We start from the raw sequence: 56,748 nt of genomic DNA, 5'->3' as shown, positions 1-56,748 counted from the left end.
TGAGCGTCGTCTTGCCGTAACCGGGCGGCGACACGAGCAGGAGCAGGCCGCCGGTGTCGGTGCGCTTGGACGCGCCCGTGGTGCCGAGCTGCTTGGCGAGGCTGTCGCCGATGAGGGGGAGGTACACCTCGTCGATGAGCCTGCTGCGGACGAACGCCGACATCACTCGCGGCCGGTACTCGTCCAGGCGGATGCGCGTGCGCTCGGCAGCCACCAGCGCCGTACGGCGACGCAGATAGGCACGGTGGCCGGTCACGCCATGGGTGCGGAACGCGTGCGTGCGGGAGAGGAATTCGTCGATACGGACAGCGAGCGTGCGGCCGGTGATGCGCGGATGGGCACCGAGCAGCCCCTCGACGGTCTCGGCCAGCGGCGCGTCGGACTCGTGGCGGGGCAGGTCCGGGCAGAGCTCGGCGGCCACCGCCTCGGCCAGGTCTCCGGGGGCGGTGTCCGTGCCGGTGGCGGACGTGTACGAGGAGAGCCACGCCTCGACGAGCTGCTTGCGCTCGGCCAGGTCGCCAAGTGCGGCGAGGTCGTCTTCGTACGCCGAAGTTCCCACCGTACGCCGGAACTTGTCGAGCAGCGTGCGGGCGCCGACGCTGATGACGAAACCGTCGGGGCCGCTGGTCAGCTCCTCGAAGAGGTACGCGGCGGCGGCATCCGCGACCTCTCCGGTGATCGCTTGTGCCAACTCCTTCTGCAGGTCGGCGATCGCAGGCGCCAGACCGAACGTGTCCCGGGCTCGTGCCAGCGACACCGCGCGCCGGGTCCAGCTTTCGCGGCCACCCTCCGTCGTGCCGTGCGCCCAGAACAACTGGGCGGTGGCGCGGGCGGCGGGCTCATGGCGCAGCAGGCCCGCACCTTCGCGCAGGCGCAGGAGCGCGGCGAGGATCAAGGTGGCGTCGTGGTCGTGAACGCCGCGCTCGTAGCCCTCGTCGTACGACCCCTCCGCAGCCTGCCTTACCAGCGCGGCCAGGTCGGCCTCGGCCAGAGCCGCCGGGCCGTGTTCGTCCAGCAGGCGGGCGGCGAGGTGCTCGGCACGGTAGACCTCGGGCGACTCCGAGGACAGCGGGCGGTCCCAGTAGGGGCGGGTGGCGACGAAGTCGGGATCCGCGATCGGCGCGCGGTAGTCGGTGCCGGTGAGTGCGAAGGCGAGGGTGTCGCCGTGCGGGACCAGGGTCAGGTCCAGGGGCTGGGTGTTGACGGCGAACAGGTGGGTGCCGAGGCGGATGGTGCGGCCGTCGTCGGCGTACAGGTCGGTGCGGTCGCGCAGGGCGCGCAGGGCCTCCTGGCGGGCGGACTTGAGGCGGCCATCGAGTTCCTCCGCCCGGACCTGGTCGCCGAGTTCGCGCAGCTCGTCGGCAATGCGGCGGACCTTGGCGGGCATCGGGTCGGAGGTGAAGTACGTGGCGACGGCGTCCGCGTCGGAAAGGGTGGTGGCCCGGCGCGTGACCGTCTGCAGGACCCGGGTTGCCGAGTCTGCCAGGCGTTCCGCACGGCGGGAGCGGGCGTCGGCGAGGGTCTGCTTGCGGGCCGTGAACGCCTCGTGGACCTCGTCGCGCTTGTCCGCCAGCTCGCCGAGAAAGTCGTCGAACTCGGCGAACCGGGACTCCAGGTTCTCCAACAGGAGCAGCACACGGGCGAGTTGCTCGTCGCAGGCATCCGGGCTGTCGGCGGCCGCGAGGGCGCCGGTGACCGACTGGCCGAGCAGCGCGAACTCGGCGGCGAACTCGGCGCGTCCCTCGTCGTCGAGGAGAGCGCGGCGGCGGCCGTCGAGGGTGGCGCGGGCACGGTTGACGCCGCCGAGGACCTCGGCGATCCGCTCCAGGATGGACGTACGGACGGTGGCGTCGCCGATGTCCAGGCCGGCGACGACCTCGGTCACCGTGGCCAGCCCGTCGGCGAGTTCGTCGAGGCGGGCGGCGACGGGTGCGGCCTCGGCGACGGTGGCGATCGTCTCGGCGTCGGCGACGAGTTGCTCGATGTCGGCCTGGTGGTCGGCGAAGGCGTCCTCGCGGGCGAGGTGGGAGACGGCCCGCTGACCGAAGGTGGCGAGGTCGGCCTCGACGTCGGCTGCCAGTTCGTCGATGCGGGCGGTGTCGGCGTACCGCAGGTCCTTGAGGGTGAGCAGGTGTCCCTGGGCGTGCCGGAGTTCCGTCAGGCCCCGCACCCAGGCGGCAGCACTGCGCGGGGCCTCGCCGCGCAGGCGCCGTACGACACCCGCGACCTGAGCGGCGGCCTCCCCGAGCGCTTCGGCGGCCCGCCGGGTCAGCGCCTGAACGGTGTGGAACTCGGCCAGCACCTGCTCGGCTGTCGTCCGCACTTGCTCCAATGGGCCCAGCAGATCGCCGAGTTCGGGCTCTCCCAGCCAGTGGTGGGAGTCGGCGACCCGGACGCACGCGGCGGCCAGTGCCTCGTACACCTCAGTCGTCGGGGTGGTCTCGGAGACGCCGTTCGTGATGGACAGGCAGTCGGAAATGCCGCGTACGAGGTCGGCGTTGCCGACGCGGGCGAGCGGGCCGGTGCCGACGGGCCGGCCGGCGGCGTGGGTGTCGGAGACGTACGGGGACTTCCACAGCTGGAGCGGGTGCACGCGTTGCGGCTCGTCGCTGTCGGCACGCAGCACCATCAGCGTGCCGTCGCCGAAGAGGGCCCAGCCGTGGCAGGACAGCGGGGTGGCGACCTCCTTGCGGATCACGTTGTACGGCAGCAGCAGGCTGCGGCCTTCCACCCGGGCGTGGAAGGCGAACAGGACGTCCTCGCCGTTCGGGGAGCGGACTGCGCGCTCGAACTCCAGGTCCGCCGTGTCGATGCCGTCGAACGTCTTGTACGCCCCGGTGGCCAGGCAGTAGCCGCCGGGGAAGACGATGCCCTGGTCCTCGGGCAGCTGTCGGCAGGCCTGTCCGAGGCCGTCAAGGCGGACGACCGTCCTGGTGAGGGTGTTGAACGCCAGGTAGCGGTGTACATCCTCCTTGTAAGGGAGGATGTCCAGCAGAATGAGGGCGCCCACGCGCGCGTACGCGATGTCCGCGTCGGCGAGCGACTGGAGCGGCTCGTCGACGGGCTCGGCGTAGATGCCCTCGCCCGTCTCGGTGTCGTCCTCGACCTTGACGGTCAGGGTGCCGCCGAGCGTCTCGACGAAGACCTCGCCCTCGATGGAGAGATGCGGGTGGCGGCCGAGGACGTGGTCCTCCCGGGTCGTCTCGGTCCACTCGAAGTCGTGGGAGGACGGGAAGACATGGTCGCGGTCGCCACGCGCGTCCAGGAAGACGGCCCGGCCGTCGTCGGTGAGAGCCCAGCGCAGGACGCGGATGTCGCCGGCCTTCTCCCCGGTCTGGAAGACGGCGAGCAGCTTGCCTTCAATACGGCGAAGTTGGAGGAGGTGGGCCTGGCGGTAGTAGCGGTAGAGGGCGGCCAGCTCGCGGACGAAGGCTGGGTCGTCGAGCAGTCCGGGCACGGCGTCGTCGGGCAGCCGGTTCAGGTCGCGGTCGTGCAGTGCGAAGACGTCGGCGACCTTCGTCTCGGGCCCCCGGCCGAGGAAGACGTTGTGGCCGAAGAGCAGCACGTCGCCGACGGAGACGATGTCGCGGGGCACGCAGGCGTGCTCGGTGCGCAGCCGCTCGGTGCCGGCGAGTTCGAGCCGTGTCGAGCCGAACTCCTCGGTGCGGCGGTCGTTGAGCGCCTCGGTGCGGCGGGCGAGTTCGGCGGCCTGCGCGGTGAGGCGGTCGCGCAGCACCTCGTACGTGCCGGTGTCCAGACCGGTGGTCATGGGATCCCTCTCAGAAAGTCAGGAAGCATGGCCGGGAGCTGCTGTCCCCTGTGCGGCAGCTCCCGGCCATGGGTCATCAGAGCCTGGCGCTGCCGTTGACCGCAGCGAGCGGAGTATCGGTCAGGCCCAGCTCCCCTGCCTTGTCCAGCAGTTGCTGGAGCTGTCCGGTGTTCGCGCCACCGCTCTTCATCAGCTGCATCAGCACGGCGGAGACGGTCAGGTTCTGCACGTCGGCTGTCGAGACCGAGCCGAGGACACGGCTCAGGTCGTCGGTGAAGCTGGAGGTGCCGTCCAGCCAGGGCTTCGCCAGCGCCTGCGCGGTCTCGGAGTGCTGCACGAAGCTGTCGACGCCCTTGCCGAGCGCGATCGAGGACACCAGACGGTCGAAGAAGACCGACTCCCCGCCGACGATGTTGATGTCGGCGTTCTCCAGGCCGGTGGCGAGCACTGTGGCCTGCGCCTCGGCGACCTGCCGCTGCACGTCCAGACCCGCGAGGCGGATGTCCTTCTCGGCCTCCAGCCGCAGCCGGTACTCCTCGTGTTCGCGGGACGCGTCGTCCAGTGCGGCCATCGCGACGGCCTTCTCGGTCAGACCGGCGGCCTCGGCCTTCAGCCTCTCGCCGATGCCCTCCGCCTCCGCGAGCGCCTTCGCCCGGGAGCCCTCCGCCTCGGCCCGCATCCGCGCTTCGGCCGCCTCCGCCTCCGCACGGCCGGCCTTCTCGATGACCTCCGCCTCCTTGTCGCGGACCTGAACGGCAGCCAGACCCTCGGCTGCGCACTCGGCCTGAATGCCCTCGGCGAGTCGCAGCTTGGCCTGGGCGTCGAGGTCGGCACTCTTCAACCGGGCCTCGGCCAGGGTCAGTTCCTCCGCTGCGCGGTGCACGGCTGCCTGCTCGGCGGCCTCGGCGGCCTTGATGTCCTTGACCAGCTTCTCCTGCGCCTCCCCCTCGGCGGAGATGATCAGGGCCTGCCGCTGCCGCTCGGCCTCCTCCACGGCACGCAGCTTCTTGATGGACTCCTCCTGCTCGGCGACCGTACGGTCCACGGCGACCCGCTCGCGGATGACCTCGGCGATCTCCCGCTTCTCCGCCTCGACCTCCTTTTCGGCGGCGATCCGGGTCAGCTGTGTCTCCCGCTCGCGTGCGATGACTTCGAGGAGCCGGTCCTTCTCGATGCGCTCGTTCTCGATGGCGATGACCCGCTCGCGGTTCTTCTGCGCGACGGCGACCTCGCGGCCCTGGTTCTCGCGCTGGATGCCGAGCTGCTCCTCGGTCTTCAGGAAGGCGCCCTGCGAGCGCAGCCGCTCTTCCTCCATCACCCGCGCCGTCTCGGCCTCCTCGCGGGCCCGTACGGTGTCGATCTCCCGCTTCTGCTTGATCTCGGCGTCGGCCTGGCGGCGCTCCAGTTCCAGGATGGCCTCGCGGGCGTCGACGTTCTGCCGGGTGATCTCCTTCTCCTCGGTGCGCTGTGCCTCATTGGTGCGCACATGCTCCACGGCCGTCAGTTCGGTGATCTTGCGGATGCCCTGGGCGTCCAGGACGTTGGCCGGGTCGAGCTGGCTCAGCGGCGTCTGCTCCAGGTAGTCGATCGCCGCGTCCTCCAGGTGGTAGCCGCTGAGGTCGACGCCGATGACCTCGATGATCCGGTACCGCAGTTCCTCGCGCTTGGTGTACAGGTCGGTGAAGTCCATCTGCTTGCCGACGGTCTTCAGCGCCTCGGAGAACTTCGCGTGGAACAGCTCCTGCAGCGTGTCCCGGTCGCTGGCCCGTACCGTGCCGACGGCCTGGGCGACCTTGATGACGTCCTCGACGGTCTTGTTGACCTTGACGAAGAACGAGATCCGGATGTCGGCGCGGATGTTGTCCCGGCAGATCAGCCCGTCTCGGCCGGCCCGCGTGATCTCGATGGTCTTCACCGAGATGTCCATCACCTCGGCCTTGTGCAGCACCGGCAGCACGACCTGCCCGGTGAAGGTCACATCGACCTTCCGAAGCTTGGAGACGATCAGCGCCTTGCCCTGCTCCACCTTGCGGAACAGGCGGGAGACGACGAACAGCACGGCGACCGTGACGAGCAGGACAGCGGCGACGGTCACACCGATGCCCGCAGTGGTTGCATCCATACGAAATCCTTGAAGTCTGCGATGAGTTGACGCCTCGACAGAGAGGCGAAGCGGCCCGCGCGGCCGCGGACAAGTGCGTGACAGGTATGGCCCAGCGGTTCCACCGCGGGCAGTCGGCTCAGCCGCGAGCGCTGCGACTGCCGGGGTCGAACGGAGTGCCGTTGGCCAAGTCCCGTTGTCGCGGCCTGTGTTCGCCTGAGAACTGTCTGGTGAGTGGAGCCACGAGGCAACGTGTCACTGACCAGGCGACGAGTGCGGACAGAGCGAGCAGCGCGACGCGGGCCACGGCGGCGCCGAACCCTGTCACGCCGGCCCGGTCCATCACGACCAACCCAGTGAGGCTGACGAGCCAGCCGCACACCGTGACGACGAAGGCGGCAACGGTGACCGGTACTCCTCCGAGCGCCTTGGCCAGCGCTGGGGCGTCGGCATCGAAGTCGCGTACGCGGACCCGGCCCAGCAGGACCAGAAACCAGAAGCCGAGTGCGACCACCAGGGCAGAGGTGAAGATGACGGTGGGGAACTGCGCGGCGGCGTCGATGATCTCCAGCATCCCGCACCCCCCAAGTCTCGCTGTAGCGTCCAGGTACCCAGAGCCGTTGCCGGAGCTGAGCACCGGGACGTCCCCGTGTTTGCGCCGAGACCATTGTGAAGTGGCGTTGCTCCTCACCGCATTGCCGCGTTCCGGCAGCCTTGACGTCTCGTTGATGCCGGACTGCGATACCCGGACAGTCGACCGAGCCGGCGGTGGCTACTCGGCTCCTACGTCGTGACCAGTTCCGGTCGCGAGGCGTGCACTCAGCTGTCGCCGTCTCGTTCTCGTTCGTGCCGGTATCGGGGGAAGGAGAAAATCCCGCGGGAAAGGCAGCGGGCGTCACCCCGTCCAATGCCACCTCGGGCCGCTGCCGCAAGTCGACGCGGAACGGCACGGATGCCGCCGCCCACAGCAACCAGTCTTCGGCAAGGGCCCCCGGTTGTGTCCCGGAGGCGCTGACGCACCGCGTTGCCGTGACGACCTGCTATGTCCGGATAGTCAGTACTGCCATCGTGGCCGTGCCCCTGGGAACACCGGGCGGAACGCCCGGAACCCGGCAACCAGACCGAGCCGGTCACTGCCTGACCGCCCCACTGACCCAGGACCCGTAAAACAGTGACCCTTGGCGCATGGCTCGCTTCCAGCACACCGTGACGCTCGCCCCGGTGCCCCGCCACTGGTTCGAGTCGTGCGTCGTCACGCTCCACGACCTCGCGGAAAGCACCGAAGCCGAAGGCGCACGGCTACGGCTGCCCGACGGACGGAGGCTGCCCGAACTACTCCTGGCGGGAGGAACCCACCTGCGGCCGGGCTCCCGCTACCACCTCGAGAACGACGACGGCAGCGGACCGGACAGCGACCAGACGCTCACGATCCTGGCCTGGGACCGGAAGCGGGAGACGGCCCTGGAACTCGTCACGCTCGACGACGATCCCGGCGGCCCCGGTCACATGGCCTGCACGCTCCGGCTCACGAGCGCCGAACGGCCGCGCGAGGCAAAGCTCTCGGTGACCGTGCAGGCAGGCGTCGGCTCATGGACGAAGTACGCCGGCGGCAGCGGACGCCTGCACCTCGACCTCGGCAAGTGGTGGCTGTCGGCAGCGGGCCGCGGCCGCCCGACGGCCACGCCCCTGACCGGCAGACTCGACCATGCGCTCGCCCGCGCCACGGTGACGGCCGTGCCGCGCCCAGCCGACGACGGACGCTGGCGCGTCACCGTCAAGGCACGAGTCAGGGGCCGCTCCTTCGCCCGCCTGCTGCTCCCCCTCGCCATGACGTTCATGGGACGGCGGGCACGCGGGGCCTTCTCCAGCGCGCTGGACGACGCGGCGAATCAGTGGAACGACCAGGTACTGGAGCTGGTCAGCAAGGACATGGAGCAACTTCCCCTGGAACTCGTCGAGTCGCTGTTTCGCCACCGATGAGCAACGGGCAAGCCCCTCGCTGGGCACGTGAAGGAGATCCGGGCGGCCTCTGGAGGGCTGTCTCGTCGCTCGGCCCCGCGCAGCAAGGTCCCGCCGGATACCTCCGACGGGACCGCTGTAGCCCCGCTTCCCGGGATCTCCTCGTCAGCGGGCCGACCCTGCCCGCAGGCACCCCGCAGATCAGAGCAAGACCCTTAACGATTGAGAACCACAGCTGCCGTGCCTGTCTGCCCGGCGTTCCGGGAGGTAGCTTGGTGGAGATGGCCCCTGAAGGAGGGCGATTAGATGCCGTGGTTCGTATGGCTGCTCACCGCCGCGGCGCTGGGTGCCGCGGAGTTCTTCACCCTGACACTGGTCTTCGGGTTGCTGGCGGGCGCTGCGTTGGTTGCCGCCGTAGTCGCCGGCGTGGGCGTCGGCCTTCTCGGCCAGCTCCTGGCCCTCGGAGCAGCGGCGGCAGCGGGCCTCGTCATCGTCCGTCCCATCGCGCTGCGGCATATGGCACAGCAACCCCTCACACGCGAGGGCAGTGATGCGCTGATCGGCAAGCGGGCCGAGGTCATGCAGGAGGTCACCGCAACCCGCGGCCTGATCAAACTCTCCGGCGAAGAGTGGTCCGCCCGCGCCCTCGACGAGAGCCTTGTGATCCCGGTGGGAGCGCTGGTGGATGTCATGGAGATCGAAGGCGCCACGGCCATCGTCTACCCCCGCGAACTCCTTCCATGAACGGCTGAACACATAGCAACGGAGGCACTGTGGATCCAGTTGTCGTCCTCATTCTTGTGGCGGCCCTTGTTGTCGTCTTCCTCGTGGCCTCCACTGTGCGGATCGTCCCGCAGGCGCGCCGCTACAACATCGAGCGGTTCGGCCGATATCGCCGGACGCTGCAACCCGGGCTGAACCTGGTCCTGCCGGTGGCGGACCGCATCAACACCAAACTCGACGTGCGCGAGCAGGTCTATTCGTCCGACCCCAGGCCGGTGATCACCGAGGACAACCTCGTGGTGAACATCGACACCGTGCTCTACTACCAGATCACTGACCCGCGGGCGGCGGCCTACGAGGTCGCTGATTACCTCCAGGCGATCGATCAGCTCACCGTGACCACGCTGCGGAACGTCATCGGCAGCATGGACCTGGAGGAGACGCTCACCTCGCGCGAGGAGATCAACTCCCGGCTCCGCGCCGTCCTCGACGATGCCACCGGCAAGTGGGGCATCCGGGTCAACCGTGTCGAGATCAAGGCCATCGATCCGCCGCACACCATCAAGGAAGCGATGGAGAAGCAGATGCGGGCCGAGCGTGACAAGCGCGCGGCCATCCTGCACGCCGAGGGGGAGCGGCAAGCCAAGATCCTTACCGCTGAAGGCACGAAGCAGAAGGACATCCTGGAGGCACAGGGCACGCAACAAGCCATGATTTTGCGGGCGGACGGCGAGGCAAAGGCGGTGGAGCTCGTCTTCCAGGCCGTCCATCGCAACAATGCCGACCCGAAGGTCCTGGCCTACAAGTACCTGGAGACGCTCCCACACCTGGCGAGCAGCGACAACAACACGTTCTGGGTGATCCCGGGGGAGCTGACCGAGGCAGTTCGGACCGTCACCACTGCGTTCGGTGATCAGTCGGCGGCGGGTCCTCCCAAACCGGCGCAACCTGAGGAGGCAGCCACCGCCGACGCTGACGGCACCTCGCAGGAAGGCGGGATTCCGGAGCTCGGTGCAGGCTCGGCGGTTTCGCTCGAGGCTGCGGCGGCTGCTGACGAGGCCGAGAAACAGGCCGCCGCCGCGGTGAGCGACGCCAAGGCGGAGGCCGAGGCCGCGATGTCGCCCCAGATGCCGCGCCGGGGGCAGACGTCCGGCGGTTGAGCAAACGCTCGGCTGTCGCCAGGGGCCGCCGTGAGACACCTCAGGCAACTGCGTGCCAGTCTTCCTGGTCGCGTCGTCTGCGGCAGTGGCCCTTGGCGCCGGGCGAGGCGGTGATTGCGGAGAAGGCCCAGAGGTAGCCGGCGTCCGCGCCCGCACCACCGCCGGCCGCCGGCGTTCCCGGTGAGGACCGTATCTCGGTCAGGAAGCCTCCGGCCAGCCGAGCAGCTGTGCCCCGAGCACGGCCACCTGCAGAGTGAAGCTCTGTTGCGGGTCGTACGCCGAGTAACCGGTCAACGCCTCGATCCGGTTGAGGCGATAGGTCACGGTCCGTACGCCGACGTGCAGCTTCTGCGCCGCGGCAGTCGCCACCCGGCCCGCTTCGAAGTACGCCGACAAGGTGTTCAGCAGTGTGTCCGGACGAGTGCGTGCCATGCGCAACGGCTCGAGGACGACTTCGACGAGGTCGGCGAGCGCGGCTCTGTCACGGATCAGCACCTGGTAGACGAGCAGTTCGGACGCCCGGTGCACATGACCGGGCAGTTGCAGGCTCTGGCCGATGTGCAGCGCCTGCCTGGCCTGCTCGAAGGACCGCACGGCACCGCCGGGTCCGCGCTGGGGGCGGCCGATGCCGATCCGCCAGCGGTCGTCCGGGCTCAGCGTTTCCGTGAACCGGCCGACGAACTCCTCCACTGCCCCGCGCGTGTCCGGCGCGATGCACACCAGCAGACCGTCCTTGGTCGTCACGAGGACGTCCCTACTCGCCGGGTCGCGGTCGATGACCGACTCCATCTGGCGGGTCACCGGACCGCCGTCGACGAAGCGCTCCGCGCCCGCCGCCACGACCACCACGTAGCTGCCCGCGAGCCGTAGGCCGTACCGTTCGGCACGTTCCGCGAGGGTCTCCAGCCTGCGCCCGTCCAGGAGGTCGTCGACGAACTCGCGCCGGAACGACTCCTCGCGGCGCAGCGACCAGCGTTGTGCCTCCTCGTACCCTTCGGCGACCGCCGTGATGACGGCGTCGGTGGCGTGGAAGACCGCCTCACCGATGTGGCGCAGTGCGTCCGCGTCCGCCGCTGCTCGCACACCGGGCAACGAGGGCCAGGCGAGCGATGTCGCGCTCAGGTAGAGGTCGATGACGCCGCGCATGGGCACGTCCTGCTCGGCCGCGCGGGCACCGATGTCGCGCAGCCGCCGGAGTTCGTCATGGCCGAGCTGTCCTCCCGTGCTGACCCTCGCCAGCATGGCCGGGTAGCCGTCCAGCAGATCCGCCGGCACGCCGCGCGCCTGCTGGCTCGCCCGCCGGGCGAGGTCGGCCGGGCCGGGTAGCTGCGCACCGGCAGGGGTGGAGTCCGGGGGAGTCTCCCGCGTCATGGAAGTTCGGTCCCCTCTTCGTACGGCGGCACACGGGACAGCTTGCTCTGTCCGGTGACGAACCACCAACGGCTGCGGAGTCAGGGGCGCACCAAAGCGTGGCATATGACGCTCTTTGCCGACGGTCGGCAAAGAAGACAGGCCGTTGATTGTCAGCGTCGGCCGTTGGCCGGGATCACGCGTTAACGGAGAATCAAGAGGGAACCTGCTGGACCTGCCCGTGTTGGCGTTTCGATGTCGGGAGACGATCATGAATGCTGCCGATGTCGTCGAGACGTTGCCGACCGCACAACCGGGAGACGGTGCTCTGTCCGCCGTGCGGGTGGTGGCCCGGCATGGCCTGCCCGGTCTCGTTCGCACCGAAGAACGAGGCGAGGTGGTCGGCTGCGTGTCGGTGGTGGGCCCGCTCAGGGTGGCACTTCCGCGCTGTCTGTGGAACGAACCCCGCCTCGCCCGAGTGATCGACGAAGGACACACCGACCGGATCACCGCGACGCTGACCGGCGCCCGCGTTGGCGATGCGGTCGGCGTCCCCGGCGCTCGGCCGCTCGGCCGACGCGATCGTGAGGGGGCCGTATGACCCAGCTGGACAGCGAAACTCCGCTGGTCGAGCGGACCCGACGCCCCCGGGACAGTGCCGTCCGGAGCCTGCTGCGGATGGCGCCGGTTCCGGCCCTGTTCTGGCTGATTCTGTCCGGGCACTACGACCCGCTGCTGCTGACGCTCGGCGTGCTCTCGGTCGTCGTGGTCTGCTGGCTGATCCGGCGTGCCGCTCTTGACCACCACGGGCTGACGTTGCCCTTCGCGCTGCGCCTGCCGCGCTACTTCCTGTGGCTGAGCGGACAGGTGTTCCTCACGGCGTGCGCGGTGGTACGGAAGGTGTGGTCGCCCCGTATGGACCTGCGGCCCGTCGTGGAGTCGACGCCGGCCGCCGACCTGCCGGAGCGCTCGCTGGTGGTCTACGCGAACTCGATCACCCTGACCCCGGGCACACTCTCGCTCGCCGTCCATGACGACAGCATCGAGGTGCACAGCCTGAAGGGGGCCGACATCGACGCGCTCGGCGACGGAGCCATGCTGAGCCGGGTGCGGCGGACGGAGGCGCGCCGATGATCTTCGCCGTCATGGTGGCGTTGCTCGTCACCATGGTCCTCGCCCTGCTACGCGCATTCCTTGGCCCCGGCCTCTACAACCGTATCCTCGCCATCAACAACTTCGGCACCAAGACCGTGCTGTTCATCGCGGTCGCCGGCTTCCTCTTCGGCCGGCCCGAGTTCCTCGACATCGGCATCCTCTACGCACTGGTCAACTTCGTCGCCACCGTCGCCGTCCTCCGCCTGACGCACTACAAAGAACTGCTGAGCGGCTCGAAGGGAGGCGAGGGACAGTGATCGTCCTCGAAGTGCTGAGCGGCGTCCTGCTGGTCGCCGGTGCGCTGTTCCTGCTCTCCGGCGCGGTGGGCCTGCTGCGCTTTCCCGACTTCTACACCCGTATCCACGCCGTCGGCGTCACCGACTCCGTCGGCGCCGGGCTGATCCTGCTCGGCCTGCTCCTGCGCACGACCGCGTGGGACACCGGGATCCGGCTGGTGATCATCCTGCTCTTCATGGCGCTGACCAGCCCGACCGCGACGCACATCCTGGCACACGCCGCGCGCCGGGACGGGGTACGCGTATGGCGAGAGGGTGACCCACGCCGCTGATGACGACCTTCGGGCTGATCCACTTCGTACTGCTGACCATCCTCACCGCGACGGCCGCCGCCATCACACGGATGCGCGCGCTCTACGGGGCCACCATGCTGGCGGCTCTGTTCAGCCTGGTCACCGCGTGCCTCTTCGTCCTGCTGGACGCCGTGGACGTGGCGTTCACCGAGGCCGCGGTCGGCGTCGGCATCAGCACGGTGCTGCTTCTCGGCGGGCTCGCGCTGACCCGCTCGCGGGAGGCCGTCACCCCTCGTCGGCGGCGCCTGCCCGGGGCGATCGTCGTCCTGCTGACCGGCGGCGTGCTCGCCTACGCCAGCCTGGACCTGCCCGACTTCGGGTCCGCCGGTAGCCCCGTGCACCAGCATCCCGTCACCGAGACCTATCTGCGCGACTCCCAGGAGGACATCGGCATCCCCAACACCGTCACCTCGGTGCTGGCGAGTTACCGCGGACTCGACACCTTGGGCGAGCTGGTTGTCGTGTTCACCGCTGGCATCGCCGTGCTGTCGCTCCTCGGTCCGCTCGCGCGGCCGGAGCAGATGCGGCCGCCCGCTGACTTCCACCTCGCCGACTACCGCGTCATCCGCGTCGTCACCGGCACGCTGATGCCGTTCATCCTGCTGTTCGCGCTGTACGTCCTCTTCCACGGCGACTACGGCCCCGGCGGCGGCTTCCAGGCCGGCGTGATCTTCGCGAGCGGCTTCGTGCTCTACGGCCTGGTGTTCGGACTGGACAAGGCCCAGCAGGTGGTGCCCCGAGCCGCGCTGTGGCTGCTGATCTCGCTCGGTCTGCTGGTCTACGTGGGTCTCGGCCTGACCACAATGCTGCTCGGCGGCTCGTTCCTGGACTACGGCGTCCTCGACCCGAACCACCCCGAGAGCGGACAGCACCTCGGGATCCTGGTGGTCGAGACGGCCATCGGCATCACCGTCGCCTCGGTCATGACCACGATCTTCTTCAGTTTCGCGGCCCGAGGAGTCTCCCGGTGATCGCGACGCACTACGTCTACTGGACGTTCTTCGCCCTCATGCTGATCGGGCTCTATGTCGTCATCAGCCACGGCAACCTGCTGAAGAAGCTGATCGGCCTGAGCCTGTTCCAGGTCGGCGTCTTCCTGTTCTACATCGGCCTCGGCAAGAGGGACGGCGGCAGCGCGCCGATCATCTCGGACGACGTCGAGACGTACTCGCATCCGCTGCCCCAGGTGCTGATCCTCACCGCCATCGTGGTCGGGGTCGCCACCCTCGCTGTGGGGCTGGCACTGGCCGTACGCATCTTCGAGGCGTACGGCACCGTCGAGGAGGACGAGATCACGGAAGACGACAGCACCGGTCCTGACTGCTCCGAAAGCGCCGACGACGACGGCGCCAACGACGACAGCCCCGGCTCCGACGGCACCGGCCGTCCACACGACACCGACCGGCAGGGCAGCGGCTCATGACCCACCTGCCCGTGCTGCAAGTGACGATCCCGCTGGCCTGCGCGCCGCTGTGCGTGCTCGTGCGCTCCCGGACGGCGGCCTGGCTGGTCTTCCTCGCCGCCTCCCTCTTCTCGTTGACCTGCGCCGCCCTGCTCACCGAGCAGGTGGCGGACGAAGGCCCGGTGCGGTACCGGATGGGCGGCTGGCCGGTGCCGGCCGGCATCGAGTTCGTGGTGGGCGACTTCAGTACGCCGATCCTGCTGCTGGTGTCGCTGAGCGCCGCGGTCGCCGCGGTCTACGGCCACCGCAGTGTGGCGGCCGAGATGGACGCCCGGCGCGGCACGCTGCTCTACGCCTGCCTGTGCCTCACGCTGGCGGGGCTGCTGGGCCTGACCATCACCGGGGACGTGTTCAACGCGTTCGTGTTCCTGGAGATCAGCTCGCTGGCGACGTACACGATGATCGCCATGGGGCGGCGCAGGCGCGCGCTGCTGGCCGCCTTCCGCTACCTGGTGATCGGCAGCGTCGGCGCGGTGTTCGTGCTGATCGGCATCGGTCTGGCGTACGCGGTCACCGGCACCCTGAACATGGTCGACCTGGCGCAGCGGCTGAGCGGCAACGACAGCAACCGCGCGGTGCAGGCGGCGGTGGTGTTCGTGTTCGTCGGCCTCGCGGTCAAGATGGCCCTGTTCCCGCTGCACGCCTGGCTGCCGGCGGCCTACGCGGAAGCGCCGTCCGTCGTCAGCACGTTCCTCGCCGCCACCAGCACCAAGGTCGCGATCTACGTGCTGTGCCGGTTCGCCTTCACCGTCTTCGGCACGTCGCTGGTGTTCAACTCGATGCCCGTCGACCGAATCGGCCTGCTGCTGGCCGCCGTGGCCATGCTGGTGGGGTCCGCCGCCGCCTGCCTGCAGAACGATCTGCGGTACGTGCTCGCCTGGTCCAGCATCGCGCAGATCGGCTACATCATGGCCGGGATCAGCCTGGCCACCACGGCAGGGCTCTCGGCGGCGTACCTGCACATCATGGCCCACGCGGTGACCAAGGCGGCACTCTTCGCGACGGCCGGGCTGCTGCTGATGCGGCTCGGCTCGGTGCAGTTGTCCGCCCTGGCCGGGATCGGCCGCCGGATGCCATGGACTTTCGCCGCGTTCGTGGTGGCCGGCCTCGGCCTGATCGGAGTGCCGCCGACCGCGGGATTCGTCAGCAAGTGGGCGCTGGTGACGGCGCTGGTCGAGCGGGACCAGTGGCTCGTGCTCGGCGCTCTGCTGGTCAGCTCGCTGCTCGCGGTGTTCTACGTCGGGCGGGTCGTCGAGATCGCCTGGTTCCGTGAGCCGCCCGAGGGCAGCGCGCCCGCGCGTCCTGCGGCGTCGATGGTCGCGGCCGTGTGGTTCCTCGCCCTGCTGTCGCTGTACTTCGGCATCGACCCGTCGCTGCCGGACAGGCTCGCCGACGCCGCGGCCTCGGCGCTGCTCGGAACGGGAGGTGGGTGAGTTGTTCACCGACTGGACCTCCCCCGACCAGGCCACCGCCCTGCCGGTCGCGGTGGCGCTTCCCCTGCTGGCCTGCGGCGCCGTACTGCTGCTGCGGGACCGTCCGATCGCCCGTGACGTGGCCTCGGTGGTCTGCGGGCTCGCGCTGGCGGGTGTGGTGTTCTCCCTGTGGCCGGCAGCGGAGCGCGGGCCACGCTTCGAGCTGTGGACGTGGCTGCCCGGCCTGTCGCTGGAGTTCGTGCTCGAACCACTCGGGCTGCTGTTCGCCTCGGTCGCCGCCGTGCTCTGGCCGCTGGCCACCGTGTACACGGCCGGCTATCTGCGGGCCGCGCGGGAGCCCGCCCACGCCCGGTTCTTCGCCTATTTCGCGCTGACCATCGCCTCCGCGATGTGGATCGCGCTGTCGGGCAACCTGGTCACGCTGCTCATCGGCTACGAGGTCATGACCCTGGCGACCTGGCCCCTGGTCGCCCACAGCGGCAACGGCGCGGCGCGGCGCGGCGCGCGCACCTACGCGCTGGTGCTGCTGGCCACCTCCATCGGGCTGCTGCTGCCCGCGATCGTGTGGACCTGGGTGCTGGCCGACACCACCGACTTCCGGCCCGGCGGCCTGCTCGCCGGCGAGGCCGGTTCCGGGGTGCTCACCGTGCTCTTCGCCCTCTACGTGTTCGGCATCGGCAAGGCCGCGCTGATGCCGGTGCACCGCTGGCTGCCCGCGGCCATGGTGGCGCCCGCCCCGGTGTCGGCGCTGCTGCACGCGGTGGCCGTGGTCAAGGCCGGCGTCTTCACGATCCTCAAGGTCGCCGTGTACGTGTTCGGCCTGGACACCCTGCGGGAGAGCGGCGCCGCGCGACCGATGACGTGGGTGGCGGCCTTCACGCTGATCGCCGCCGCGGTGGTCGCGGTGCGGGCCGACAACCTCAAGCGGCGGCTGGCCTACTCCACGGTCAGCCAGCTCGCCTACATCGTGCTGGCAGTCACCCTCGCCGACGAGGTCGCGACGGAGGGCGCCGCCCTGCACATGGTCACCCACGCGGTCGCCAAGATCACGCTGTTCCTGTGTGCGGGAGCGATCGCCGTCACGGCCGGGAAGACGCTGGTCAGCGAACTCGACGGGCTCGGCCGCGCCATGCCGTGGACGTTCGCCGCGTTCCTGGTGGCGTCGGTCTCGATCATCGGCCTGCCGCCCACGGGCGGCACCTGGAGCAAGTGGCTGATGCTGCTGGGCACGGCGGAGGCGGACCAGGTGGTGCCGCTCGTGGTGCTGCTGGTGGGCTCGCTGCTCGCCGTGGCGTATCTGATGCCGATCGCGGTGCGGGCGTTCCTTCGGCCACCGAGCGGTTCGCTGCCGCACGGTGAGGCGGCGCCCGTCATGGCCGTACCGCTGGTCCTGACCGCGCTCGGCTGCGTCGCGCTGTTCTTCGGTGCGCAGGCCCTGATCGATCCACTGGCCGGGACACTGGAGCTGCCGTGAACGACGAACACCGGGACGAGTTCCGCCAGGACGACCGACGCCGGCTGGACGATCCGCGCAACGTGACCCGCATCGTGTACGGCCTCGCCGTCCTGTGCCTGCTGGCGCTGGTCGCCGACTTCTTCTACGCCAAGCACCCGTACTTCTCCGTCGAGCACTGGCCCGGCTTCTACGCCCTCTACGGCTTCACGGGCAGCGTGGGGCTGGTGCTCACGGCGAAGGGGCTGCGGAGGTGGCTGCGGCGCGACGAGGACTACTACGAGCCGCCGGAACGGGACGAGGGCGTCGAGGAACTGCCGGGACGGAACCGCGATGATGACTAGCCCCGCTCTGCTGCTGATCGTCGGCGCGGCCGGTGTGCCGTTGCTGCGCGGCCGGCTGCGCCAGGCACTGATCCTGTCGCTGCCGGTGGCGGGCCTGGTCATGCTGTGGCTGCTGCCCGAGGGCACCAGTGCCTCGTTCGCCCTCTTCGGCCTGGAGCTGACCCCGGTGCGGGTGGACGCCCTGTCCCGCCTGTTCGCCACCGGTTTCCTGGTCGCGGCGCTGCTGACCTCGATCTACGCCCTGCACCTGAGGGACTCCCTCCAGCAGGCGGTGATACTCGCGTACGCAGGCACCGCAGTCGGCGGCGCCCTGGCCGGCGACCTCCTGACACTGTTCGTGTTCTGGGAGCTCGCCGGTCTGTCGTCGGCCTTCCTGATCTGGGCGGGGCGTACGGAGCGCAGCTATCGCGCGGGGATGAGATACCTGATCGCGCAACTGATCTCCGGCTTGCTGTTGCTGGCCGGAACGGCACTGCGGGTCCAGGAAGGCCACGGCCTGGAGTTCAGCTATCTCGGGCTGAACGGCCCCGGCGACGCGCTGATCCTGGCGGCGGTGGGCATCAAGTGCGCCTTCCCGTTGCTGCACGCGTGGCTGACGGACACCTACCCGGAGGCGACGGTCGTCGGCACGGTGGTGCTGTCGCCGTTCACGACGAAGCTCGCGGTCTATGTGCTGGCGCGTGGCTTCCCGGGCACCGAGATGCTGATCTGGGTCGGCGCGGCCATGACCGTGTTCCCGATCTTCTACGCCGTGATCGAGAACGACCTGCGTCGCGTGCTGGCGTACAGCATGATCAACCAGCTCGGGTTCATGGTCGCGGGGGTGGGGGTCGGCGGCGCCCTCGGAGTGAACGGCGCGAGCGCGCACGCCGTGGCGGACATGGTGTTCAAGAGCCTGCTGTTCATGGCCATGGGCGCCGTGCTGCTGCGCACCGGCACCGTCAAGGGCTCCGAACTCGGCGGACTCTACAAGTCCATGCCGCAGACGACGGTGCTGTGCATGATCGGCGCGGCATCCATCTCCGCGTTCCCGCTGTTCTCCGGTTTCGCCACCAAGTCGGTGATCATGGAGGCGGTCGGGCAGGAACACCGGACCGTGGTCTGGCTCCTGCTGCTGTTCGCCTCCGCCGGTGTGTTCCACCACGCCGGGATCAAAATCCCGTACTTCGCCTTCTTCGCCCACGACCGGGGGCTGCGGGTGGCCGAGGCCCCGTTGAACATGCGGGTGGCGATGACGATGGCCGCGGTGATCTGCGTCGGCATCGGGGTGGCGCCGAACCTCTTCTACGAGCTCCTGCCGCACACCATGGACTACGCGCCCTATACGACGCCCCACGTGATCAACCAGCTGCAACTACTGCTGCTGGCCTCGATGGCCTTCACCCTGCTCGTACGCACCGGCCTCTACCCCCCGGAGCTCCGCTCGGTGAACGTGGACGCCGACGTGGTCTACCGCCGTGCCCTTCCCTCCGCCTGGCACGCCCTGAGCCGCGCCGTGCCCCGGCTGCACCGGACCGTGGTCACGCCGCTGCGCCACCGCGCCGCGGCCCTGTGGGAGACGACAGTCCGATCGTCGGTGAACGGCAGGGTCATCGCACCGTGGCCGACCCACTCGATGGTCTGGTGGGCCGTACTGCTGCTGGGCGGCGTGCTCCTGCTGGCGTTGCTGTAGTGCCCGGCGGGCGGGTCACGCCGGCGTGCCCTGCCGGAGCCGCTCCAGGAGCCGGGTGGCGGTGACCGCCCCGACAAGCCGGGGCGTACCGTCGGGATTCGTGTCCATCACGGCCACGACCGGGGAGCCGGTACGGGCCATCAGCTCGGCGATCTCCACGATGGTGCAGTTCGGGGTGACGGAAAACGGCTTGGGGCGGCCCAGGCGCAGGCAGTCGGACACCAGCCGTTCAGGCGCGACGCACAGCCGGTCGGCATACCTCTCGTCGATGATCCGGGCGAGCAGTGGGTCCTGTGTGAAATAACGCGGCAGGCAGTCGTCGATCAGCTGCTCCGCTCGCAGCACGCCGACCGGCTGCCCGAACGGGTCGAGCACCAGCAGGGCCGGCAGCCGCTGCTCCACCAGGAGATCGGCAGCGGCGGAGAGGGGGTCCCCCAGCCCTATCGAGGGGTAGGGCTCGGCAAGGTCACGTGCGCGCATGGAGACTCCCGGTCGGTCGTCGTGCCCGTGGCGGGAGGAGGTCATACCCGACTGTGCCGAGTGCATCCGGTTCGCGCGCGACCGTCGACGGACAACTGGTACTGCCACTCCTTGCCGACCCATGGCAAAGTGACCGTAAATGCGCAGCCTGCTGGGGGTAAAGGGGTGGTCCGCGATGACCGTCAACGGCGAGTCGGCCGGCGCCCACGCAAGAGGACACGAACTGGACGACGCCGATCGCGCCCGCCTGCACGCGCTCGCCGCACGCGCGGCCGACGACGGCGTCCCGCTGCGCGAATTGATCGAGACCCACCTTGACGGGCCGTGGCACGCCTGCCTGTCAACGACGGAGCAGCAGGAGATGGGCCCGACCGCGCAGGCCGCGACACCCACCGAGGTGCTGCGCCTCATGCGAGACGTGGCGGTCGCCCTCACCGAGGGCTACGAAAGCGCGCACCACGTCGCGATCCGCCGTGAGGAAGAGATTCGCCGCGCCTTCGTCGACGGACTGCTGTGCGCCCCGGGCGACCTCGGCCGCCTGGCGGAGCAGGCCCATCGTGTCGGCTTCCAGCTCACCGGGCCACACCGGGTCGCCGTGGCCCGGGCGAAGACGCCGTACACCGCCGTGATCCCGGCTACGCGCTATGTGGAGGAGGCCATGGCCTCCTACCGGGACGGACCCGGGTGCCTGGTCGCGGCGAAGGACGGACTGCTGATCTGTGTGTCCGCGGGGAACGACGGGGCTGCCTGCGAGCACTTCGCCGCAGCGGTCCGCCGATCGACAGCGCGGCACCCCCAGATCGTCATCAGCCGTCCCCGCCCCGGGGCGAACGGCGTCGTCCGCTCCTACCACGAAGCCCGCGAAAGCCTGGACCTCGCAGACCGGCTCGGTGTGCCGCACACCGTGATCCACGCGTCCGACCTGCTGGTGTTCCAGGTCCTGGGCCGGGACCAGGCAGCCATCACCGACCTCGTCGCCACCGTCCTCGGCGGTCTGGAGCAGGCGCGCGGAGGGCCCGCACCACTCCTGAACACGCTCACCGCGTACTTCGACAGCGGCTGTGCCCACACCGCCACCGCACGACGCCTCGGGCTCAGCGTCCGCGCCGTGTCCTACCGCATCGCCCGGGTCCGCGCGCTGACCGGCTACGATCCAGCGCTCCCCGACCAGCGTTACGCGCTCCAGACCGCCACCCTGGGAGCCCGCCTGCTCAACTGGCCTGCACAGCCCCTGCGCCCCTTCGACTGACCCGCTTTCCAACCGCCGGCTCGGGATGGCTCCCACCTCGGTGGGCCCCCGGTGCCGTGGCGACTGCAGCTCCTTGGGGAGTGCTGGTCACCCGACGGGCGATGCGTGAGCGGACGGCGCGGCACCAGAATGGATTCAGTGGCAGGCACGGACCAGCCCGCCGCATACGCCAGGCTTTGCCCGAGCACGCGGAGCACGTGCTCGAAGATCCCGCCTTCGCCGCCCTCACCGACACCGAGGCTGCAGGCCACGATCTGGAACGGCTCCTCAAGCAGGCCGCCGACCAGCGCTGAATCGAGTGGTGGTTGGGCGTTCTGTTCGTAACTCTGCGGCAGACAGGGCGAGGGCCGCCGCGGACGCTGGTGGGGCCACGGCGGCCCTCGTGGGTGTGACAGTCGGTCAGTGACTGCCGGTGAGTTCGCCGCTGAGCTTTTCGTGGATATGGGCGCTCGGCTTGTTCAGGCCGATGATCTCGACGGTCTTGCCGCGTTGGGCGTACTTGGTCTCGATCGCATCTAGTGCGGCGACGGAGGAGGCGTCCCAGATGTGGGCGGCGCTCAGATCGATGACGACCTCGTCGGGGTCGGTGGCGTAGTTGAACTGGCCGACGAGGTCGTTGGAGGAGGCGAAGAACAGTTCGCCGGTCACGGAGTAGACCACGCTGCTGCCGTCGGGGTCGGTGACCGCCGTGACGTTCGCGAGGTGGGCGACGCGCTTGGCGAAGATGACCATGGCGGTGATGGAGCCGACGACGACGCCGATGGCGAGGTTGTCGGTGGCAACGACGCAGGCGACGGTGATGACCATGACGGCGATCTCCCCGGTCGGCATCCGCTTGAGGGTCTTCGGGGCGATGGAGTGCCAGTCGAAGGTCGCGAACGACACCATCACCATCACCGCGACCAGGGCCGCCATGGGGATATCGGAGACGGCCGGCCCGAAGACGATGCACAGCACCATCAGGAAAGAGCCCGCCAGGAAGGTGGACAGGCGGGTACGGGCGCCGGACACCTTCACGTTGATCATCGTCTGGCCGATCATCGCGCAGCCGCCCATGCCGCCGAAGAAGCCGGTGACGATGTTGGCGATGCCCTGCCCGATCGACTCTCGCGTCTTGGAGGAGTGCGTGTCCGTGATGTCGTCGACCAGCTTGGCCGTCATGAGCGACTCCATCAGGCCAACGAGCGCCATCGCGAGCGCGTAGGGAGCGATGGTGGTGAGGGTGTCCATCGTGAATGGCACGTCCGGCAGGCCGGGCACGGGGAGGGAGGAGGGCAGCTCGCCCTTGTCGCCCACGGTCGGCACCGCAATGGCGGCGGCGACCGTGATCACGGTGAGGGTGACGATGGAGACGAGCGGGGCCGGGATCACGGTGGTGACCTTCGGGAAGAACACCATGAGCGCCAGCCCGGCGGCGATGAGCGGGTAGACGGGCCAGGGCACGTCGTGCATCTCGGGCACCTGGGCCATGAAGATCAGGATGGCGAGGGCGTTGACGAAGCCGACCATTACGCTGCGGGGCACGAACCGCATCAGCTTGGCGACGCCGAGCGCGCCGAGCACGATCTGGAAGACGCCGGCCAGGATGACAGCGGCGACCAGGTAGCCCAGGCCGTGCTCGCGGTTCAGTGGAGCGATCACCAGGGCGATGGCGCCGGTCGCGGCGGAGATCATCGCGCGGCGCCCGCCGACGATCGAGATGGTCACGGCCATGGTGAAGGACGCGAACAGGCCGATGGCCGGGTCGACCCCCGCGATGATCGAGAACGAGATCGCCTCGGGGATCAGCGCGAGCGCGACCACCAGACCGGCCAGGACCTCGGTGCGCCAGACCTTCGGGTCGGACAGCCAGTCAGGGCGCAGGCCGCGCAGCCGCGCGGCTGGGGACAGTGCGGACGTAGACAAGGAAGGTACCTGTCGTGCTCGGGCACGCCCGGCATCACTCGGGGCGTGCGGGAAGGCGCAGGAAGGCCGGGCCGGCCATCCGCGAAGCCCACGTACGGCGGGCTGAAGTCAGAAGGAAGCAGCGGCCGAGATGGAATCTGCGGGGCTGCTCAGGGGCGAAGGATCACGGCGGGCAGGCAGCGGCGCTGGACGGCATGGGCATGCGCACGCTCTCTCCTGCAGGCATCGGTCTTCGCCGGGGGCATCGTCGGCCCCGACACGGCAAACGGTCACGGGACCGATCCATCCCGCACCATGGGAGCGGGGGCGGCACGGAGCCGACCCCGGCGATCGCCTACTCTACCTTAACGTTACGGTAGAGATCGACGTCGGCCGCCTGTGGCCTTGGCGACAGATGAGGAAGGGCGCCCGCGTGAGCAGCGAGCACATGCAGATCGGCGAGGTCGCCGCACGGACCGAGCTGTCGCTGCGCACCATCCGGCACTACGAGGAGACCGGCCTGGTCATCCCCTCCGCCCGTTCCCAGGGCGGCTTCCGCCTCTACACCGAGGCCGACGTGGCCCGCCTGATGGTCATCCGCCGTATGAAGCCGCTCGGCTTCGCCCTGGACGAGATGCGGGATCTGCTGGAGGTGACCGACCGCCTCGACTCCGGTGAGGAGCTGACGGCGGACGAGCGGGAGACCCTGTTGGAGCGCGTCCGCGGATACGAGCAGGGCGCCGCCGAGCAGGTGGAGAAGCTCCGCACCCAGCTGGCGCGGGCCGAGGAATTCACTGCCACGCTGCGCGAGCGCCTGACACGGGACCAGGCCGCCGCAACCTGAGAAGCCGTCCGGTCAACCAATACACCGGCATCCGGACGACAAAGGTCCCTGGGGAAGCCGGGGCCGGGCAGGAAGTACATCGCGGCTCCGGCCCCTGTGAGCATGGCGGCGACGGCCGCGGGGGCGGTGCCGATGCGTCGTTCGGACATGCGGTTCCTCATCGTGTGGGCGGGCTTGGCGGTGGGCCAAGGGCGGTGGGCGGCCTGGTGCAGGAGGTGGGCGATGAGTGCTCCGATCAGCACGGCCCGGGCCACTGCGGCGGGTCCGGCCTGTGACCATCCGGGCAGAACGGTGGCCGCGGCCGCGACGGCTCCGGCGGCCGGCGTGCGGAGGTCGTTCGTGAACGCCCACTGCCGCTGCCCGGCCTGCGTAGCTCGCTGATCGCGGTTCTGGGCGGCGGTGACGGTGCCGAGCCGCTCATCGCGCGCGTGGCCCGGCCCAGATACGGCTGGGCGATGACGTCGAACACCAGCTCACGCGGGGCCGCGATGTCGACGGTCTGCGGTCCCAGCGGCCGGCGGCGCCGTCCTGCTCCGACGTCCAGAGGAAGTGCCCCGGTCACCAGCCCCAGATACCCGGCCGCCGCACCCGCGCCCGCCATCGCCGTCGCCACCAGAGCGCCGATACTCACCATCGCCCAGACCTCTCCACGCGTCCGTCCCTTCTCACCGACGCTAGGCTGGGCATGCCCGACGATCAGTGGGCGTGCTCACCTGCCTTTGGGCGCGTCGGCCCCTACGCTCAGCGCCATGATCACGTGGAGGATGGATGAGCGTGGAGTCCGTATCCGATCTGGCCGACAGCCGCGCCGCTACGAACCTGCTGCTCGCCGAACTGCGTGAAGGGCACCTCGCCTCGGCAGCCGTCGCACGCTTCCTTGGGCACGCGGCCCGCCGGTCACTGCGTCAGGCCGCCCGACGACCGCGGGCGCTGGCCGAACTCACCGCCCTGCACGGCGCCCTGTACGCGCTGGCCGCCGGCAGGCGGCCCGGACGGCGCTGGGTGACTGCCAGTTGGGTGCTGGCCGTCCTGCACCTGGGGCTGCTGGAGAAGCGCACCCGTCTCGCCGCCGCGGACGCCTTGACGCTGGTGCGCGCCAATCTTCCGGCCCTGCCCGGCGGGGCCGACCGCGTCTCCGGGTTGCTGGCGATCGGCCTCGATCTCGCCGACGGACGCCTCGCCCGCCATCAGGGCACGACCTCCCCTTTCGGGGAGTACGGCGACACCTTCGCCGATGCCGCCTACTGGATGTGGCTCACCCTGCGCCACGAACCCAGCCGCACCGTACGCGTGGCGGCGGTCGCCGCCTGGGCGCTCCCCGTCGCCGCCGTCACCGGCCTCGCGCTGTACCGCGGCACCATGCCCGAGCGGCCCCGCCCCCTCCTGTTGCGGCCGGCCGCCGCTCTTCAGGCCGTCGTTGCGCTGCGGCACCTCACCCGCCGCTGACCGCCCCGGTCACTCCCCGGTGTCTGCGGGCGGGTCCGGCTCCGGTGTGTCCTCCACGCGCGCTCCGGGTGTTCACCTCGGCCCATGCCGCATCGAGGTCTGCGCCGAGTGGCCCATGGGGAGGTGGAGGCGAGGGCGGGCCGACGTGACCGGGCCGCCGTACGTACGCCCCGAGGCGCCCGCCTCTTCGCGCCGTCGTCAGAACGGATATCTCCCCTCGTTCCGCTCCGGACGCAGCCACCACGCAAGCCATGCGGGTGGCCGGGCCACTTCGCCGGCCCGAACCCGACAGCTCACCTCGCAGGCGGCCAAGCGAAGGTGAAGGTTGCCCATGAGTGCGACGTAGAACGGCCCTCAGGTCTCGGGGGCTGTTTCCGGTTCCAGCGGTGGGAACGGCCCAGGATCCGCTCGGATCGCTTCCCAGCTGTGCCAGCCGTTCATGATCCTCCGGTGAAGTGGTTCAGCACAGCGTCCGTGGTGATCGCGCCGATCAACGTGGGCTTGTCACCGTCGCGTTCGACCACTGCGACGACCGGGGTGTCCGTGCGTGTCATGAGGGCTGCGATCTGCATCGGCGAGGCGTCCGGCCCCACCACGGGAGCCGCGTGCAGGTGGCCGCGGGGCAGCCACTCGGCCACCGACTGTCCGGTCATCGACTGCCGGGCGTCGTCGTCGAGCCGGTCGTCGATCACGGCGGCGAGGACTGGGTCCTCCTGTACGAAGTCGGGGACGAGGGTCTGGATGATGCGGGTGGCCGGCACGATCACGTGCGGGTACTCGTCCCGGTTGAGGACCAGCAGTGCCGGCAACCGCTCGCGCACCACCAGGCGGGCCGCGTCCCGGGCGTCGTCGTCGACCGACACGGTGGGGTATGGCTCGGCCAGTTCATGGGCGCGCATCGGCGTGGGTCTCCTTGGGTGGGGTGTCCGTGTCCTCGCGCTTGTCCGGGATGCCGGCGAGGTCGTCGACGTCGAAGGCGCGGGCTATCGGTACGTCCGTGGAGCTGTGCGCGATGATCGAGAAGGCGATGCAGACGGCGATGAGGGTGAACGCCTCCTCGGCCTGCGGGATGCCGGACTGCAGGACCAGGAGTCCGTAGACCACCGAAGCGAAGCCCTTCGGACCGAACCAGGCCGCCACCAGCCTCTCCTTGCGGGAAATGCTCGTGCCGATCAGCGACAGCAGCAGCGAGGCCGGGCGGATCAGGACAATCGCCAGGACCACCGTCACGTAGCCGCCGAACGACAGGTCGCCGAAGAGCTGCGGTGTCAGCAGTGCGCCGAAGACCAGCAGCGCCGCGAACTTCGCGAGCTCCGCCAGCGCCTCGCCGAGCGGCTCGAAGGATTCCTTCGCCTCCGGCGAGACATGCGCCAGGACCGCGCCCGCCGAGAAGGCGGCGAGGTAGGGGTTGGCGTGGGTCAGGTGGCAGGCCCCGTACAGGATGATCCCGGTCGCCAGCGGCAGCAGCGGCTGCAGCTTCGGCTCCGCCCCCAGCAGCCGGAAACGCACCAGCCAGTTCACGAGGAGCGGCAGTGCGACACCGAAGACCAGGCCGAGCAGCAGTTCCACCGCGATCTTCGAGCCGGAGGCTTCCGCGCTGCCGGCCGCCGGGCCGGCGGCGGCGATCAGGATGAGCACCACCGGGAGAGCCAGCCCGTCGTTGATGCCGCTCTCCACGTTCAGCAACTGCCGTAGTTTCGCCGGGACTTCCTTACGACCCACGATCGCCGAGGCAAACACCGGGTCGGTCGGTGCGAGTACGGCGCCCACCAGGAAGGACGTCGTCCAGTCCAGGCCCACCAGGAAGTGAGTGACGAGAGCCATGAAGACGAACGCGAGCGGCATGCCCAAGCCCAGGGCGCGCGCCGGGTTCTTCCAGTTGGCGCGCAGCTTGGCGAAGGAGACGTGCATGCCGTCGGTGAACAACACCGCGAACAGCGCCAGATCGGCCGTCGCCGCCACGATCTCGCTGTCCGGCGTGATGTGGATCAGACCGAGGAAGCCGTCACTGACGATCGCGCCGCCGACCAGGAAGAGGAAGGACGTGGAGAGCACCGTCCGCGCCGCCAGGCCGGACAACAGCACCGCCACCAGCAGTGCGGTACCGAACACCGCCACGAGCACCATGACGGTCACCCCCGATCGGAAGAGAGATTGATCCCCTGCTCGCCGACCAGGCTTCCCGGCACACCGTGGGGAACCTTACCCGGTCTTGACGCGTCCTTGATAGATCGCTAATAGCGCACAACAGGCCGTGCGATGTTGCCGGTTTCTGGCAATTTTCAGGGGCTCCGGGTGCCGCACGGCAGAGCGAGGATTCAGCTCGGTTGGCGAACTGGCGGGGTTCTCAGCCCGGCCCTTTCCTGCGTAGCTGGTGTCGCTGGGTCAGGCGCATGATGTCGTGCGCGGTGACGATGCCCGTGAGGCGCTGGCCGTCCAGGACGAGGATGCGCACACCACCGAGTGGCTTGAGCTGCTTGAGGGCGTCCTCGAGCAGGTCGTCCGGCGCACAGGTGGTGCACTGCCCGAGCGGGGATGCCGCGTCGCGCAAGCGCGAGGTCTCCCGCTGTGCCACGGGAATCTTCGCGAGTCGCGGCAGGTCGAGCAAGCCGCTGGGACGTCCCTCGAAGTCGAGCAACGCCAGCGTCAAGTGGCGGGCGGTCATCGCCGGACCGTCAATGAAGTGCTGCACCGTGATCCAGTCAGGGGCGGTCTCCACGGGACTGGACATGGCGTCAGCGGCGCGCAGCCCGCCCAGGGCGGTGGCCAGAGTTGCCTGCCGCCGCTCGGCATTGGCGACGATCACGATGAAGAAGCCGATGAGGACCAGCCACAGTCCGCCCCATGCGCCTCCGAGAAACGCGACCCATCCGAGGGCGATCAGCAGGATGCCGAGGATCTGTCCGCTGCGGCCGGCTGCCCGTTCGGCCCGCTCCCGGTCTCCGGTGCGCCGCCACATCAGGGCCTGCACCACCCGTCCGCCGTCGAGCGGCGCGGCGGGCAGGAGGTTGAACACCCCCAGCAGAAGGTTCGCCCATCCGAGCCATACGAGGACGGCCGCGGGTACCTCCCAGCCGAGTCCCGCGTCCAGCCCTGTCCCTGCGCCGAGCGCCGCTCCACCGATGCCCAGGCTGGTGAGCGGCCCGCTCACGGCCACGAGGAGGGCCCCGTTGGGGGTGGGCGGTTTACCCATCTCGGTCATGCCGCCGAGGGCCCAGAGGGTGACGGTGTGGACGGGGATGCCCTTGCGTCGGGCCGTGATCGCGTGTGCGGACTCGTGCGCCAGCAGACTCAACAGGAGCAGCAGGGCGCCGACGAGCCCGGCGACTGTGTAGGCGGTCGTCGACCGTCCCGGGACCAGGTCGGGGAGCGTCCGATCGACCAGGCCGTAGCCGAAGAGGAATACCAGCAGCGGGACTGACCAGTGGATGCGCAAGGGTGCCCCGCTGACTCGTCCGATCCGTAGCGAGCTGCTCATCATTGTCACGACCGAACCTGCACGGTGTTCTCGCTATTGACAGTGTCGCCCCGTGGTCGGCGAACGGCACTGGGCGCATACGGACGCTCGGAGCGAGACCCTCGGTGACGGCGGAGGACCATCGCGCGTCGCGGTCGCCCTGACCGTCAACCGCTGATCCGGCCAGTGGCGGGACCGGCTCGTGAGGCCGGTGTTGAGGGAGGTGCTCGAGCGGTGGCGCAGGGGTGAGCCCACGAACCACCTCAAGGTCCCGCGCCGGCACCAGGTCTTCCTCGCCGTCTGAGTGGTCGGCGTCCTGCTCGTCGGCTTCGCGCTGGCTCCCTGGACGGGGCCTGCTCCCCGACCAGCGTCCGTATCCGCTCCTGTCCCCCCGACAGATGGTCGTGTGGCCCTGTTCATGGAGAGCGCGTCTGCGTGGACGTCGTACGGAATCTGCCGACGGCAGGCGTGACGGACCGATTGACGAACCACTGGCCGGTTCTTTGGCCGATCGCACCGGGACCCCGCCTGTCGGCACCCCCTACGGTTTCCCGACATGTGAAGCCCCGGTCCGGGGCTTGCCAGCGTCGGTGTCGCCGGGCTGGAGAAAGGGATCACCATGGCTCGGATTGATGAACTGGGGCCTGCACTCGCGAGTGTCCAGTTCCAGGCCCAGGAAGCGGAAGAGGGACTCCTGGGGACGATAGAGAAAAACATCAACTCGTTCTTCGACCCGGTAGCCACCGGACTCGGCGATTTCGTGTTCGCGGAAGTGACGGTCTTCGGAACCGCCTTCCCGTGGATCGTGGGGTGGCTCGTCGTCGCCGGCCTGGTCTTCACCCTCTACTTCGGTTTCATTCAGGTGCGCGGGCTCAAACTGGCCCTGCAGGCTCTCCGTGGCAGGCACAGCAAGCCCGACGACCCGGGGGAGATCACCCATTTCCAGGCGCTGACCTCGGCCGTGTCCGGAACGGTCGGCCTCGGCAACATCGCAGGTGTGGGTGTGGCGGTCACCATCGGCGGCGCGGGTGCCACCTTCTGGATGGTGCTCTGCGGCCTGCTCGGCATGGCCTCCAAGTTCGTCGAGTGCACGCTCGGTGTCCGCTACCGCGACTACCACCCCGACGGCTCGGTGTCCGGCGGCCCCATGCAGTACCTGCGCAAGGGAGTCGCGGAGAAGCTGCCCGGTACCCTCGGGGCGGTCACCGGCAAGACCCTCGCCGGGCTCGCCGCCGTCATGGTTCTGCTCTTCGGCCTCGGCGGCGGCAACATGTTCCAGGCCAACCAGACCGTCAGCCAGATCCGTAACAGCACCGGAGGCGACGACGGCCCGCTCGCCGGCGACGGATCGGCGCTGATCATGGGGATTCTGCTCGCCGTTGTCGTCGGTGCCGTGATCGTCGGCGGAATCAAGTCGATCGGCAGGGTGACCAGCCGCCTGGTCCCTTCGATGGCCATCGTCTACGTGGCCGCCTGCCTGATCGTCATCCTGTTCAACATCACATCGGTGCCGGCTGCGTTCGGCGCGATCTTCTCGGGAGCCTTCTCCGGCGAGGGCGTGGTCGGCGGTGTCATCGGTGCCCTGATCGTCGGCTTCACCCGTGCCGCGTTCTCCAACGAGGCGGGGCTGGGATCGGCACCCATCGCGCACTCCGCCGTGAAGACGAAGTACCCGGCCACCGAGGGTCTCGTCGCGCTGTTCGAGCCGTTCATCGACACGGTGGTCATCTGCACGATGACCGCACTGACCATCGTCATCGCGGACACCGGGTTCTGGAACGAGGCGAAGGCGGCGTACGTGGCCGACGGCACGTCCGTGGACGGCGTCACGGTCACTTCCACCGCCTTCGAGACGGTACTTCCCTGGTTCCCGCACGTCCTCACTGTGGCGGTGGCGCTCTTCGCCGTCTCCACCATGATCACCTGGGCCTATTACGGCCAGAAGGCGTGGTGCCACCTGTTCGGCAGGAGCAGGGTCAGCGAGCGCGTCTACCAGCTGATGTTCTGCGCGTTCATCGTGATCGGTGCGGTGCTGAGCTTCGGCAGCGTGCTTGCGTTCACCGACGCCGTACTCTTCCTGCTCGCGCTGATCAACATCATCGGCCTCTACCTGCTCGCCCCCTTCGTCAAGAAGGAGCTGGCACGTTTCCGGCAGTCGCTGCACTCCCGCGATGACGCCAGGGAACCTGCCGCCGCGGAAGAAGCCGTGTAGCGGTCGACGAGAGGCGGTGAGTCGCTGGAGACCGGATCAGTGCCCGTGCGCCACGGGCACTGATCCGGTCTCCAGCAGCAACTGCAGGTGGGAGAACAGGCACTGGTGTGGATCGGCGAAATCGATCCCGCTGATCGCGTTCGCCCGCTTCAGGCGGTAGCGCAGGGTGTTCGTATGAATGTGGAGGAAACGGGCCCCCGCGCGCACATTGCCCAGTGCGCCGAGATAGGAGAGTACGGCCGGTACGAGGCCGGTGTCGTGCTCCGCGTCGTACGCGACGAGAGCGGTGATGCGGGGGTCCCTCAGGCGCGGGTTCTTCTGGAGCAGCGACAGAGTCTCCCTGACCAGGACTTCCGAGCGTACGTCGGCAATGGTGGCCACGTGCCGTTCCCCGCCGGACATCAGGATGTCGAGGACGCAGTCGGCCTCGGCTTTCGACTCGGCGATCGACTCCAGGCCACCGACCGCGGAACCGACAGCCGCGCGGACATCGAGATGCAGGCGCTGTTCGGCCGCCCGCACGATGTCACCGGCCAGGCCCAGCGCGATGCTCTCGGCGGAATGCTCCGGCAGGCCCGGCAGCAGCATGTAGACGCGAGGGGAACCACTGGTCACCAGCGCCCGGCGCCGGTATGCGGCGGCGTGAACGGAGATCAGGCTCGTCATCACCGACCTGTGCAACTCGAACCTCGGACGGTCGGTCCCGGCATGGGCATCCGCGTCGGCCCCGGCGCCAGGCAGGCTTCCGTTCAGGGCGAACACCGTGACCACCGCCGGCTTCCCGAGGTCCACACCGATGTTGTCGGCGAAGGTACGCGGATCGATGTGCCCGTCGAGCATCCGGCTCAGCAGACTCTGCTCCAACTGCAGGTCGGCGGTCGTACCCGTACGCCGACGGACGAGATGCAGCGCTGCCGCCCGGGCAGCGCCGATCAACGCGGCGTCGGCGCTGTCCGCCAGCTTGTGTCTGCCCTCCTGTACCCAGATCGACCCCAGAAGCTGTGAGTCGACACGGATGCCGATCGCCAGCCGCCTCCTGATTCCCCGTTCCGGGTGCTCGTCGATGTGCACGACGTCGTCACCGGCGCGCAACCGTTCGAGAACACCCCACTGGCGCAGGAGATCGAGGTATTCGGCCGGGCCTTCCCACCCAAGGATCGACCGCCGACGCAGCTCGTCCACCTCGTCGTCCGACCGGGAGTAGGCCAGAACCCGGTTGGTGCTGTCCTCGATACTGACGATGCCGTCGGTGAGGGCCGCCACCGTCTGGGCCAGCGCGAAGAGTTCCGCCGACTGACCGGCCTCCGGCACCACGGCCACACGCGCGTCGTCGACAACACCTCTGGCCGCGGAGTCGAGCTGCCCCCAGCGGACCTCAGGGCGCACACCGAGCGTGGCAACGCCCGTCTCGGTGGCGACACGCTTGAAGTCGTCGAGATCATCGTTGTGGTCGATCTTGACAGCCACCGCGGCAGCGCCCTGGTGCGCCACCGCGCGTATGAGGCGGAGTGCTCTGCGGCCTCGGGCGCCGATGATCAGTACGAGTGCTCCGGGGCAGGGCTCTGGCTCGTCGTCGGGATCCAGGATCACCACGTTCTCGATCCCGACGTTGAATCCGGCGGGGGTGGCAACCAGACCGATGGTCGGCTCGCCGAGCGCCAGCAGGAGCTGCCGCATGCTTGCGCCGCCGGTTCTGGCTGCCTGCTCCACGGTTACCACCTGATTCGAACAAAAGCGGATCAATGGAATCTTGCCGATAAATCTGGCGGGCTGCGATGGTCAGGTGTCCCCCCACACAAGGCACACCGCGGCCGCGGCGAGCAGCACCAGTTCACCTGCCGGTTCGGTGCGCAGGGCCTGCGTAATTGCCGTTTGATCCGGCCAGGGCGGAAGTCCGAGGAAGGGGGGCGGTCACGGCGGGCTGTGGCCATCGGGGCGGATCTCCGGGGTATCGGCATGTCGGGCACACGATCCATGGACGCCGACCAGACTTCCCGGCACACCCCGCGCCTTCTTGACGCGTTCTTTGCACTCTATCGCGCAGGGACCGCATCAGCACAGGCTGCTTCACCGCAGGCCGTACTGGTGGACCACCCGGCTCAAGCGCGAAGCCGACCAGGGCACCGAGCACCCGGCGCGGCGATGCGGACTGCGGCTTGCGACTCTCGGTTTCGGCACATCGTGCTGGCAGGGGGTGGCCCCCGGGCCTCGTCCTTCGCAAGGAGCGGCCCCAGTCCCGCAGGAAACCCCGACCAGGTCTTCGACAGACCCGCGGTCATCTTCTCCAGGTCCAGCAACGGCATCTTCGCCGACCTCCGAGTAAAGGTACCGATGAGCGGCGTGCTCAACCCCGAAGACCGGAACCGGCCCATACGAAAAGGGCCCTCACAGGCTCTCGCCTGCGAAGACCCTTCGCACCGTCGGGACGACAGGATTTGAACCTGCGACCCCTTGACCCCCAGTCAAGTGCGCTACCAAGCTGCGCCACGTCCCGATGCCCGCTGTGACCTGGGGTTTCCCTGATCGAACGTGCATGGAAACAATACCGCACTCGGACCGGTGGTCGCGCACTCCTTTTGCGTCGGGCGAAGCCACTTGACCTCAATCTTGCTTGAGGTTGCACGATCGTCGGCATGACCAAGACAGCGGAACGGCGATACACGTACGAAGACCTCTCCGGGCTGCTGAGCCTGATGAGCGGGGATGAGAAACACGGGCCCGCAGCCACGTCCACCCTTGACGCGCTCTGGGTGCTCTACGACCGAGTCCTGCGGGTCACGCCGGAACGGATGGACGATCCGGAGCGCGACCGGTTCCTGCTCTCCAAGGGGCATGGTCCGATGGCGTACTACGCGGTGCTCGTCGCCAAGGGTTTCGTACCGGTGGAGTGGCTGCCGGGGTTCGGCTCGTACGCCTCGCCCCTCGGCCACCATCCGGACCGAGTTCTGGTGCCGGGAGCCGAGATCGGCAGCGGTTCGCTCGGACACGGACTGCCGATCGCAGTCGGTACGGCGCTGGGACTGCGGGCCCAAGGGCTGCACGAGCCCGCCGTGTGGGTACTGGTCGGGGACGCCGAACTGGACGAGGGCAGCAACCACGAGGCGATCGCGTACGCCGGGCCTGCCGGGCTCGACCGGCTGCACACCGTGGTGATCGACAACTCCTCCGCCGGCTATGCCCTCCCGGGCGGGATCGCCGCACGGTTCGAGGCCGCGGGCTGGTCCGTCGAGACCGTCGACGGTCGGGACCACGAGGAGCTGTACGAAGCGTTCACCGCGCCGCATCCCGGTCGGCCTCGGATGGTCATCGCCCAGGTCGAGCCCAAGTCCGCCTGAGATCCAGATCCCTCAACCAGCACCGGAAGGGCAATTCCGACATGGACACCATGCGTGACCGCTTCGCCCCCGTAGTCTCGCGGCTGCTCGACGAGGATCCTCGCGTCGCGGTGGTTCTCGCCGAGATCGGTGTGGCCGAATTCAATGAGACCCGGAGCCGGCATCCGGACCGAGTGATCAACGTCGGCATCCGTGAGCAGCTGCTGGTCGGAGCGGGTGCCGGCCTGGCGCTGACCGGGCTGCGGCCCGTAGTGCACACCTTCGCGAGCTTTCTGGTCGAGCGGCCCTTCGAGCAGGTCAAGCTGGATCTCGGGCATCAGGGCGTGGGCGCCGTGCTGGTCAGCGCCGCCGCGTCCTTCGACTGGCCCGCGGGCGGATACACCCATATGGCACCCGGCGATGTGGCGCTGCTCGACACACTCGACGGCTGGACCGTACATGTCCCTGGTCACCCGGACGAGGCGGAGACGCTGCTGCGGCACGCGGTCGCGGCGGGCGACGACAAGGTCTACGTACGGCTGTCGGTGCAGTCCAATGCGGAGGCCCTGCCGGTCGACGGGTCGCGGTTTCTGGCCGTTCGCGAGGGGCGCGCCGGTGTCGTCCTCGCCGTCGGTCCGACGCTGGACGCGGTGCTCGCGGCCACCGAGGGGCTCGATGTCACCGTGTTGTACGCGACGACCGTACGGCCCTTCGACGCGACCACGCTGCGCCGAGCCGCCGAGTCGGCCGGCACCGATGTCGTCCTCGTCGAGCCATACCTGGCCGGTACCTCGACGTCCGCCACGAACGACGCCCTCGCGGACCTTCCGCACCGGGTGCTCGGCCTCGGCGTCGGCCGCCGTGAGCTGCGCCGATACGGGCAGATCGACGAGCACGTGGCCGCACACGGACTGGACGCGGCTTCCCTGCGGGAGCGGATCGGACAGTTCCTGAGGGCCGGAGCGAGCGCCCAGTCGTGATCGGCACCCACAACGCCCTCAGTCGGCCGCCGGAAGGCCCAACTCCGGGTAGGAGTCAAGAAGTCGGGACGGCGCGGCCTGGCGCCAGGAGTCCGCGAGGATGTCCCGCAGCTCGTCGTCGTCCTCGAGTGCGGCGAGCCGGACGCGCACCCAGGCGAAGCCCGCCTCGTGGTCGGCGATCCAGAACTTCCCGGGCTCCGCCAGGACGAGTTCGTCGCGCTCCTCCTTCGGGCAGCGCACGGCGATGGACGTCTCCTCCTCGGGCAGTGTGGCGAACATCTTCCCCGCGACCCGGAAGGTGGGCATGCTCCACGCGATCTTCTCCGTCGTGTCCGGCAGGGAGAGGGCAATACGGCGTACATCTTCTGCGTCCGGCATGACTCGCACCGTAGCCAATCCCACTGACATTCACCTGCTGAGCCGAGTTCAAGCCAAGGCCAACGCCTCTGTCCGCTCAATTGATCTATCCGCGGCATCCAGCCGTATCCCTCCTCGGAACCCTCAAAACGACCGGCGACCCGAGGAGTCAGGACTCTTACATGCCCGCACCGCATCTGGCCCTGCCACCCACCGACCGCGTCCTGTCGCCGCTCACCGGCTGGACGCGGGCGCACTGGGAGGCGCTCGCCGACCGGCAGTTGGAGGCGCTGGTTCCCTATGCGACGCCGGGACTGGCGCAGTACCGGCTGCCCGGCAGAACTTCCTGGTCGGGTGTGGTGTCGGACGGGCTTGAAGGGTTCGCACGGTCATTTCTGCTGGCCTCTTTCCGGATCGGGGGAGCGCGCGGCGAGGTGGATCCCCGTCTCATAGAACGGTACGCGCGGGGTCTGACAACGGGCACGGACCGCGACAGCGGCGAAGCCTGGCCCGAACTCACCGACTGCTCCCAGCAGATGGCCGAGGCCGCACTGATCGCCGTCGGACTGCACGAGACCCGCCCCTGGATCTGGGACCGCCTGGACGGCGAGGTGCGGGAGCGGGTCGTCGACTGGCTGTGGGGGTTCGTGGGCCGTCGTACCTGGGACAACCACTGGCGGCTGTACCAGGTGGTGGCCGAGCAGTTCCTGGCCTCGGTCGGCGCACCGTACCGGCAGGACGACATCGACGCCGGGCTCGACCGTATCGAGGACTGGTATGTCGGCGACGGCTGGTACAGCGACGGCGAGGGGCGCGCCTTCGACTACTACAACGGCTGGGCCATGCACCTGTACCCGCTGCTGTGGTCGCGGATGACGGGCGGCGAGGGCGGCGGACGCGGCCGGGTCTACCGGGACCGGCTCGCCCAATTCCTCGCCGTCTACCCGCAGTTCTTCGGTGCCGACGGCGCACCGGTGCTCCAGGGGCGCTCCCTGACGTACCGTTTCGCCACCACGGCCCCGGTGTGGCTGGGCGCCCTCGCGGGCTGCACCCCCCTGGCGCCGGGGCTCACCCGCCGGCTCGCCTCCGGAGCGGTCAGTCACTTCGTGGAGCGCGGGGTGCCCGACGAGCGAGGACTGCTTCCGCTCGGCTGGTACGGCACGTTCCTGCCGATGACGCAGCCGTACTCGGGGCCCGCGTCACCGTACTGGGCGAGCAAAGGTTTCCTCGGGCTGCTGCTGCCCGCGGACCACCCGGTGTGGACGGAGCGTGAACTGCCGCTCCCCGTCGAGGAGTCGGACCAGTACACCGCGCTTGCGGCGCCGGGCTGGCTGCTGCACGGGACGAAGCACGACGGCATCGTCCGCCTGGTCAACCACGGCAGCGACCACAACTCCCCCGACCGGCCGCCCGAGGACGATCCGCACTACGCGAAGTTCGGGTACTCCTCGGCCACCGCTCCCGAGTCGGGCGCGCACGCCTGGGAGCGCACCATGGACGGACACATCGCGCTCCTCGCCCCGGACGGCACCGCCTCCCGTCGGCGCCTGATCCTTCCGCTGCACTGCTCCGGACGTACGGCGGCGTCCCGCTACCTGGCTCAACTGCCGGGCAGCGAAACCGAGTTCCCGATCGAGACGACGAGTGTGCTGCGCGGTCCGTGGGAGATCCGCGTACACCGGGTGCGGGCTCCGGCCGGTGTGGCGGTGCGGGAGGGCGGTTACGCGGTCGCCGCCGAGGCCCGGCCCACGGCGGAGCGGGGCTCGGGATGGGCGCTGGCGCGGACCACGGACGGGCTGACCAGTGTGGTCGTCGCGCTGCACGGCTGGGACGAGGACGCAGGCATCGCGCGCGAGGTGGAGACCAACGCCCTGGGCCCGCATTCGGCGACACCGTACGTGCGGTGTGCGGCCGGCCGTCCGGGAGGCAGCGGTGTGTATGTCACGCTGCTCGCGCTGACCCGGGACGCCGTACATCCCCAGGCGCTGCGGGAGTCGGTGTCCTGCGCGGTGGAGGAGCACGAAGTCCGGATCTCCTTCCCCGAAGGGGACACCGTTTCCGTATGAAGGCCCCTCCTACTGATGCCCCCCGAGGCCTGAACGCCCCTCAGAAACCACCGCTCTCCCGCAACTCGATCCGCTCGACGAGTTCCGCCGCCATCGCCTTGATGGTGTCCAGGCCGGCCCTCCCCCAGGGCCTCGGCTCGATGTCCTCGACGCACACCGTGCCGAGCACGATGCCCGTGCGGTCGATGAGCGGGGCGCCCAGATAGGAGCAGATCCCGATCTCGTCGACGACCGGATTCCCGGCGAACCGCGGATAGTCGCGGACGTCCTCCAGGGCCAGCGCCTTCCCCCGGACCACCACATGAGGGCAGAAGCCGTGGTCGCGGGCCATGTGGCGACCGAACCGGTACTCCGTACCGTCCGCGGCGACGATCACGGCAGGCCGCCCGCCCGAGCCCGCCCCCGTGCCGTCCGGAGTATGCAGCCCCGCGAAGAACTGCCCGTTCTCGTCGATGAAGTTGACCATCGCGTACGGCACCGCGGCGATCTCCGCGAGTCGGTCCGCGAAGGCGTCGAAGGCCGGCTCGGCCCGCTCCCCCAGACCGAGCCGGCGCAGCCGCCGCGTCCGGGCGGGGGCGTCCTTGTCCTCGGGGGTGAGCAGCAGCCGACCGGCCAGGCGCGGCGGGTCGTACCTCATGTGCGGGCTCCGTAACTGGGGGCGCGGGTGGGTGCGTGGGCGAGCAGATGGCGGACGAGGGTCAACAGGGTCTGCACCCCTGAGCTGGAGATCCGTGCGTCGCAGCGCACGATCGGGATCTCCGGGTCGAGGTCGATGGCCGCCCGCACTTCTTCCGGGTCATAGCGGTAGGCACCGTCGAACTCGTTGACGGCGACAATGAACCCCAGGCCGCGCTGCTCGAAGAAGTCGACGGCGGCAAAGCACTCCTCCAGGCGGCGGGTGTCGGCCAGGATGACCGCGCCGAGCGCGCCCTCGCAGAGCTCGTCCCACATGAACCAGAACCGTTCCTGTCCCGGCGTTCCGAACAAATACAGCACGTGTTCCGGATCGAGCGTGATACGCCCGAAGTCCATCGCGACGGTCGTCTCGACCTTGTTCTCGATGCCGTCGAGGTTGTCGGTCGAGGCGCTGACCGTGGTGAGCAACTCCTCCGTACTCAGCGGCGCGATCTCGCTCACCGCGCCGACAAAGGTGGTCTTGCCTACCCCGAACCCTCCCGCCACCAGGATCTTCAGTGCGGTGGGGAAGGGGTCAGAGCTGTCGTCGTAGTCCATCTAGCACTGCCTCCAGAAGAGACCTGTCAGTCGGGATGTGGTGGAAGGCGGGGGGCTTCGTCGTCAGCGCCCCGCAGTCGACGAGGTCGGCCAGCAGCACCTTGGTGACCGCCGCCGGCAGCTTCAGATGTGCGGCCACCTCGGCGACCGAGACGGGCACCCGGCACAGTTCGAGCGCCTGATTGTGCTCGGGGCCGAGGTAACCGAGAGGGGTGGCTCCGGTGGCCCGCATCTGCGACAGGAGATCGAGCGCGGTACTGGGCCGGGTCCGGCCGTTGCTGACCGTGTAGGGGCGTACGAGGCGTCCGGCCGCGTCATCGAGCCAGGGCCCGTCCCCGGCCGCGGTCACGCTCAAGGCCTCATCGCCGACGGCTCGACGGCGGACTGCCTGGGCGCGGTCATCAGATACGGGCGGACACTCTTGACCAGCATCGCCATCTCGTATCCGAGCACGGCCGCGTCGGCCTCACGTCCGGCGAGAACGGCGAGACAGGTGCCGGAGCCCGCGGTGGACACGAACAGCAGGGTGGAGTCGAGTTCGACCACGACCTGGCGTACGTCACCGCCGTCCCCGAAGCGGACGCCGGCGCTGCGTCCCAGGGAGTACAGCCCGGAGGCGAGGGCCGCCATGTGGTCGGCACTGTCGGGGTCGAGGCCATGGACGGACTTCACCAACCCGTCGCAGGAGAGCAGCACCGCGCTTCTGGTGTGCGGTACGCGCTGCACCAGGCCGCTCATCAGCCAGTCGAGATCGGATACATGGGCGGTCGGCACATCGCTCGCCATGGGGGATCGACTCCTTGAAGTACGTGCGTCTGTGGGAGCGGAGGTGTGAGTGGACGTGGAAGTGGGGGTGGCGTTGATCATCCGGCTGATGTGCTCCCGTCGTGCCGGGCAGTGAAGTCGGTAAAGTCGGTGAAGTCGGTGAAGTCATGAGAAGACGCGGGTGCCGGCTCACGCGCGACGTGCGCCTCGGGTGATTCGTGCGTGTCCCTGCGCGCCTCGTCCCGCTGCTGTGCCTCGGCGAGCCCGATGCCCCGCTGAAAGGCCGCCATCAGGCCGGGGTCGTGACCGACGAGGAACTCGGAATCCGGGCGGGGCAGGGGCCCGTCGCGCAGCTCGGGCACGATGTGCTCCTGGGCGCGCCGTCTGGGCAGTTGGGGCTTGCCCATGGTGCCGCGCACCGCGCCGCCCCGCGCCGTCGGCGAGGTGACCGCCTTCGCGACGTTCTCGATCACGACCCGCCGGTCGTCGGAGCGTATGCCGGGCAGTGCCTCCGCCGGATTGGGCCGCGACTCGGCGCCACGCACGGGAAGCGGCACCGAACGGCTGCCGTTCGCCACCGTCGCCCCGGCCGACGCGTCATCCCGCGACTGCTGCGACGCCGCGGCGCTATCGCCCGAGTGCCCGTGTGAAGTCATCTCCTGACGAGGGGTCTTTTCTTGACGCACCACTTCCTGACGCACCGTCGTTTCCTGACGCTGCGCATGCGATACGTCTACGGGGGCGCCCGGCACGACCCCCCGCACCGGAACGGGGACCTCCGCCCCACGAGCCGAAACGCCTTGAGGAGCCGCCGTCCCGTGCCCGGTCTCCACCTGGACCGAAGCACCGTGAACCGGAGTGCTGTACACCGGAACCCCATCGGCCGGCGTACCGGCTTCCGACACCGCCGTCCGCGGCCGCCCCGCCCCCGACTGCTCGGGTTCCGCGCCAAGGAGCGCCTGCGGCATGACGAGCACGGCCTGGATACCGCCGTAGATATTGGTCTGCAGCCGGACCGCGATGCCGTGCCGACGCGCGAGTTGCGAGACCACGAACAGCCCGATGCGTCCGTCCTGCAGCAGGCTCGCCACGTTCACCTGGTCCGGGTCGGCGAGCAGGGCGTTCATCTTGTGCTGTTCGGCCGACGGCATGCCGAGCCCGCGGTCCTCGACCTCGACGGCGAGTCCCGAGGTGACGAGGTTGGCGCGCAGCAGGACCTGCGTCTGCGGAGCCGAGAACACCGTGGCGTTCTCGACGAGTTCGGCCAGCAGATGGATCACGTCGGCGACGGCATGACCGCGCACGGTGCCTTCGACCGGAGGCACGAGTTTGACGCGCGAGTACTGCTCGACCTCGGCTGTGGCGGAGCGCAGCACCTCGGTCATGGAGACCGGGTTGCTCCACTGACGGCGGGAGACGGCGCCGCCGAGTACGGCGAGGTTCTCGGCGTGGCGGCGGATGCGGGTGGCGAGGTGGTCGACGTGGAAGAGGCCCTTGAGCAGGTCCGGGTCCTCGATCTCGTTCTCCAGCTCGTCCAGGATCGAGATCTCGCGCTGCACGAGGGACTGAAGCCGCCGGGCCAGATTGACGAAGACCTCGAGCTTTTGCTCGCTGCCCGCCTGGCTGGACAGCCGTGAGGCCTGGACGACCGCGTTGACGGCGCCGTCGTGGGCGCGCGCGAGGTCGTCGGCGAGCAGGTCGAACTCGTCGGCGTCCGGGGCGAGTTCGCGGCGCTTGCGACGCACCGGCGGCCCGTCGCCGCGTCGCAAGGCCTCCACCAGGCCCCGCACTTCGGCCTGGTCACGGGCGCTGGCGCCGCGCAGCGAACCGACCCGCTCGCGTACGGACCTGGCGGCGCGGTCGGCGGCCACGGCGGCGATCACGATGCCCGCGAGGGTGACCGCGACGGCTCCGCCGAGGACGATCCACAGGGTGAGGCTGGGCCTGGCCATGGTCGAGCGGACGGTGAACAGCACGGCGGCGCTGGCGCTGAGGGCCACCGCGATGGGTGGCAGGACCGCGAGACGCAGGAGCTGGGGCCGTATGTGGGTCTCGGGCAGCGAGGGGGCGGTACGGGCGACCGGTCGCCCGTGGCGCCCGCCCTCGCGGCGGTCAGCGCGTGCGGCCGGTGCGCGAAGGTGAGACATCGACGTCCTCGTACTGGATATGTCGGGGCCGTGGCGGCTCCGCGGATCTGCGAGTCGGGCATGCGCCATCGCGGTGCCGTGTTCGCGCACGCCGAAAGTCCGGCCCTGCGTCGCACGGCGGCCACTCACAGTAGTCGCCAGCGCATCACACTCGGTGGGCAGTTGACAAAGTCCGGCGGGTATCGTCCCGCTCTGGTATGAGCGTTCGTACGACAGACCGATAAGCCTCTCGCACGTGCGTTCCCGTGCGCGATCGGATCGATCAGACCTGGTCAGAACCGGTCAGCGAAAAAGAGTGAGGGCCGAGGAGCAGTGTGCCCCTCGGCCCTCGCCGAACGTCTTCGCTTACGTCCCGATCACCCGGCCGGGACCGTTTCCGGCTCTCCGGTGTCCTCCGCGGCGTCACCCGGCGTATTGACGACCGACTTCTCCAGGACGGGCCAGCCACCGGCCGGCGTGAGCGCCACGCCGCGCCACCAGGGCTCGGACGGCACGGTCTCGGCCGTGGGCTCGAAGGGCTCGCCGGGCCGGGGCAGCGCGATCCGCGCACCGGCCGCGTGGGCGGCGGTGATCGTCCCCTCGCCCGGCTCGGCCCACGGGTGCGTCGCCAGGTTGAAGGTCGCCCAGTGGATCGGCAGCATCACACCGCTGGGCTTCTCGCCCTGAAGGTCCAGGTGGGCGCGCATGCCCTCCTCGGGCGTCATGTGGATGTCGGGCCAGAACTCGGAGTAAGCACCGATCTGGATCATCGTGGCGTCGAAGGGACCGTGCTCGGCGCCGATGTCCTTGAATCCGGCGAAGTAACCGGTGTCACCGCTGTGATAGATCCGGTGCTCATCACCCGCGACGGCCCACGAGGCCCAAAGGGTGTGCTGGGTGTTGCGCAGACCGCGCCCGCAGAAGTGGCGGGCGGGCGTGGCGGTCAGGGAGATACCACCGACCTTCGCCGTCTCGTTCCAGTCCAGCTCCCGCAGCCGGTCCGCCGAGACGCCCCAGTGCTCCAGGTGGGCGCCGACGCCGAGGGGCACCGCGAACACCGTGTCCGTGTCGGCCAGGGCCTTGATGGTGGGCAGGTCGAGGTGGTCGTAGTGATCGTGCGAGATGACGACCACGTCGACCGGGCCGAGCGCCGCCAGCGGCAGGGGCACGGGGTGCAGCCGCTTGGGCCCGGCGAAGGCGAACGGGGAGCAGCGCTCGCCCCAGACGGGGTCGAAGAGCACCCGGTGGCCGTCGATCTCGGCGAGCACGCTGGAGTGGCCCATCCACGTCAGGCGCAGTCCGTGGGCCGGGGGCCTGGCGAGGTCGGCGAGGGTCGTGGCGTGCACCGGCACCGTCCCCGCCGGGGCGCGGCGAACCCGCTCTTCCTTGCGGAAGAAGGCCTGCGCGACCTCGCGCATGGCACCGTCGGGCCGGGGGGCACCCTCCGGATTCCGGAAGACGCCGTCCGCGAAGTTCGGCGATCTGCGGATGCGCTCCATGCGCTCACCGCTCGGATCCGCGCCGAAGGCGGCGGGCCGCAGAGCACGGAGCCCGGAGCTCAGGGGACGGAAACCGGTCACGGCACCTCCAGGTGGAGTCGGTCTGACATTCCATTATGGTCGCCGCCTCTGACAGCGCCGGGTCGGGCGTATGACAGGGCGGTGTCCGCGCCGGGCGCGGCGGAATCCGCCACATATGACGTCGGCCCGTACTGAAGATCCATTCAGCACGTTGACAGAGCCGTTCAACCCTTTCGATACTGACTGGTTATTCAGCAACGACAGGCCCCGACCGGCACCGGGCCCACTCTGGGCACCCGGTCCCACGCTGCTCAAACGCTCCGACTCCGCTGCCTGTTCCCGGCTCCCGATCCCCGTTCCCGAGGAGACCCCCATGACCGCACCGGACAGCAGTCCCTTGATGACGCTTACTTGGACCGACCACGTCACCGGCCGCCAGGGGCACCTGGTCGTGGACCGGCTGGTGCGCGGAGTCTCCAGCGGCGGGCTGCGGATGCGGGCGGGCTGCACGCTGGACGAGGTCGCCGGCCTCGCGCGTGGCATGACCATGAAGGAGGCACTGCACTACAACCCCGACAGCCGCTACATCCCGCTGGGCGGCGCGAAGGGCGGCATCGACTGCGATCCTCAGGACCCCGAGGCATACGGGGTGCTCGTGCGCTATCTGCGCGCCATGCGCCCGTACATCGAGAGCTTCTGGACCACCGGCGAGGACCTCGGCCTCACCCAGGACCTCGTCGACCGGGCCGCGGCGCAGGCGGGGCTCGTGTCGTCGATTCAGGCCGTGTATCCACTGCTCGACGACGAGGCTGCGGCCCGACGTCGGCTGGCGGACGCGTTCGCGGTCGAGGTGGACGGCATCGGGCTCGACGAACTGGTCGGCGGCTGCGGAGTCGCCGAGTCGGTGTTCGCGGCCCTGGACAGGGCCGGGGTGGCGTACCCGGGGACGCGCGTCGCCGTGCAGGGCCTGGGCACCATGGGCGGGGCCACGGCCCGGTTCCTCAGGGGCGCGGGGCTCAGCGTCGTGGCCGTTGCCGATGTGAAGGGCACGATCGCCAATCCGGCGGGGCTCGACGTCGAGGCACTGCTCGCCGCCCGGGACACGTACGGCACCGTCGACCGCTCGGTGCTGCGCCCGGCCGACCTCGAACTGCCGGGCGACGCCTGGCTGTCCGCCGAGGCGGAGGTGCTGGTGCCGGCGGCGGTCTCGTACGCGATCGGCATCGCCAACCAGGCGCGGATCACGGCCCGTTGGATCGTGGAGGCCGCGAACATGCCCATTCTGCCCGAGGCGGAGGAACTGCTCGCTGCGCGCGGTGTCACCGTCCTGCCGGACGTTGTCGTCAACTCCGGGAGCAACGCCTGGTGGTGGTGGACCTTGTTCGGCGACATAGGGGCCGACGCGGAGGAGGCGTTCGCGTACACACGACGCTCCATGCGAGCCCTTGTCGACCAGATGCTCACCCGCGCGGAGGTCGATGGCACGACACCGCGGGCGGCCGCCCACGCGATCGTCGCGGACCGACTGCCGCTGATTTCCGAACGGTTCGGGTGGTATCGGTGACGCCGACTGCCTTGTCCGATCCCGTGTGTAGGGTTGCGGGCGTGGCCAGGGTTCGGTTGAGCGTTCAGGAGCGGCGGGAGGAGCTGCTGCGGGCCGCGGTTGAGCAGATCGAGGCACGGGGCGTCACGGCGGTTCGGATTGCCGACGTGGCCGCCGCGCTGGGGGTGAGCAACGCGCTGGTGCTGTATCACTTCTCGACGAAGGAGAAGCTGGTCGCCGCCGCGTTCACCTACGCGGCCGAGGGCGACCTGGCACATCTGCGCAAGCTCCTCGCTCGCCGCACCACGGCGCTGCGCCGACTGCGGGCAGCCGTCCGCTGGTACGCCCCGACTGGCCAGGCCAAGGGGTGGCGGCTGTGGATCGAGGGCTGGTCGGCGTCCCTGCGCGAGCCCGCGCTGCGGGACGTCGCGCGAGACCTCGACCGCCAGTGGAAGGCCGCGCTGACCGAGGTCATCACGGAGGGTGTGGCTGCCGGTGAGTTTCAGTGCCCTTCTCCCATGGATACGGCTCTGCGACTCACCGCGTTTCTGGACGGTCTGGCTGTCCAGATGACGGCGTATGAGGGCGCGGTGTCTCGAGCCCGCACGCAGCAGTGGGCGGATGAGGCTCTGGCACGCGAACTGCCTCCGGCGGTTGAGCAGGGGCGCCCACGGGGGTAGTGGGTTCGGTTCATGGGCGGGTACGGGTTGAGTGTGGCTGGTCGCGCCCCGCGGCGGAGCCGCTAATGGGCCGCGGGCCGGTGCGTCGTTTCGATTCAGGGGCGCGGGGCTGTGACATTGGCGGCTCCGCCGCGATGGGGGTCCCCCCGCTCATGGGGGTCCCCCCGCTCATGGGGGTCCCCCCGCTCGAGCGAAGTCGAGAGTGGGGGAGAAGTCGAGAGTGGGGGAGCGACAAGCCACGACGCACCCGCAGCCGCGACACGACGTGTGACCCCCACCCCTGGCGGGGGGCCTGGGGGCGCAGCCCCCAGCTTCGGGAAGGGGCGGGGCAGGGGAAAAGAACCCCTCAAACAGCGGACCGCATCCGCAACTTGATGTCATCCGGCGAAAGGCTCCCCTTGGCCACCACCCGATCCCCCGACGACTCCCCCCGAAGCCGCCGCCCAATCCACGGCACCAGGTACTCCCGGGCCCAGTGAATGTCGTCCCGCCGCACCTCAAGCGTGCCGCGCGGCGGCAACGGCGGCCACGGCTGCTCCGGATCCGCGGGCACCGACAGCCCAAGAACCTGCCCGGCACGGAGCGCAACCCGGGTGTGCCCCTCCGGCGAGAGATGCAGCCGATCACCATCCCAGGCCCGCCGATCCTGAATGGTCTTCAACGACCACAGGTCGAGCACAGGACACCCGTACCGATCCGCAATCGCCCGCACATGCCCGTTGTACGTAGCGATCTTGCCGCGCAAGTGCTTGAGCACAGGCACACCACGGGTGTCGAAGCCGGTCGTCACAAGCACCGTGCCGACAGCCGACGTGAGTTCGGCAACGGCACGCTCGAAGCGAGAAGCGACCTCGTCGGGATCGGTGCCCGGCCGAAGGATGTCGTTACCGCCCGCGGAAAAGGAAACCAGATCCGGCGCCAGCTCCTTCGCGCGCGAAAGCTGGTCCTCGACGATCTGGTCGAGCAGTTTCCCCCGGACGGCGAGGTTGGTGTAGCCGAAGTCGCCCTCAGGCCGCCGGTCGGCGAGCAGCACCGCGAACCGGTCGGCCCAGCCGACGAACGCCCCGTCGGGGCCGGGGTCGCCGACGCCCTCGGTGAAGCTGTCCCCCACCGCCACGTACGACCCGATCACTGATCTGCTGAGTTCATTCGAATCGTCTGCCACATCGACCCATGATTCACCTTTCGATGTGAGCTACGCGACCGTAGGAAAGGGTTGACGGACGGTGAGATAAGCCACGCGTAAAGTCCCGGTCAACTCGGAATACGCAGCTTCCACACCCGGAAGTCCGCGATCCGGAAATGGCTCCACACGGTCCGGAACGCGAAGTGCCCGCTCGTGTACGGCTCCGGGTCGGCGTAGTCGAAGACGAGCCGCCCGTTGTTCCACCACTGGACGGTCGAGCCGTGCGAGACGATCCGGACGCGGTGGGGGCGATTCGCCACGAGCAGGGGCTCGGTGTAGTCGTGGATCAGCGGCCGGACGCCGGCCTGGCCCACGTAACGGCGCAGCCGCGTGGTCGTGTTGTAGTTCGCGCCGTAGCCCGAGTAGTACGTCTTGAGGTAGTCGTACTCGTCGAGGGCGCCGCCGCGTTCGGTGGCGAAGAGGTCGTCCGGGGAACGGACGTCGACGGCGTTCCAGAAGTTGTTGAGGTCCGACACCCGGTCGTTGACACCGCCCGCGGAGACCGGTGTGGCCGTGTACTCGATGACGTACGGTCCCACGAACTTCCGCTTGAACCAGACCGTGGCGCCGCCCGGCACATCGATCTCCATGACCCCACGGGAGGCGGTGACACTGCCACCGTCCTGCAACTCCGTTACCCACTGCCCAAGTCCGTGCCGGAAGCCGTCACGAGCGATGAGCCGTCCTCGGCGGAGGCGCGCCGACGCACCCGCGGCGTGCGCGCTCGCAGTGCGCGCAGGGCCGAGACCCGCGAGGGCGGCACCGGCGGCCAGGGCTCCGAAGGCTCTACGGGTCGTCATGAAGCGTCTCCTTGGCTGGCGTACGACGGTCGTGCTGATCCGAGGCCTGTGCTGATCCGACAGACAGGCAGAAAGCGCTTACCCGGAGATCTTGACCGTCAGCCCCCATCCCTGTCGACCCCGGAACAAGCCGAAGGCCGGACCCGGGGGATCAGGGGTCCGGCCTTCGACGCGAGAGGGAGACGCGCTCCGCTCGCGGCACTGCGCTGGTGACGTCAGACGGAGACGCCGTTCGAGCGCAGGAACGCCAGCGGGTCCACGTCCGAGCCGTAGTCCGGCGTGGTGCGGATCTCGAAGTGCAGATGCGGACCGGTGACGTTGCCGGTCGCACCGGAGAGGCCGACCTGCTGACCCGCGGTCACAGACTGCCCCTGCGAGACAGAAAGGGATGAAAGGTGAGCGTACTGGGCATAGTGGCCGTCGCTGAGCTTGATGACGACCTGGTTGCCGTATGCGCCGCCCCAGCCGGCGGAGACGACCGTGCCCGCACCCACGGCCTTGAGTGAAGTGCCGGTCGCGGCGGCGAAGTCGACACCGGTGTGGTAACCGCTGGACCACATGCCGCCCGACATTCTGTACGGGGTGCTGACGGTCGCGCCCTCGACCGGCATGGTGAAGCCGCTCGAACTGCTGGGCGCCTCGGCCGCCTTGGCGGGCGTAGCCTTCTTCGCGGACGCCTGGGGGGCCTTGGCCGCCTTGGGAGCCTTGGCCTCGTTGGCACCCGAAGGCGCGGCGGCCTTCTTGCCGATCGTCAGCTTCTGGCCCGGGTGAATGAGCCCCGGGTCACTTCCGACCACCTGGCGGTTGTCCCGGTAGAGCTTTTTCCAGCCACCGCTGACATTCTGTTCGCCGGCGATCTTCGAGAGAGAATCGCCCGCCTTCACTTCGTACGTCCTGGTCGCGGCCTTCTTCTCCGCGGCGACCGGAACGGACTCAACAGCCTTCTGGGAAACGGATTCGGCCTTATTGGAAACAGACGCGGGCGCACTCTGCGGAGTAGCGGCCTGTGCGCCGGCCGCTCCCAGCAAAGGCAGTGCGAGAGCGGCGCCACCGGTCGAGGCAACGGCGATCGAGCGGGTGAAACGCGCGGACTTCGGGCGGCGGTGCTTACCCTTCGCGGGCATGGCGAATTCCTCTCCGGCGCCTACGAGGTGAGCTGTCGGGTGCGAGCTGGAGATGCCCGGCCACACTTTCGCGCGGCTTTACCCCAAGCCTGTTCCGGAGACCGGAACAGGCGTTGTACCTGTGGGTCCCCCGCTCCTGCCGTGTACGGATCGGTGTGCGGATTACGGGCGGCGGCAGGATTAGGCGTCCGCCCGGATTGGTGGCGAACGTAAGCGACTAAGACGCACAGGGACAAGCTTTGGGTTCCCTATGTGCCCCATTCTCTTGATCCTTGACCGAAATCGCCGTCACCCTCCGTGAATCACCGATCTCCCGCCTTCCCGAAATCCCCTGTAAACACGCCTGAATTACGTGAGCATGGCGACAGCGGAACGTCACGAATATGACGCTGCTCACGCACCACTGATTCAGGAGTCCCTATTGCAGAGCGAGTTGGAATGAAGGCACTCCAATGCGGACACAACTCTCAGATGCGACGCAGTCGGAAAACTGCCGCATCAAGGTCGCCGCGCAAGCCGGTCCGCAGTCCGTGATGCAACAACACCGCACCTCTGTGCAATTCGCCCGTTTCGAGGCATTCGTACGTCGCCGCCGGGTCGAGTCCCCGCAGTCGTACGGGCGCCACGGGCTCCCCGTAATGCTGAGCCTGGAGCCAGGCAAGCACGACGGCCTGGTCCTCATGGACGTACTGCACGGCGCTCAGCCCGCCCTGCGGCGCCCGTAGCCGGTAGAGGTCGCCACGCTGCACGAGGGGCCGGATCTCCTTGTAGAGCGCCACCCAGTCCCGCGCCTCGGCGAGTTCCTCGTCACTCCACTCGGTCAGGTCGCCACCGACCCCGAGCACTCCGGCCATGGAGCTCACAAAGCGGAAGCGCAGCGAACTCACGCGTCCGTTGAGCTGATTGTTCGGGCTGTCGGTGACCCAGGCGGCCATGGCCCGCGCCGGGTGGATCTGGCTGAAGCCGTGCTGGATGGCGAGCCGGTCGAGCGGATCGGTGTTGTCCGAGGTCCACACCTGGTCCGTACGCGCCATGACACCGAGGTCGATCCGGCCGCCACCGCCGGAGCAGGACTCGAAGGCGACACCGGGGTGCGCGGTCCGCAGCCGGTCCAACAGACCGTACAGAGCGTGCACATGGTCGACCCAAAGCCGCTGCGGATACGCCTCGCCGGGCCAGCCGGCGTCCGTGAAACAGCGGTTGAAGTCCCACTTCACATAGTCGATCGGGGCACTGGAGAGCAGCCCGTGAAGCTGCTCCCACAGATACTCCTGGACGTCTTCGCGCGCTAGGTTCAGTACGAGCTGATTACGGAACTCTGTCTGATTTCGTCCTGATTGATACTGAATCCAGTCGGGATGCTCCCGATACAACTCGCTGTCCGCATTGACCATTTCCGGCTCGACCCAGATCCCGAACTGCATGCCGAGGGCGTGCACGTCGTCCGCCAGCGGCTTGAGCCCGGCCGGGAAGCGGTCGGGGTTGGGCGTCCAGTCCCCGAGCCCGGCCCGGTCGCTGGTCCGCTTCCCGAACCAGCCGTCGTCGACCACGAAGAGTTCCACGCCCATCGCCGCGGCCCGCCGGGCGAGCGCGCGCTGCTGCTCCTCGGAGATGTCGAACTCCGTGGCCTCCCAGGAGTTGTAGAGCACGGGCCGGTCCTGGTCCGCGTCCGGGATCACATACGTCCGCTGGTACGCGTGCCAGGCCCGGCTCGCCCCGCCGAAGCCGCCATCGCTCCACAGGCCCGCGAAAACCGGCGTGACAAAGCTCTCCCGCGGCTCCAGCCGCACCAGGCCGGAGTCGTCGTACCCGGCGCCGCCGGTGATCTGCACGCGCGCGTCCGGGAGTTGGGCCACGGCGATCCGCCATGAACCGGACCAGGCGAGCGCGCACCCGTACACCTCACCGTGCTCCTCGGTCGCCGCACCCTCGACGTCCAGCGCGACCCACGGCAGATGCTGGTGCCCGGTGTGCCCGCGCCGGCTGCCGATGACCTTCTCACCGTAGGTGAGGTCCGTTCGTACGAGCTGGGACTCGGCCGCCCAGCGCCCGTGCAGCTGCGACAGCCGCCAGCCCTCGCGCTCCGGCAGCGTCCAGGTCGCGGAGTCGGCGCGCAGGACCTCCAGGGTGGGCCCTTCGTTGGCGAGGGTCACCCAGCGCTCGACGACGTCGGAGGCAGGGCGCATCCGGTAGTGCAGCGTGATGCCGAGTCCGGAGTCGGAGAACCGCAGCCGCAGTTCGGCCCCGTCCGATTCATCGGATTCATCTACTTCGTACGTTTCGAAGCGCCACTCCGTGCCGCGCCGCTCGTCCGTACGCACGGACAGCGCCGGCCGTACGAAACGGGGGCCGCCCTCGACCGGGTACTCCTCGTGACCGTCGAGCGGGGACTCGAAGCCCCGGTACTCCGGTCCGGGACGGGCGGCCAGTGCCTCGGCGTCCGCGAGCGCGATGCGCGGACCCCAGTGCAGATGCAGCAGCTCGTCCTGGTCCGTGAGCCGCAGGGCATAACTGCTCGTGGGCCCCGAAAGCAGCCACGTACGACCGTCTTTGCCGATCTCCACCATCAAGTCCTCACAGATCCGAACAAGCTCGCTCAAGCACAACATCATCGCAGGCGCCCGCGCCTCGCCCGCACCGCCTGTGGACGACGCACCGGCAGCGCCTGTGGACAACTGATTGGCCCACGAATGCATGTCGTATCGTCGAGTGGCGCCCCGCCGACAACAGCGTCGGCCGCCGACTGGGAGGAGCCCCCGTGACGCAGCAGGTCCCGTCGACCGAGCCCGAGCTGACCGGAGTGCGCAACTTCCGTGATGTGGGCGGCCTGCCGACCGAGGACGGCCGACGCGTGGCGCCCGGACTGCTGTTCCGCAGCGGCCACCTCGCGCACGCGACCGAGGAGGACGCCGCGTTCCTCGCCTCGCTGAGCCTGCACACGATCTTCGACTTCCGCAACGAGGCGGACAAGAAGCTGGAAGGGCCGGACATCGAGCTGGCGGGCGTGCGGAATGTGAACCTGCCGCTGACGGATCCGGCACACGGCGCCGAGTTCTGGACAATGGTTCGCGACGGCGACCTGGACCAGCTGCGCATGATCCTCGCGGACGGCAAGGCGGCAAACCGGATGATCAGGTCCTACCGCTCGATCATCAAGGAGCGCACTCCCGAGCACTCGCGGGTGCTGCACGCGATGGCCGAGGACAGCGTGCCCGTGCTGATGCACTGCGCGGCGGGCAAGGACCGCGCGGGCCTTTCCGTAGCCATCACGCTCCTCGCCCTCGGCGTCGAGCGCGAGGCCATCGTGGCGGACTACCTGAAGTCGAACGCCCCCCACCGCCGCTACAAGGTGCGCCGCAGCGGCTCCGCGTCCTCGGCGTACTCCCCCGAGGTGATGGAACTGCTCAGCCCGCTCTTCGACGCACGCGCCGAGTACCTCGCGGCGGCGTTCGACACGATCGATGAGACCTGGGGCGGCGTCGACACCTACCTGGAAGAAGGCCTTCGCGTGACCTCGAAGACGCGGGAGCGGCTCCGGGAACGCTTCCTCGGCTGACCGCCCGACAAGCTGATCACGCGTCTGCCGGCCCGTTGCCTACGGGTTCTGCGCACCGAGCGTGAACAGCAGGTAGATGAAGGCCGCGAAGAGGTGCCCGACGGCCACGTAGATGATGAGCCGCACCCACAGAGCACGCGGGAACTTCTCTTCCATGTCCCTCATGAAGTCGCTCCGGGGGTCGTCGGGCCGAGGCACAGCGCGGCCGTGGGGCTCTGCAGCAGGGTGTGTACGAAGAGCAGTTCGGCACCGTCCCGGTCCGCGGCGGCGATCCGGTGCGGGGTCAGCGAGTCGAAGTGCGCGCTGTCTCCGGGCGCGAGCGCATGCGCGCTGTCTCCCAGCCGCAGACGCAGCCGTCCCTTGAGGACGTACAGCCACTCCTCGCCGGGGTGGACGCGCACGATGTCGCCCTGCGCTCCGTACGGGACGCGTACGCGCAGTGACTGCATGCCGCGCCCTGCCGCGCCGGCCTGCCAGTACGTCCAGCCGCCCGCCTGCGTGGGCTCCATGTCGGCGGCGCGGACGACCGCGTCCCGTTCGGGGACCGTCTCGCCGAGCAACTCCGAGACCGTCGTACCGTAGGTACGGGCGAGCGCGAGCAGCATCGGCAGCGAGGGCTGGCGCCGCCCGGTCTCCAGACGCGAGAGATGGGCGGGCGACAGTCCGACGGCGCGGGCCGCGGCCTCCAAGGTGAGTGAGGCGCGACGCCGCAGCTCACGCAGTTGCGGCGCGACGGCGGACAGCTCGGTGGACGGCTCTTCGGCCGCCCCCGGCTCGGTGGGGCTCATGCCTCCATTCAGCCGGAGCTTTGCCTCATCGGCAAATTTCTTGCCTAAAAGGCAAAGATTCCGAATGCACCGGAGGCGCGAAACCCCTACCTGTTGGCCACCGCCTGCTTCACGAGTGTCTTGCCGAAGTCCCACATCAGCCCGCCGCCGTTGTGTGCGTCGTCCATGACGTCGGTGAAGGCGTCCACGAAACGGTCCACGTCGCGCTCGCCGATGATCAGTGGCGGAATCAGCTTTATCACCTCCAGGTGATCGCCCGACACCTGCGTGAGGATCCGATGCCGCTGGAGCAGCGGTACGACCACCATCTGCGCGAACAGCCCCTTGCGTGCCGCCTGCAGCATGGTCCAACGGCTGCGCAGCTTCAGCGACTTGGGCCTGCCGAACTCGATGCCGATCATCAGCCCCCGGCCGCGTACCTCACCGAGCAGCTCATACTTGTCCACGAGTGCCGCGAGCCGGGACTTCAACTCCTCTCCCATGGCACGGGCGTTCGCGACGATCTCCTCGTTCTCCATCACGGAGAGCACGGCGAGGCCGGCCGCCATGGCCTGTGCGTTGGCGCCGAAGCTCGCGGAGTGCACGAGGACGCGGTCCATCGACGAATAGACCTTCTTGAAGATCCAGTCCCTGCCGAGGGTCGCGCCCACGGGCACATAGCCGCCGGACAGTGACTTCGCCACACACACCAGATCGGGCTCGACGCCGGTTTCATGCTGGTAGGCGTAGAAGTCCCCGGTCCGGCCGAGCCCCGTCTGCACCTCGTCCGCGATGAGCAGCGCCTTGTGCCGGTGCAGCAGGTCCTGGGCGGCGCGCAGATATCCGGGCGGCGACTCATGCACGCCCTTGCCCTGGATCGGCTCGACGATCAGCCCGGCGACGTCTCCCTTCCTCAACTCCCTTTCCAGTACGTCCAGATCGCCGAGCGGCACCGCGGTGTCGGGCAGCAGCGGTGCGAAGCCGTCGCGGAACCCGGACTCGCCGTTCACGGACAGCGAGCCGGTGGTCAGCCCGTGGAACGCGTGCGGGCAGTAGAGAACGCGCGGTTTCCCGGTCGCGTACCGGGCGAACTTCAACGCCGTCTCGACCGCTTCCGTACCGCTGTTGCCGAAGAACACCCGGTCCAAGTGCGGGCTGTGGGTGAGGAGTTGCTCGGCCAGTAGGCCGGGGAGCGGCTGACAGTCGAAGCGGGTGAGGTCGGCGAGCGAGGCGTCGAGGACGTCGTGCAGTGCCTTACGGACGACGGGGTGATGACGTCCCAGGCCCATCACCCCGAACCCGGCGAGCATGTCCAGGTAGTCGTTGCCCTCCGCGTCCCAGAAGTACGCGCCCTCGGCCCGCTCGTAGTACTTGTCGAAGCCGATGGTGTGCAGCATGCGCGGCAGCTGGTGGTTGAGGTGCCGGGCGTGCAGTTCGTAGCGTTCGGCCGCACGCCCGGCGAGCAGTTTGCCGAGGTCGAAGTCCCCGGACTGCGAAGAGGTTTCCGCCGTCATCCCTGTTTCTCCTTGGACACGTGCACCTTGACGGCGGCGAGTTCGGCCGCCGTGCCGACCGGGCTCGCCTCCTGGGTCGCCAGACCCGCGCTGATCCGTCCCGCGATCTCGACGGGTGTGAGACCGATGTCGGCCAGCACCTCCCCGCGCTTGGCGTGCGCGAGGAACTGCTCCGGAATCCCGAACCGCCGTACAGGTACGTCGACTTCGGCGTCGCCCAGCGCGAGGGCGACTGCCGCGCCCACGCCGGCGGCCCGGCTGTTGTCCTCGACGACGGCGACCAGGCGGTGCTCGGCGGCGAGCGGGGGCAGCGCGGGATCGACGGGCTTGACCCAACGCGGGTCGACGACCGTGCAGTCGACACCCCGCGCCTCCAACAGCTCGGCCGCCTGGAGGCACACCGGCGCCATCACACCGACAGCGACCAGGAGCACGTCGGGCCGGTCGCCCCGGTGCAGGACGTCCAGACCGCCCACCCGGTCGATCGCCTCGATCGACGGTCCCACCGACTCCTTGGGGAAGCGCAGCAGCGTCGGTGCGTCGTCCACAGCCACCGCCTCCCGCAGCTGGGCCCGCAGTTGGTCGGCGTCACGCGGCGCGGCGATCCTCAGCCCCGGCACGACCTGCAGGATGGACATGTCCCACATGCCGTTGTGCGACGGCCCGTCAACTCCTGTGACTCCGGCCCGGTCGAGCACGAAGGTCACTCCGCAGCGATGCAGCGCCACATCCATCAGCAGCTGGTCGAAGGCGCGGTTCAGGAAGGTCGCGTACACCGCGACGACCGGATGCAGTCCGCCCGTCGCGAGCCCGGCCGCGGACACCGTGGCGTGCTGCTCGGCGATGCCGACATCCCACACCCGGTCGGGGAACCGCTCCGCGAACTTCGCCAGGCCCACCGGATGCAGCATGGCCGCCGTGATCGCCACGACGTCCTCGCGCTCCTCCCCGATCCGTACGATCTCGTCGCCGAACACCGAGGTCCAGGCAGGTCCGTTGGAGGGCGACAGCGGCTCGCAGGTGAGTGGGTCCATCACGCCGACCGTGTGGAAGTGGTCCTCCTCGTGGGCCAGTGCGGGTTCGTAACCGCGCCCCTTCTCGGTGAGGCAGTGGATGAGGACGGGCCCGTGGAACCGCTTCGCGCGCCGCAGCGCCGACTCGACGGCCCCGACGTCATGCCCGTCGATGGGCCCCACGTACTTCAGTCCCAGGTCCTCGAACATGCCCTGTGGCGCGAACGCGTCCTTGAAACCCTTCTTCGCGCCGTGCAGCGATTCGTAGATCGTGTTCCCGATGACCGGGGTGTTCAGCAGTACGTCCTTGCCCCAGGCCAGCACCTTCTCGTAGCTGTCGGTGGTCCGCAACGTCGCGAGATGGTTGGCGAGGCCGCCTATGGTCGGCGAGTACGAGCGCTCGTTGTCGTTGACAACGATGATCAGCGGCCGGTCCTTGGCGGCGGCGATGTTGTTCAGCGCCTCCCACGCCATGCCGCCGGTGAGCGCACCGTCCCCGATGACCGCGACGACATGGCCCTTCTCCCCCTGCACCTGGCGGGCCTTGGCGAGTCCGTCGGCCCAGCCGAGCGCGGTGGACGCGTGGCTGTTCTCGATGATGTCGTGCTCGGACTCCTCGCGCGAGGGATAGCCGGAAAGACCGCCCTTGCCGCGCAGCTTGGAGAAGTCCTGACGTCCTGTCAGGAGTTTGTGTACGTAGCTCTGGTGACCGGTGTCCCACAGGATGCGGTCGACGGGCGACTCGAAGACCCGGTGGAGTGCGATGGAGAGTTCCACCACCCCCAGATTGGGCCCCAGATGACCGCCGGTCCTGGCGACCGCGTGCACCAGGAACTCCCGGATCTCGTCCGCCAGTTGATTGATCTCCGCCTCGGACAGCGCCTTCAGGTCGCGTGGTCCCCGGATGCTCTCCAGAATCGTCACGCTAGGGCCCCCTCTCGATCCGTGCTGTTCAACTCACGGTGACGGCCGGATCCCCCGACGCGACGCCGTCCTTCTGCATCTGTTCGGCGATCTTCATCGCCTCGTCGATCAGGGTCTCCACGATCTTCGACTCGGGCACCGTCTTGATGACCTCGCCCTTCACGAAGATCTGCCCCTTGCCGTTGCCGGAGGCGACACCCAGGTCCGCCTCCCTCGCCTCGCCCGGCCCGTTCACGACGCAGCCCATGACCGCGACGCGCAACGGGACCTCCATCCCCTCCAGACCGGCCGTGACCTCGTCGGCCAGCTTGTAGACGTCCACCTGGGCACGGCCACACGACGGACACGAGACGATCTCCAGGCGTCGCTCCCGCAGCCCCAGCGACTCCAGGATCTGGATGCCGACCTTGCACTCCTCCGCGGGCGGGGCGCTCAACGACACCCGGATGGTGTCGCCGATGCCCTCGGAGAGCAGCGCGCCGAAGGCGACCGCCGACTTGATGGTGCCCTGGAAGGCGGGGCCGGCCTCCGTCACGCC

Annotated in this window: 50 protein-coding genes, 1 tRNA gene and 1 riboswitch (1 of these 52 only partly in view); of the genes, 23 read left to right on the top strand and 28 right to left on the bottom strand. The window is 69.2% G+C overall.

Annotated elements, in window-relative coordinates:
* From ACFYO0_RS34570 to ACFYO0_RS34560, 3 genes are all read right to left on the bottom strand, one after another.
* Positions 1-3,769, bottom strand: partial view of a DNA repair ATPase gene (locus ACFYO0_RS34570; RefSeq protein WP_388684106.1) — the 5' portion only. Its footprint begins 1,115 nt before the window's first position; only the first 3,769 of its 4,884 coding nucleotides appear in the window; it begins with the start codon at positions 3,767-3,769; its stop codon lies beyond the left edge, outside the window.
* A gap of 76 nt (positions 3,770-3,845) precedes the next feature.
* Positions 3,846-5,891 (bottom strand): flotillin family protein, encoded by a 2,046-nt coding sequence (locus ACFYO0_RS34565; RefSeq protein ID WP_388684105.1) that lies wholly within the window; start codon positions 5,889-5,891, stop codon positions 3,846-3,848.
* 118 nt (positions 5,892-6,009) lie between these two features.
* On the bottom strand, positions 6,010-6,444 hold the full coding sequence (locus ACFYO0_RS34560; RefSeq protein ID WP_388684102.1) for a hypothetical protein: 435 nt from the start codon (positions 6,442-6,444) through the stop codon (positions 6,010-6,012).
* A 611-nt stretch (positions 6,445-7,055) separates the two neighbouring features.
* Here ACFYO0_RS34560 and ACFYO0_RS34555 point away from each other — a divergent pair.
* From ACFYO0_RS34555 to ACFYO0_RS34545, 3 genes are all read left to right on the top strand, one after another.
* A complete protein-coding gene (locus ACFYO0_RS34555; protein ID WP_388684099.1) occupies positions 7,056-7,850 on the top strand; it encodes a hypothetical protein in 795 nt (264 codons plus the stop codon).
* 285 nt (positions 7,851-8,135) lie between these two features.
* Entirely contained in the window at positions 8,136-8,573 is a 438-nt protein-coding gene (locus ACFYO0_RS34550; protein WP_388684097.1) for an NfeD family protein, read from the top strand.
* Between the two features lie 29 nt (positions 8,574-8,602).
* Entirely contained in the window at positions 8,603-9,712 is a 1,110-nt protein-coding gene (locus ACFYO0_RS34545; protein WP_388684094.1) for an SPFH domain-containing protein, read from the top strand.
* 198 nt (positions 9,713-9,910) lie between these two features.
* On the opposite strand, the gene ACFYO0_RS34540 is transcribed toward ACFYO0_RS34545, so the two are convergent.
* Positions 9,911-11,083, bottom strand: a complete 1,173-nt coding sequence (locus ACFYO0_RS34540; RefSeq protein ID WP_388684091.1) for a PucR family transcriptional regulator — start codon at positions 11,081-11,083, stop codon at positions 9,911-9,913.
* A 250-nt stretch (positions 11,084-11,333) separates the two neighbouring features.
* On the opposite strand from ACFYO0_RS34540, the gene ACFYO0_RS34535 reads away from it, so the two are divergent.
* From ACFYO0_RS34535 to ACFYO0_RS34490, 10 genes are read left to right on the top strand one after another with little or no spacing between them, the layout of a single operon-like run.
* Positions 11,334-11,663 (top strand): hypothetical protein, encoded by a 330-nt coding sequence (locus ACFYO0_RS34535; RefSeq protein WP_388684089.1) that lies wholly within the window; start codon positions 11,334-11,336, stop codon positions 11,661-11,663.
* Positions 11,660-12,196: a Na+/H+ antiporter subunit E gene (locus ACFYO0_RS34530; protein ID WP_388684086.1), complete on the top strand. Its 537-nt coding sequence runs from the start codon at positions 11,660-11,662 to the stop codon at positions 12,194-12,196. The genes ACFYO0_RS34535 and ACFYO0_RS34530 overlap by 4 nt, the downstream gene beginning before the upstream one ends.
* Positions 12,193-12,474 carry a monovalent cation/H+ antiporter complex subunit F gene (locus ACFYO0_RS34525; RefSeq protein WP_388684083.1) on the top strand — a complete coding sequence of 94 codons (282 nt, stop codon included), beginning with the start codon at positions 12,193-12,195 and terminating at the stop codon, positions 12,472-12,474. Before ACFYO0_RS34530 ends, ACFYO0_RS34525 begins: the two co-directional genes overlap by 4 nt.
* Entirely contained in the window at positions 12,471-12,785 is a 315-nt protein-coding gene (mnhG, locus tag ACFYO0_RS34520) for a monovalent cation/H(+) antiporter subunit G (protein ID WP_388684080.1), read from the top strand. The genes ACFYO0_RS34525 and mnhG overlap by 4 nt, the downstream gene beginning before the upstream one ends.
* The gene (locus ACFYO0_RS34515; protein ID WP_388684079.1) at positions 12,785-13,777 is read left to right on the top strand and encodes a DUF4040 domain-containing protein; all 993 of its coding nucleotides are present in this window, start codon (positions 12,785-12,787) and stop codon (positions 13,775-13,777) included. Before mnhG ends, ACFYO0_RS34515 begins: the two co-directional genes overlap by 1 nt.
* The gene (locus ACFYO0_RS34510; protein ID WP_388684076.1) at positions 13,774-14,229 is read left to right on the top strand and encodes a cation:proton antiporter subunit C; all 456 of its coding nucleotides are present in this window, start codon (positions 13,774-13,776) and stop codon (positions 14,227-14,229) included. The genes ACFYO0_RS34515 and ACFYO0_RS34510 overlap by 4 nt, the downstream gene beginning before the upstream one ends.
* Entirely contained in the window at positions 14,226-15,701 is a 1,476-nt protein-coding gene (locus ACFYO0_RS34505) for a monovalent cation/H+ antiporter subunit D family protein (protein WP_388684074.1), read from the top strand. The genes ACFYO0_RS34510 and ACFYO0_RS34505 overlap by 4 nt, the downstream gene beginning before the upstream one ends.
* A complete protein-coding gene (locus tag ACFYO0_RS34500; RefSeq protein WP_388684071.1) occupies positions 15,694-17,175 on the top strand; it encodes a proton-conducting transporter membrane subunit in 1,482 nt (493 codons plus the stop codon). The genes ACFYO0_RS34505 and ACFYO0_RS34500 overlap by 8 nt, the downstream gene beginning before the upstream one ends.
* Positions 17,172-17,498, top strand: a complete 327-nt coding sequence (locus tag ACFYO0_RS34495; RefSeq protein ID WP_388684069.1) for a hypothetical protein — start codon at positions 17,172-17,174, stop codon at positions 17,496-17,498. Before ACFYO0_RS34500 ends, ACFYO0_RS34495 begins: the two co-directional genes overlap by 4 nt.
* Positions 17,488-19,170 carry a Na(+)/H(+) antiporter subunit D gene (locus tag ACFYO0_RS34490; protein WP_388684066.1) on the top strand — a complete coding sequence of 561 codons (1,683 nt, stop codon included), beginning with the start codon at positions 17,488-17,490 and terminating at the stop codon, positions 19,168-19,170. The genes ACFYO0_RS34495 and ACFYO0_RS34490 overlap by 11 nt, the downstream gene beginning before the upstream one ends.
* A 15-nt stretch (positions 19,171-19,185) precedes the next feature.
* Here the strand turns inward: ACFYO0_RS34490 and ACFYO0_RS34485 are convergent, their stop codons facing one another.
* Positions 19,186-19,650 (bottom strand): CBS domain-containing protein, encoded by a 465-nt coding sequence (locus ACFYO0_RS34485; protein ID WP_388684063.1) that lies wholly within the window; start codon positions 19,648-19,650, stop codon positions 19,186-19,188.
* A 175-nt stretch (positions 19,651-19,825) separates the two neighbouring features.
* Here ACFYO0_RS34485 and ACFYO0_RS34480 point away from each other — a divergent pair, with 175 nt between their 5' ends.
* Complete coding sequence (locus tag ACFYO0_RS34480; RefSeq protein WP_388684061.1) at positions 19,826-20,899, top strand: PucR family transcriptional regulator; 1,074 nt, start codon at positions 19,826-19,828, stop codon at positions 20,897-20,899.
* 399 nt (positions 20,900-21,298) lie between these two features.
* On the opposite strand, the gene ACFYO0_RS34475 is transcribed toward ACFYO0_RS34480, so the two are convergent.
* Positions 21,299-22,804 (bottom strand): SulP family inorganic anion transporter, encoded by a 1,506-nt coding sequence (locus ACFYO0_RS34475; RefSeq protein ID WP_388684058.1) that lies wholly within the window; start codon positions 22,802-22,804, stop codon positions 21,299-21,301.
* Positions 22,805-23,216: 412 nt separating this feature from the next.
* Here ACFYO0_RS34475 and ACFYO0_RS34470 point away from each other — a divergent pair, with 412 nt between their 5' ends.
* The gene (locus ACFYO0_RS34470) at positions 23,217-23,627 is read left to right on the top strand and encodes a MerR family transcriptional regulator (protein WP_388684056.1); all 411 of its coding nucleotides are present in this window, start codon (positions 23,217-23,219) and stop codon (positions 23,625-23,627) included.
* A gap of 235 nt (positions 23,628-23,862) precedes the next feature.
* Here the strand turns inward: ACFYO0_RS34470 and ACFYO0_RS34465 are convergent, their stop codons facing one another.
* A complete protein-coding gene (locus ACFYO0_RS34465; RefSeq protein ID WP_388684054.1) occupies positions 23,863-24,261 on the bottom strand; it encodes a hypothetical protein in 399 nt (132 codons plus the stop codon).
* A 134-nt stretch (positions 24,262-24,395) separates the two neighbouring features.
* On the opposite strand from ACFYO0_RS34465, the gene ACFYO0_RS34460 reads away from it, so the two are divergent.
* Positions 24,396-25,073, top strand: a complete 678-nt coding sequence (locus ACFYO0_RS34460) for a CDP-alcohol phosphatidyltransferase family protein (RefSeq protein ID WP_388684051.1) — start codon at positions 24,396-24,398, stop codon at positions 25,071-25,073.
* 437 nt (positions 25,074-25,510) lie between these two features.
* Here the strand turns inward: ACFYO0_RS34460 and ACFYO0_RS34455 are convergent, their stop codons facing one another.
* The 3 genes from ACFYO0_RS34455 to ACFYO0_RS34445 form a co-directional block, all read right to left on the bottom strand.
* Positions 25,511-25,972 (bottom strand): CBS domain-containing protein, encoded by a 462-nt coding sequence (locus ACFYO0_RS34455; RefSeq protein WP_388684049.1) that lies wholly within the window; start codon positions 25,970-25,972, stop codon positions 25,511-25,513.
* Complete coding sequence (locus ACFYO0_RS34450; protein WP_388684046.1) at positions 25,959-27,200, bottom strand: cation:proton antiporter; 1,242 nt, start codon at positions 27,198-27,200, stop codon at positions 25,959-25,961. The genes ACFYO0_RS34455 and ACFYO0_RS34450 overlap by 14 nt, the downstream gene beginning before the upstream one ends.
* Positions 27,201-27,420: 220 nt before the next feature.
* A complete protein-coding gene (locus ACFYO0_RS34445) occupies positions 27,421-28,551 on the bottom strand; it encodes a site-2 protease family protein (RefSeq protein WP_388684449.1) in 1,131 nt (376 codons plus the stop codon).
* 598 nt (positions 28,552-29,149) lie between these two features.
* Here ACFYO0_RS34445 and ACFYO0_RS34440 point away from each other — a divergent pair.
* Complete coding sequence (locus ACFYO0_RS34440) at positions 29,150-30,742, top strand: alanine/glycine:cation symporter family protein (protein WP_388684044.1); 1,593 nt, start codon at positions 29,150-29,152, stop codon at positions 30,740-30,742.
* 36 nt (positions 30,743-30,778) lie between these two features.
* Here the strand turns inward: ACFYO0_RS34440 and ACFYO0_RS34435 are convergent, their stop codons facing one another.
* Positions 30,779-32,452 carry a PucR family transcriptional regulator gene (locus tag ACFYO0_RS34435; RefSeq protein WP_388684041.1) on the bottom strand — a complete coding sequence of 558 codons (1,674 nt, stop codon included), beginning with the start codon at positions 32,450-32,452 and terminating at the stop codon, positions 30,779-30,781.
* A 710-nt stretch (positions 32,453-33,162) separates the two neighbouring features.
* Positions 33,163-33,236, bottom strand: a tRNA-Pro gene (locus ACFYO0_RS34430).
* Positions 33,237-33,375: 139 nt separating this feature from the next.
* On the opposite strand from ACFYO0_RS34430, the gene ACFYO0_RS34425 reads away from it, so the two are divergent.
* Both ACFYO0_RS34425 and ACFYO0_RS34420 read left to right on the top strand, forming a co-directional pair.
* Positions 33,376-34,077: a transketolase gene (locus ACFYO0_RS34425; protein WP_388684038.1), complete on the top strand. Its 702-nt coding sequence runs from the start codon at positions 33,376-33,378 to the stop codon at positions 34,075-34,077.
* A gap of 41 nt (positions 34,078-34,118) precedes the next feature.
* Entirely contained in the window at positions 34,119-35,036 is a 918-nt protein-coding gene (locus ACFYO0_RS34420; protein ID WP_388684035.1) for a transketolase family protein, read from the top strand.
* An 18-nt stretch (positions 35,037-35,054) separates the two neighbouring features.
* Here ACFYO0_RS34420 and ACFYO0_RS34415 read toward each other — a convergent pair whose 3' ends face one another.
* Positions 35,055-35,414: an MmcQ/YjbR family DNA-binding protein gene (locus ACFYO0_RS34415; protein WP_388684032.1), complete on the bottom strand. Its 360-nt coding sequence runs from the start codon at positions 35,412-35,414 to the stop codon at positions 35,055-35,057.
* 161 nt (positions 35,415-35,575) lie between these two features.
* On the opposite strand from ACFYO0_RS34415, the gene ACFYO0_RS34410 reads away from it, so the two are divergent.
* Positions 35,576-37,459, top strand: a complete 1,884-nt coding sequence (locus ACFYO0_RS34410; RefSeq protein ID WP_388684030.1) for a DUF2264 domain-containing protein — start codon at positions 35,576-35,578, stop codon at positions 37,457-37,459.
* Between the two features lie 40 nt (positions 37,460-37,499).
* Here the strand turns inward: ACFYO0_RS34410 and ACFYO0_RS34405 are convergent, their stop codons facing one another.
* The 6 genes from ACFYO0_RS34405 to ACFYO0_RS34380 form a co-directional block, all read right to left on the bottom strand.
* Positions 37,500-38,096: a GAF domain-containing protein gene (locus ACFYO0_RS34405; RefSeq protein ID WP_388684028.1), complete on the bottom strand. Its 597-nt coding sequence runs from the start codon at positions 38,094-38,096 to the stop codon at positions 37,500-37,502.
* Positions 38,093-38,692: an ATP/GTP-binding protein gene (locus ACFYO0_RS34400; protein ID WP_388684025.1), complete on the bottom strand. Its 600-nt coding sequence runs from the start codon at positions 38,690-38,692 to the stop codon at positions 38,093-38,095. The genes ACFYO0_RS34405 and ACFYO0_RS34400 overlap by 4 nt, the downstream gene beginning before the upstream one ends.
* Positions 38,670-39,041 carry a DUF742 domain-containing protein gene (locus tag ACFYO0_RS34395; protein ID WP_344396048.1) on the bottom strand — a complete coding sequence of 124 codons (372 nt, stop codon included), beginning with the start codon at positions 39,039-39,041 and terminating at the stop codon, positions 38,670-38,672. The genes ACFYO0_RS34400 and ACFYO0_RS34395 overlap by 23 nt, the downstream gene beginning before the upstream one ends.
* Positions 39,042-39,043: 2 nt before the next feature.
* On the bottom strand, positions 39,044-39,478 hold the full coding sequence (locus ACFYO0_RS34390; RefSeq protein WP_344396047.1) for a roadblock/LC7 domain-containing protein: 435 nt from the start codon (positions 39,476-39,478) through the stop codon (positions 39,044-39,046).
* A 77-nt stretch (positions 39,479-39,555) separates the two neighbouring features.
* Positions 39,556-41,604, bottom strand: coding sequence for an ATP-binding protein (locus ACFYO0_RS34385; RefSeq protein WP_388684022.1), 2,049 nt, complete (start codon positions 41,602-41,604; stop codon positions 39,556-39,558).
* Between the two features lie 356 nt (positions 41,605-41,960).
* Entirely contained in the window at positions 41,961-43,163 is a 1,203-nt protein-coding gene (locus ACFYO0_RS34380) for an MBL fold metallo-hydrolase (RefSeq protein WP_388684020.1), read from the bottom strand.
* 313 nt (positions 43,164-43,476) lie between these two features.
* Here ACFYO0_RS34380 and ACFYO0_RS34375 point away from each other — a divergent pair, with 313 nt between their 5' ends.
* Positions 43,477-44,667, top strand: coding sequence for a Glu/Leu/Phe/Val dehydrogenase dimerization domain-containing protein (locus ACFYO0_RS34375; protein ID WP_388684017.1), 1,191 nt, complete (start codon positions 43,477-43,479; stop codon positions 44,665-44,667).
* Between the two features lie 41 nt (positions 44,668-44,708).
* The gene (locus ACFYO0_RS34370) at positions 44,709-45,326 is read left to right on the top strand and encodes a TetR/AcrR family transcriptional regulator (RefSeq protein WP_388684014.1); all 618 of its coding nucleotides are present in this window, start codon (positions 44,709-44,711) and stop codon (positions 45,324-45,326) included.
* 346 nt (positions 45,327-45,672) lie between these two features.
* Here ACFYO0_RS34370 and ACFYO0_RS34365 read toward each other — a convergent pair whose 3' ends face one another.
* The 4 genes from ACFYO0_RS34365 to ACFYO0_RS34350 form a co-directional block, all read right to left on the bottom strand.
* Positions 45,673-46,458: an SGNH/GDSL hydrolase family protein gene (locus tag ACFYO0_RS34365; protein WP_388684447.1), complete on the bottom strand. Its 786-nt coding sequence runs from the start codon at positions 46,456-46,458 to the stop codon at positions 45,673-45,675.
* Positions 46,459-46,580: 122 nt separating this feature from the next.
* The gene (locus tag ACFYO0_RS34360) at positions 46,581-47,312 is read right to left on the bottom strand and encodes a DUF6250 domain-containing protein (protein ID WP_388684012.1); all 732 of its coding nucleotides are present in this window, start codon (positions 47,310-47,312) and stop codon (positions 46,581-46,583) included.
* 215 nt (positions 47,313-47,527) lie between these two features.
* Entirely contained in the window at positions 47,528-48,436 is a 909-nt protein-coding gene (locus ACFYO0_RS34355) for a peptidoglycan DD-metalloendopeptidase family protein (protein ID WP_388684010.1), read from the bottom strand.
* Between the two features lie 4 nt (positions 48,437-48,440).
* A riboswitch (cyclic di-AMP (ydaO/yuaA leader) is annotated at positions 48,441-48,602 on the bottom strand.
* 301 nt (positions 48,603-48,903) lie between these two features.
* Positions 48,904-51,003, bottom strand: coding sequence for an alpha-galactosidase (locus ACFYO0_RS34350; protein ID WP_388684446.1), 2,100 nt, complete (start codon positions 51,001-51,003; stop codon positions 48,904-48,906).
* Positions 51,004-51,194: 191 nt separating this feature from the next.
* Here ACFYO0_RS34350 and ACFYO0_RS34345 point away from each other — a divergent pair, with 191 nt between their 5' ends.
* Positions 51,195-51,992, top strand: coding sequence for a tyrosine-protein phosphatase (locus tag ACFYO0_RS34345; RefSeq protein ID WP_388684007.1), 798 nt, complete (start codon positions 51,195-51,197; stop codon positions 51,990-51,992).
* A 39-nt stretch (positions 51,993-52,031) separates the two neighbouring features.
* Here ACFYO0_RS34345 and ACFYO0_RS34340 read toward each other — a convergent pair whose 3' ends face one another.
* The 5 genes from ACFYO0_RS34340 to ACFYO0_RS34320 form a co-directional block, all read right to left on the bottom strand.
* Positions 52,032-52,157, bottom strand: a complete 126-nt coding sequence (locus ACFYO0_RS34340; RefSeq protein WP_388684004.1) for a DUF6126 family protein — start codon at positions 52,155-52,157, stop codon at positions 52,032-52,034.
* Positions 52,154-52,780 carry a helix-turn-helix domain-containing protein gene (locus tag ACFYO0_RS34335; RefSeq protein WP_388684001.1) on the bottom strand — a complete coding sequence of 209 codons (627 nt, stop codon included), beginning with the start codon at positions 52,778-52,780 and terminating at the stop codon, positions 52,154-52,156. Before ACFYO0_RS34335 ends, ACFYO0_RS34340 begins: the two co-directional genes overlap by 4 nt.
* 86 nt (positions 52,781-52,866) lie before the next feature.
* Entirely contained in the window at positions 52,867-54,273 is a 1,407-nt protein-coding gene (locus tag ACFYO0_RS34330; protein ID WP_388683999.1) for an aspartate aminotransferase family protein, read from the bottom strand.
* The gene (gene dxs, locus ACFYO0_RS34325) at positions 54,270-56,210 is read right to left on the bottom strand and encodes a 1-deoxy-D-xylulose-5-phosphate synthase (protein ID WP_388683996.1); all 1,941 of its coding nucleotides are present in this window, start codon (positions 56,208-56,210) and stop codon (positions 54,270-54,272) included. The genes ACFYO0_RS34330 and dxs overlap by 4 nt, the downstream gene beginning before the upstream one ends.
* 28 nt (positions 56,211-56,238) lie before the next feature.
* Positions 56,239-56,748, bottom strand: a 510-nt coding sequence (locus ACFYO0_RS34320; protein WP_388683995.1) for a flavodoxin-dependent (E)-4-hydroxy-3-methylbut-2-enyl-diphosphate synthase, incomplete at its 5' end; no start/stop codon positions are given.

Source organism: Streptomyces sp. NPDC006365, from assembly GCF_042870755.1.
Classification (GTDB): Bacteria; Actinomycetota; Actinomycetes; order Streptomycetales; family Streptomycetaceae; genus Streptomyces; species Streptomyces xiangluensis.
Note: the sequence above shows the minus strand (reverse complement) of the source record. Positions and strands in the feature narration are given on the sequence as shown.

Coding starts and splice junctions, on each gene's coding strand:
- ACFYO0_RS34565 (WP_388684105.1), bottom strand. CDS start 5,891: ATGGATGCAACCACTGCGGGCATCGGTGTGACCGTCGCCGCTGTCCTG.
- ACFYO0_RS34560 (WP_388684102.1), bottom strand. CDS start 6,444: ATGCTGGAGATCATCGACGCCGCCGCGCAGTTCCCCACCGTCATCTTC.
- ACFYO0_RS34555 (WP_388684099.1), top strand. CDS start 7,056: ATGGCTCGCTTCCAGCACACCGTGACGCTCGCCCCGGTGCCCCGCCAC.
- ACFYO0_RS34550 (WP_388684097.1), top strand. CDS start 8,136: ATGCCGTGGTTCGTATGGCTGCTCACCGCCGCGGCGCTGGGTGCCGCG.
- ACFYO0_RS34540 (WP_388684091.1), bottom strand. CDS start 11,083: ATGACGCGGGAGACTCCCCCGGACTCCACCCCTGCCGGTGCGCAGCTA.
- ACFYO0_RS34535 (WP_388684089.1), top strand. CDS start 11,334: ATGAATGCTGCCGATGTCGTCGAGACGTTGCCGACCGCACAACCGGGA.
- ACFYO0_RS34530 (WP_388684086.1), top strand. CDS start 11,660: ATGACCCAGCTGGACAGCGAAACTCCGCTGGTCGAGCGGACCCGACGC.
- ACFYO0_RS34525 (WP_388684083.1), top strand. CDS start 12,193: ATGATCTTCGCCGTCATGGTGGCGTTGCTCGTCACCATGGTCCTCGCC.
- ACFYO0_RS34515 (WP_388684079.1), top strand. CDS start 12,785: ATGACGACCTTCGGGCTGATCCACTTCGTACTGCTGACCATCCTCACC.
- ACFYO0_RS34505 (WP_388684074.1), top strand. CDS start 14,226: ATGACCCACCTGCCCGTGCTGCAAGTGACGATCCCGCTGGCCTGCGCG.
- ACFYO0_RS34490 (WP_388684066.1), top strand. CDS start 17,488: ATGATGACTAGCCCCGCTCTGCTGCTGATCGTCGGCGCGGCCGGTGTG.
- ACFYO0_RS34485 (WP_388684063.1), bottom strand. CDS start 19,650: ATGCGCGCACGTGACCTTGCCGAGCCCTACCCCTCGATAGGGCTGGGG.
- ACFYO0_RS34480 (WP_388684061.1), top strand. CDS start 19,826: ATGACCGTCAACGGCGAGTCGGCCGGCGCCCACGCAAGAGGACACGAA.
- ACFYO0_RS34465 (WP_388684054.1), bottom strand. CDS start 24,261: ATGGTGAGTATCGGCGCTCTGGTGGCGACGGCGATGGCGGGCGCGGGT.
- ACFYO0_RS34460 (WP_388684051.1), top strand. CDS start 24,396: ATGAGCGTGGAGTCCGTATCCGATCTGGCCGACAGCCGCGCCGCTACG.
- ACFYO0_RS34455 (WP_388684049.1), bottom strand. CDS start 25,972: ATGCGCGCCCATGAACTGGCCGAGCCATACCCCACCGTGTCGGTCGAC.
- ACFYO0_RS34450 (WP_388684046.1), bottom strand. CDS start 27,200: ATGGTGCTCGTGGCGGTGTTCGGTACCGCACTGCTGGTGGCGGTGCTG.
- ACFYO0_RS34445 (WP_388684449.1), bottom strand. CDS start 28,551: ATGAGCAGCTCGCTACGGATCGGACGAGTCAGCGGGGCACCCTTGCGC.
- ACFYO0_RS34440 (WP_388684044.1), top strand. CDS start 29,150: ATGGCTCGGATTGATGAACTGGGGCCTGCACTCGCGAGTGTCCAGTTC.
- ACFYO0_RS34425 (WP_388684038.1), top strand. CDS start 33,376: ATGACCAAGACAGCGGAACGGCGATACACGTACGAAGACCTCTCCGGG.
- ACFYO0_RS34420 (WP_388684035.1), top strand. CDS start 34,119: ATGGACACCATGCGTGACCGCTTCGCCCCCGTAGTCTCGCGGCTGCTC.
- ACFYO0_RS34415 (WP_388684032.1), bottom strand. CDS start 35,414: ATGCCGGACGCAGAAGATGTACGCCGTATTGCCCTCTCCCTGCCGGAC.
- ACFYO0_RS34410 (WP_388684030.1), top strand. CDS start 35,576: ATGCCCGCACCGCATCTGGCCCTGCCACCCACCGACCGCGTCCTGTCG.
- ACFYO0_RS34405 (WP_388684028.1), bottom strand. CDS start 38,096: ATGAGGTACGACCCGCCGCGCCTGGCCGGTCGGCTGCTGCTCACCCCC.
- ACFYO0_RS34400 (WP_388684025.1), bottom strand. CDS start 38,692: ATGGACTACGACGACAGCTCTGACCCCTTCCCCACCGCACTGAAGATC.
- ACFYO0_RS34390 (WP_344396047.1), bottom strand. CDS start 39,478: ATGGCGAGCGATGTGCCGACCGCCCATGTATCCGATCTCGACTGGCTG.
- ACFYO0_RS34385 (WP_388684022.1), bottom strand. CDS start 41,604: ATGTCTCACCTTCGCGCACCGGCCGCACGCGCTGACCGCCGCGAGGGC.
- ACFYO0_RS34375 (WP_388684017.1), top strand. CDS start 43,477: ATGACCGCACCGGACAGCAGTCCCTTGATGACGCTTACTTGGACCGAC.
- ACFYO0_RS34360 (WP_388684012.1), bottom strand. CDS start 47,312: ATGACGACCCGTAGAGCCTTCGGAGCCCTGGCCGCCGGTGCCGCCCTC.
- ACFYO0_RS34355 (WP_388684010.1), bottom strand. CDS start 48,436: ATGCCCGCGAAGGGTAAGCACCGCCGCCCGAAGTCCGCGCGTTTCACC.
- ACFYO0_RS34350 (WP_388684446.1), bottom strand. CDS start 51,003: ATGGTGGAGATCGGCAAAGACGGTCGTACGTGGCTGCTTTCGGGGCCC.
- ACFYO0_RS34340 (WP_388684004.1), bottom strand. CDS start 52,157: ATGAGGGACATGGAAGAGAAGTTCCCGCGTGCTCTGTGGGTGCGGCTC.
- ACFYO0_RS34335 (WP_388684001.1), bottom strand. CDS start 52,780: ATGAGCCCCACCGAGCCGGGGGCGGCCGAAGAGCCGTCCACCGAGCTG.
- ACFYO0_RS34330 (WP_388683999.1), bottom strand. CDS start 54,273: ATGACGGCGGAAACCTCTTCGCAGTCCGGGGACTTCGACCTCGGCAAA.